This is a genomic window from Blattabacterium cuenoti (genome assembly GCF_014251755.1).
GTDB classification, from domain to species: Bacteria; Bacteroidota; Bacteroidia; order Flavobacteriales; family Blattabacteriaceae; genus Blattabacterium; species Blattabacterium cuenoti_AN.
In genome coordinates, this window is sequence record NZ_CP059200.1 from 384746 (window position 1) to 440936 (window position 56191).

General features: G+C 25.9%; 73 protein-coding genes and 1 other RNA gene (1 of these 74 only partly in view). 14 read left to right on the forward strand and 60 right to left on the reverse strand.

The genetic code is table 11. The annotated features are described in order from the left end of the window. Nucleotides 1-473: 473 nt before the first annotated feature. Nucleotides 474-1709, forward strand: coding sequence for an NADP-dependent isocitrate dehydrogenase (locus tag H0H57_RS01815; RefSeq protein WP_185863602.1), 1236 nt, complete (start codon nt 474-476; stop codon nt 1707-1709). A 6-nt stretch (nt 1710-1715) separates the two neighbouring features. On the opposite strand, the gene H0H57_RS01820 is transcribed toward H0H57_RS01815, so the two are convergent. Genes H0H57_RS01820 through menB form a run of 6 tightly spaced genes read right to left on the reverse strand, consistent with a single transcriptional unit; the run spans nt 1716 to nt 6301 of the window. Beyond that, nucleotides 1716-2768, reverse strand: a complete 1053-nt coding sequence (locus tag H0H57_RS01820) for an acyl-CoA synthetase family protein (RefSeq protein WP_185863603.1) — start codon at nt 2766-2768, stop codon at nt 1716-1718. A gap of 5 nt (nt 2769-2773) precedes the next feature. Continuing rightward, the gene (locus H0H57_RS03115) at nt 2774-3097 is read right to left on the reverse strand and encodes a hypothetical protein (RefSeq protein WP_238784302.1); all 324 of its coding nucleotides are present in this window, start codon (nt 3095-3097) and stop codon (nt 2774-2776) included. Beyond that, on the reverse strand, nt 3064-3840 hold the full coding sequence (locus tag H0H57_RS01825) for an enolase C-terminal domain-like protein (protein WP_238784303.1): 777 nt from the start codon (nt 3838-3840) through the stop codon (nt 3064-3066). The genes H0H57_RS03115 and H0H57_RS01825 overlap by 34 nt, the downstream gene beginning before the upstream one ends. Nucleotides 3841-3873: 33 nt before the next feature. Beyond that, nucleotides 3874-4566: a metal-dependent hydrolase gene (locus H0H57_RS01830; RefSeq protein ID WP_185863604.1), complete on the reverse strand. Its 693-nt coding sequence runs from the start codon at nt 4564-4566 to the stop codon at nt 3874-3876. 8 nt (nt 4567-4574) lie between these two features. Next, the gene (menA, locus tag H0H57_RS01835) at nt 4575-5480 is read right to left on the reverse strand and encodes a 1,4-dihydroxy-2-naphthoate octaprenyltransferase (RefSeq protein WP_185863605.1); all 906 of its coding nucleotides are present in this window, start codon (nt 5478-5480) and stop codon (nt 4575-4577) included. Next, a complete protein-coding gene (gene menB, locus H0H57_RS01840) occupies nt 5477-6301 on the reverse strand; it encodes a 1,4-dihydroxy-2-naphthoyl-CoA synthase (RefSeq protein WP_185863606.1) in 825 nt (274 codons plus the stop codon). The genes menA and menB overlap by 4 nt, the downstream gene beginning before the upstream one ends. Nucleotides 6302-6364: 63 nt before the next feature. Here menB and H0H57_RS01845 point away from each other — a divergent pair, with 63 nt between their 5' ends. Then, nucleotides 6365-6766, forward strand: coding sequence for a hypothetical protein (locus H0H57_RS01845; RefSeq protein ID WP_185863607.1), 402 nt, complete (start codon nt 6365-6367; stop codon nt 6764-6766). Here H0H57_RS01845 and H0H57_RS01850 read toward each other — a convergent pair. The 39 genes from H0H57_RS01850 to rplM all read right to left on the reverse strand — a co-directional run bounded on the left by H0H57_RS01850 (nt 6749) and on the right by rplM (nt 30657). After that, entirely contained in the window at nt 6749-8020 is a 1272-nt protein-coding gene (locus tag H0H57_RS01850; protein ID WP_185863608.1) for an SLC13 family permease, read from the reverse strand. The two genes, H0H57_RS01845 and H0H57_RS01850, sit on opposite strands and share 18 nt — an antisense overlap. A 50-nt stretch (nt 8021-8070) precedes the next feature. Then, complete coding sequence (gene eno, locus H0H57_RS01855; protein WP_185863609.1) at nt 8071-9366, reverse strand: phosphopyruvate hydratase; 1296 nt, start codon at nt 9364-9366, stop codon at nt 8071-8073. Further along, a complete protein-coding gene (rplQ, locus tag H0H57_RS01860; protein WP_185863610.1) occupies nt 9359-9793 on the reverse strand; it encodes a 50S ribosomal protein L17 in 435 nt (144 codons plus the stop codon). The genes eno and rplQ overlap by 8 nt, the downstream gene beginning before the upstream one ends. 19 nt (nt 9794-9812) lie before the next feature. After that, nucleotides 9813-10817, reverse strand: coding sequence for a DNA-directed RNA polymerase subunit alpha (locus H0H57_RS01865; RefSeq protein WP_185863611.1), 1005 nt, complete (start codon nt 10815-10817; stop codon nt 9813-9815). Nucleotides 10818-10842: 25 nt separating this feature from the next. Further along, nucleotides 10843-11454: a 30S ribosomal protein S4 gene (gene rpsD, locus H0H57_RS01870; RefSeq protein WP_185863612.1), complete on the reverse strand. Its 612-nt coding sequence runs from the start codon at nt 11452-11454 to the stop codon at nt 10843-10845. 25 nt (nt 11455-11479) lie between these two features. Further along, a complete protein-coding gene (gene rpsK / locus H0H57_RS01875) occupies nt 11480-11872 on the reverse strand; it encodes a 30S ribosomal protein S11 (protein ID WP_185863613.1) in 393 nt (130 codons plus the stop codon). A 2-nt stretch (nt 11873-11874) separates the two neighbouring features. Next, nucleotides 11875-12255: a 30S ribosomal protein S13 gene (gene rpsM, locus H0H57_RS01880; RefSeq protein ID WP_185863614.1), complete on the reverse strand. Its 381-nt coding sequence runs from the start codon at nt 12253-12255 to the stop codon at nt 11875-11877. Between the two features lie 19 nt (nt 12256-12274). Then, a complete protein-coding gene (gene rpmJ / locus H0H57_RS01885; protein WP_185863615.1) occupies nt 12275-12391 on the reverse strand; it encodes a 50S ribosomal protein L36 in 117 nt (38 codons plus the stop codon). Between the two features lie 22 nt (nt 12392-12413). Beyond that, the gene (gene infA / locus H0H57_RS01890; RefSeq protein ID WP_015429978.1) at nt 12414-12629 is read right to left on the reverse strand and encodes a translation initiation factor IF-1; all 216 of its coding nucleotides are present in this window, start codon (nt 12627-12629) and stop codon (nt 12414-12416) included. Nucleotides 12630-12683: 54 nt separating this feature from the next. Further along, nucleotides 12684-14075, reverse strand: a complete 1392-nt coding sequence (secY, locus tag H0H57_RS01895; RefSeq protein ID WP_185863616.1) for a preprotein translocase subunit SecY — start codon at nt 14073-14075, stop codon at nt 12684-12686. Nucleotides 14076-14080: 5 nt separating this feature from the next. Next, nucleotides 14081-14563, reverse strand: coding sequence for a 50S ribosomal protein L15 (rplO, locus tag H0H57_RS01900; protein ID WP_185863617.1), 483 nt, complete (start codon nt 14561-14563; stop codon nt 14081-14083). Beyond that, on the reverse strand, nt 14556-15065 hold the full coding sequence (gene rpsE, locus H0H57_RS01905; RefSeq protein WP_185863618.1) for a 30S ribosomal protein S5: 510 nt from the start codon (nt 15063-15065) through the stop codon (nt 14556-14558). The genes rplO and rpsE overlap by 8 nt, the downstream gene beginning before the upstream one ends. A 4-nt stretch (nt 15066-15069) precedes the next feature. After that, nucleotides 15070-15393, reverse strand: coding sequence for a 50S ribosomal protein L18 (gene rplR / locus H0H57_RS01910; RefSeq protein WP_185863619.1), 324 nt, complete (start codon nt 15391-15393; stop codon nt 15070-15072). 13 nt (nt 15394-15406) lie between these two features. Then, nucleotides 15407-15952 (reverse strand): 50S ribosomal protein L6, encoded by a 546-nt coding sequence (rplF, locus tag H0H57_RS01915; RefSeq protein WP_185863620.1) that lies wholly within the window; start codon nt 15950-15952, stop codon nt 15407-15409. Between the two features lie 28 nt (nt 15953-15980). After that, nucleotides 15981-16364, reverse strand: a complete 384-nt coding sequence (gene rpsH / locus H0H57_RS01920) for a 30S ribosomal protein S8 (protein ID WP_317168241.1) — start codon at nt 16362-16364, stop codon at nt 15981-15983. Between the two features lie 15 nt (nt 16365-16379). Continuing rightward, nucleotides 16380-16649, reverse strand: coding sequence for a 30S ribosomal protein S14 (rpsN, locus tag H0H57_RS01925; protein WP_185863621.1), 270 nt, complete (start codon nt 16647-16649; stop codon nt 16380-16382). Continuing rightward, nucleotides 16642-17202: a 50S ribosomal protein L5 gene (rplE, locus tag H0H57_RS01930; protein WP_185863622.1), complete on the reverse strand. Its 561-nt coding sequence runs from the start codon at nt 17200-17202 to the stop codon at nt 16642-16644. The genes rpsN and rplE overlap by 8 nt, the downstream gene beginning before the upstream one ends. Before the next feature lie 8 nt (nt 17203-17210). Beyond that, nucleotides 17211-17435 carry a 50S ribosomal protein L24 gene (gene rplX / locus H0H57_RS01935; RefSeq protein WP_185863623.1) on the reverse strand — a complete coding sequence of 75 codons (225 nt, stop codon included), beginning with the start codon at nt 17433-17435 and terminating at the stop codon, nt 17211-17213. Between the two features lie 11 nt (nt 17436-17446). Further along, nucleotides 17447-17818 (reverse strand): 50S ribosomal protein L14, encoded by a 372-nt coding sequence (gene rplN / locus H0H57_RS01940; RefSeq protein WP_185863624.1) that lies wholly within the window; start codon nt 17816-17818, stop codon nt 17447-17449. Nucleotides 17819-17820: 2 nt separating this feature from the next. Then, the gene (gene rpsQ / locus H0H57_RS01945; RefSeq protein WP_185864091.1) at nt 17821-18096 is read right to left on the reverse strand and encodes a 30S ribosomal protein S17; all 276 of its coding nucleotides are present in this window, start codon (nt 18094-18096) and stop codon (nt 17821-17823) included. After that, a complete protein-coding gene (gene rpmC / locus H0H57_RS01950) occupies nt 18096-18284 on the reverse strand; it encodes a 50S ribosomal protein L29 (protein WP_185863625.1) in 189 nt (62 codons plus the stop codon). The genes rpsQ and rpmC overlap by 1 nt, the downstream gene beginning before the upstream one ends. Then, nucleotides 18281-18700: a 50S ribosomal protein L16 gene (rplP, locus tag H0H57_RS01955; protein WP_185863626.1), complete on the reverse strand. Its 420-nt coding sequence runs from the start codon at nt 18698-18700 to the stop codon at nt 18281-18283. Before rplP ends, rpmC begins: the two co-directional genes overlap by 4 nt. A gap of 37 nt (nt 18701-18737) precedes the next feature. Then, nucleotides 18738-19442: a 30S ribosomal protein S3 gene (rpsC, locus tag H0H57_RS01960; RefSeq protein ID WP_185863627.1), complete on the reverse strand. Its 705-nt coding sequence runs from the start codon at nt 19440-19442 to the stop codon at nt 18738-18740. A 2-nt stretch (nt 19443-19444) separates the two neighbouring features. Next, entirely contained in the window at nt 19445-19816 is a 372-nt protein-coding gene (locus tag H0H57_RS01965; RefSeq protein WP_185863628.1) for a large ribosomal subunit protein uL22, read from the reverse strand. A gap of 6 nt (nt 19817-19822) precedes the next feature. Further along, entirely contained in the window at nt 19823-20107 is a 285-nt protein-coding gene (rpsS, locus tag H0H57_RS01970; RefSeq protein WP_185863629.1) for a 30S ribosomal protein S19, read from the reverse strand. 12 nt (nt 20108-20119) lie between these two features. After that, entirely contained in the window at nt 20120-20944 is an 825-nt protein-coding gene (gene rplB / locus H0H57_RS01975) for a 50S ribosomal protein L2 (protein ID WP_185863630.1), read from the reverse strand. A 3-nt stretch (nt 20945-20947) separates the two neighbouring features. Next, a complete protein-coding gene (locus tag H0H57_RS01980; protein WP_185863631.1) occupies nt 20948-21238 on the reverse strand; it encodes a 50S ribosomal protein L23 in 291 nt (96 codons plus the stop codon). 11 nt (nt 21239-21249) lie between these two features. Continuing rightward, entirely contained in the window at nt 21250-21882 is a 633-nt protein-coding gene (gene rplD / locus H0H57_RS01985; protein WP_185863632.1) for a 50S ribosomal protein L4, read from the reverse strand. Then, on the reverse strand, nt 21879-22505 hold the full coding sequence (rplC, locus tag H0H57_RS01990) for a 50S ribosomal protein L3 (RefSeq protein ID WP_185863633.1): 627 nt from the start codon (nt 22503-22505) through the stop codon (nt 21879-21881). The genes rplD and rplC overlap by 4 nt, the downstream gene beginning before the upstream one ends. 4 nt (nt 22506-22509) lie before the next feature. Further along, complete coding sequence (gene rpsJ, locus H0H57_RS01995) at nt 22510-22815, reverse strand: 30S ribosomal protein S10 (RefSeq protein WP_185863634.1); 306 nt, start codon at nt 22813-22815, stop codon at nt 22510-22512. A gap of 6 nt (nt 22816-22821) precedes the next feature. Then, the gene (fusA, locus tag H0H57_RS02000; RefSeq protein WP_185863635.1) at nt 22822-24948 is read right to left on the reverse strand and encodes an elongation factor G; all 2127 of its coding nucleotides are present in this window, start codon (nt 24946-24948) and stop codon (nt 22822-22824) included. A gap of 6 nt (nt 24949-24954) precedes the next feature. Beyond that, nucleotides 24955-25431, reverse strand: a complete 477-nt coding sequence (rpsG, locus tag H0H57_RS02005; RefSeq protein WP_185863636.1) for a 30S ribosomal protein S7 — start codon at nt 25429-25431, stop codon at nt 24955-24957. A gap of 7 nt (nt 25432-25438) precedes the next feature. Next, nucleotides 25439-25816 (reverse strand): 30S ribosomal protein S12, encoded by a 378-nt coding sequence (gene rpsL, locus H0H57_RS02010; protein ID WP_185863637.1) that lies wholly within the window; start codon nt 25814-25816, stop codon nt 25439-25441. A gap of 67 nt (nt 25817-25883) precedes the next feature. Further along, nucleotides 25884-26705: a type I methionyl aminopeptidase gene (gene map / locus H0H57_RS02015; protein ID WP_185863638.1), complete on the reverse strand. Its 822-nt coding sequence runs from the start codon at nt 26703-26705 to the stop codon at nt 25884-25886. Between the two features lie 7 nt (nt 26706-26712). Beyond that, a complete protein-coding gene (gene gpmI, locus H0H57_RS02020) occupies nt 26713-28263 on the reverse strand; it encodes a 2,3-bisphosphoglycerate-independent phosphoglycerate mutase (RefSeq protein WP_185863639.1) in 1551 nt (516 codons plus the stop codon). An 11-nt stretch (nt 28264-28274) separates the two neighbouring features. Next, on the reverse strand, nt 28275-29096 hold the full coding sequence (gene tsf / locus H0H57_RS02025; RefSeq protein ID WP_185863640.1) for a translation elongation factor Ts: 822 nt from the start codon (nt 29094-29096) through the stop codon (nt 28275-28277). Next, nucleotides 29093-29818, reverse strand: coding sequence for a 30S ribosomal protein S2 (gene rpsB, locus H0H57_RS02030; protein WP_185863641.1), 726 nt, complete (start codon nt 29816-29818; stop codon nt 29093-29095). The genes tsf and rpsB overlap by 4 nt, the downstream gene beginning before the upstream one ends. Nucleotides 29819-29830: 12 nt before the next feature. Beyond that, a complete protein-coding gene (gene rpsI, locus H0H57_RS02035) occupies nt 29831-30208 on the reverse strand; it encodes a 30S ribosomal protein S9 (RefSeq protein WP_185863642.1) in 378 nt (125 codons plus the stop codon). Beyond that, on the reverse strand, nt 30205-30657 hold the full coding sequence (gene rplM / locus H0H57_RS02040; RefSeq protein ID WP_185863643.1) for a 50S ribosomal protein L13: 453 nt from the start codon (nt 30655-30657) through the stop codon (nt 30205-30207). Before rplM ends, rpsI begins: the two co-directional genes overlap by 4 nt. Before the next feature lie 192 nt (nt 30658-30849). Here rplM and dnaK point away from each other — a divergent pair, with 192 nt between their 5' ends. Further along, nucleotides 30850-32754, forward strand: a complete 1905-nt coding sequence (gene dnaK, locus H0H57_RS02045) for a molecular chaperone DnaK (protein WP_185863644.1) — start codon at nt 30850-30852, stop codon at nt 32752-32754. A gap of 22 nt (nt 32755-32776) precedes the next feature. On the opposite strand, the gene H0H57_RS02050 is transcribed toward dnaK, so the two are convergent. From H0H57_RS02050 to rsfS, 4 genes are read right to left on the reverse strand one after another with little or no spacing between them, the layout of a single operon-like run. Then, nucleotides 32777-33448 carry a phosphatidylserine decarboxylase family protein gene (locus H0H57_RS02050; RefSeq protein ID WP_185863645.1) on the reverse strand — a complete coding sequence of 224 codons (672 nt, stop codon included), beginning with the start codon at nt 33446-33448 and terminating at the stop codon, nt 32777-32779. A 30-nt stretch (nt 33449-33478) separates the two neighbouring features. Continuing rightward, nucleotides 33479-34303 (reverse strand): phosphatidate cytidylyltransferase, encoded by an 825-nt coding sequence (locus H0H57_RS02055; protein ID WP_185863646.1) that lies wholly within the window; start codon nt 34301-34303, stop codon nt 33479-33481. A gap of 35 nt (nt 34304-34338) precedes the next feature. After that, entirely contained in the window at nt 34339-36288 is a 1950-nt protein-coding gene (ftsH, locus tag H0H57_RS02060) for an ATP-dependent zinc metalloprotease FtsH (RefSeq protein WP_185863647.1), read from the reverse strand. A gap of 55 nt (nt 36289-36343) precedes the next feature. Beyond that, nucleotides 36344-36664, reverse strand: coding sequence for a ribosome silencing factor (rsfS, locus tag H0H57_RS02065; RefSeq protein ID WP_185863648.1), 321 nt, complete (start codon nt 36662-36664; stop codon nt 36344-36346). Nucleotides 36665-36788: 124 nt separating this feature from the next. On the opposite strand from rsfS, the gene H0H57_RS02070 reads away from it, so the two are divergent. Next, the gene (locus tag H0H57_RS02070; protein WP_185863649.1) at nt 36789-37556 is read left to right on the forward strand and encodes a biotin--[acetyl-CoA-carboxylase] ligase; all 768 of its coding nucleotides are present in this window, start codon (nt 36789-36791) and stop codon (nt 37554-37556) included. Here the strand turns inward: H0H57_RS02070 and yidC are convergent. Together yidC and H0H57_RS02080 are read right to left on the reverse strand one after the other, a co-directional pair. After that, nucleotides 37546-39351, reverse strand: a complete 1806-nt coding sequence (yidC, locus tag H0H57_RS02075; RefSeq protein ID WP_185863650.1) for a membrane protein insertase YidC — start codon at nt 39349-39351, stop codon at nt 37546-37548. The genes H0H57_RS02070 and yidC overlap by 11 nt on opposite strands. Beyond that, complete coding sequence (locus H0H57_RS02080) at nt 39348-40973, reverse strand: CTP synthase (RefSeq protein WP_185863651.1); 1626 nt, start codon at nt 40971-40973, stop codon at nt 39348-39350. Before H0H57_RS02080 ends, yidC begins: the two co-directional genes overlap by 4 nt. 148 nt (nt 40974-41121) lie before the next feature. On the opposite strand from H0H57_RS02080, the gene ffs reads away from it, so the two are divergent. Both ffs and clpX read left to right on the forward strand, forming a co-directional pair. Next, an RNA gene (gene ffs / locus H0H57_RS02085) (signal recognition particle sRNA small type) lies at nt 41122-41222 on the forward strand. Nucleotides 41223-41250: 28 nt separating this feature from the next. After that, nucleotides 41251-42459 carry an ATP-dependent Clp protease ATP-binding subunit ClpX gene (gene clpX / locus H0H57_RS02090; protein WP_185863652.1) on the forward strand — a complete coding sequence of 403 codons (1209 nt, stop codon included), beginning with the start codon at nt 41251-41253 and terminating at the stop codon, nt 42457-42459. Here the strand turns inward: clpX and obgE are convergent. The 3 genes from obgE to lpdA all read right to left on the reverse strand — a co-directional run bounded on the left by obgE (nt 42456) and on the right by lpdA (nt 45574). Further along, nucleotides 42456-43439: a GTPase ObgE gene (gene obgE / locus H0H57_RS02095; RefSeq protein WP_185863653.1), complete on the reverse strand. Its 984-nt coding sequence runs from the start codon at nt 43437-43439 to the stop codon at nt 42456-42458. The two genes, clpX and obgE, sit on opposite strands and share 4 nt — an antisense overlap. Nucleotides 43440-43446: 7 nt before the next feature. Beyond that, nucleotides 43447-44028 carry an adenylate kinase family protein gene (locus tag H0H57_RS02100; RefSeq protein WP_185863654.1) on the reverse strand — a complete coding sequence of 194 codons (582 nt, stop codon included), beginning with the start codon at nt 44026-44028 and terminating at the stop codon, nt 43447-43449. Nucleotides 44029-44176: 148 nt separating this feature from the next. Next, nucleotides 44177-45574, reverse strand: a complete 1398-nt coding sequence (lpdA, locus tag H0H57_RS02105) for a dihydrolipoyl dehydrogenase (protein ID WP_185863655.1) — start codon at nt 45572-45574, stop codon at nt 44177-44179. Nucleotides 45575-45713: 139 nt separating this feature from the next. On the opposite strand from lpdA, the gene fsa reads away from it, so the two are divergent. Beyond that, entirely contained in the window at nt 45714-46376 is a 663-nt protein-coding gene (gene fsa, locus H0H57_RS02110; RefSeq protein ID WP_185863656.1) for a fructose-6-phosphate aldolase, read from the forward strand. A gap of 7 nt (nt 46377-46383) precedes the next feature. Here fsa and H0H57_RS02115 read toward each other — a convergent pair whose 3' ends face one another. The 4 genes from H0H57_RS02115 to H0H57_RS02130 all read right to left on the reverse strand — a co-directional run bounded on the left by H0H57_RS02115 (nt 46384) and on the right by H0H57_RS02130 (nt 48589). Beyond that, nucleotides 46384-46698: a hypothetical protein gene (locus H0H57_RS02115; RefSeq protein ID WP_185863657.1), complete on the reverse strand. Its 315-nt coding sequence runs from the start codon at nt 46696-46698 to the stop codon at nt 46384-46386. 117 nt (nt 46699-46815) lie between these two features. Further along, the gene (locus H0H57_RS02120) at nt 46816-47322 is read right to left on the reverse strand and encodes a ferritin (protein WP_185863658.1); all 507 of its coding nucleotides are present in this window, start codon (nt 47320-47322) and stop codon (nt 46816-46818) included. Between the two features lie 9 nt (nt 47323-47331). Next, nucleotides 47332-48216: a 4-hydroxy-tetrahydrodipicolinate synthase gene (gene dapA / locus H0H57_RS02125; RefSeq protein ID WP_185863659.1), complete on the reverse strand. Its 885-nt coding sequence runs from the start codon at nt 48214-48216 to the stop codon at nt 47332-47334. A gap of 100 nt (nt 48217-48316) precedes the next feature. Further along, entirely contained in the window at nt 48317-48589 is a 273-nt protein-coding gene (locus tag H0H57_RS02130; protein WP_096378320.1) for an RNA recognition motif domain-containing protein, read from the reverse strand. A gap of 169 nt (nt 48590-48758) precedes the next feature. On the opposite strand from H0H57_RS02130, the gene pncB reads away from it, so the two are divergent. The 7 genes from pncB (at nt 48759) to groL (ending at nt 55484) form a co-directional block, all read left to right on the forward strand. Then, nucleotides 48759-49934 (forward strand): nicotinate phosphoribosyltransferase, encoded by a 1176-nt coding sequence (pncB, locus tag H0H57_RS02135; protein ID WP_185863660.1) that lies wholly within the window; start codon nt 48759-48761, stop codon nt 49932-49934. 72 nt (nt 49935-50006) lie between these two features. After that, nucleotides 50007-51356, forward strand: coding sequence for a tRNA (N6-isopentenyl adenosine(37)-C2)-methylthiotransferase MiaB (gene miaB, locus H0H57_RS02140; RefSeq protein ID WP_185863661.1), 1350 nt, complete (start codon nt 50007-50009; stop codon nt 51354-51356). 19 nt (nt 51357-51375) lie between these two features. After that, the gene (locus H0H57_RS02145) at nt 51376-52629 is read left to right on the forward strand and encodes a sigma 54-interacting transcriptional regulator (RefSeq protein ID WP_185863662.1); all 1254 of its coding nucleotides are present in this window, start codon (nt 51376-51378) and stop codon (nt 52627-52629) included. Next, on the forward strand, nt 52619-53101 hold the full coding sequence (locus tag H0H57_RS02150; protein ID WP_185863663.1) for a hypothetical protein: 483 nt from the start codon (nt 52619-52621) through the stop codon (nt 53099-53101). The genes H0H57_RS02145 and H0H57_RS02150 overlap by 11 nt, the downstream gene beginning before the upstream one ends. Nucleotides 53102-53116: 15 nt before the next feature. Continuing rightward, nucleotides 53117-53365, forward strand: coding sequence for a preprotein translocase subunit SecG (gene secG / locus H0H57_RS02155; protein WP_394798849.1), 249 nt, complete (start codon nt 53117-53119; stop codon nt 53363-53365). Nucleotides 53366-53496: 131 nt separating this feature from the next. Continuing rightward, nucleotides 53497-53775: a co-chaperone GroES gene (locus H0H57_RS02160; protein ID WP_185863665.1), complete on the forward strand. Its 279-nt coding sequence runs from the start codon at nt 53497-53499 to the stop codon at nt 53773-53775. Nucleotides 53776-53840: 65 nt separating this feature from the next. Then, the gene (gene groL, locus H0H57_RS02165; protein ID WP_185863666.1) at nt 53841-55484 is read left to right on the forward strand and encodes a chaperonin GroEL; all 1644 of its coding nucleotides are present in this window, start codon (nt 53841-53843) and stop codon (nt 55482-55484) included. A gap of 56 nt (nt 55485-55540) precedes the next feature. Here groL and H0H57_RS02170 read toward each other — a convergent pair whose 3' ends face one another. Together H0H57_RS02170 and H0H57_RS02175 are read right to left on the reverse strand one after the other, a co-directional pair. Next, nucleotides 55541-56020, reverse strand: coding sequence for a KdsC family phosphatase (locus tag H0H57_RS02170; protein ID WP_238784304.1), 480 nt, complete (start codon nt 56018-56020; stop codon nt 55541-55543). 145 nt (nt 56021-56165) lie between these two features. After that, nucleotides 56166-56191, reverse strand: partial view of a DUF3276 family protein gene (locus H0H57_RS02175; protein WP_185863668.1) — the 3' portion only. It continues 370 nt past the right edge of the window; the window shows 26 of its 396 coding nt (coding positions 371-396); its start codon lies beyond the right edge, outside the window; its stop codon occupies nt 56166-56168.

Here is a 56191-nt window from a genome sequence, read left to right on the forward strand (position 1 = left end):
GGTTTCAAATGTCTCAAAGCATAATTAAATAGCAATTGTGAATTAATATACAGAATGGAGAAAAAAATGGTGCACTCCTACTTCATCACGTAAATCCTTGGCAAATTTAAAGATTAAGATGTCTTTGGCAAAATGCTGATTTTTTAAAAATGCAGATAACAGAATGAGGATCTGACAACACAGTAATGGCGTGTGGCAGTTCTTAGTAGGAGGTTGGATGCGCCTAATATCGGCCGTTTCAAACAAATTCTTAAGTAATTAGACAGAAATTCAATATTATTACACTATTTTTGTGCGAAAGAGAACCTTTGTTTGTGTTTTATATTTTTTATCCATTTTCAAAAAATAAAAACCCTTCGAATAATTCAAAGGGATGATATTTCAATTAAATCCAATAAATAATTACACAAATATAAGAATTTCTTTGTTTTTCAAAAAACATGTTATATTATTATGAAAACTTTTCAAACGTTATGAAAAAAATAAAAGTCCACAATCCTATAGTAGAAATAGATGGAGATGAGATGGCGAGAATTATATGGAAATATATAAAAACATACTTTATTTTTCCCTACTTAGATATAAATATTATTTATTTTGATTTAGGAATAGAAAATAGAAATGCAACAAATGATCAAATTACTATAGATGCTGCTTATGCTATCAAAAAATATAATGTAGGAATTAAATGTGCTACAATTACACCAGATGAAGATAGAATGAAAGAATTTCATTTAAAAAAAATGTGGAAATCTCCAAATGGAACTATTAGAAATATTATTAACGGAACTGTTTTTAGAGAACCTATCATAATAAAAAACATACCTCGTTTGATTCCCAATTGGATCAATCCTATATGTATTGCTAGACATGCTTATGCTGATCAATATAAAGCTATTGATTTTATGATTAAAAAAAAAGGAAAGTTATATATTTCTTTTATTCCAGATGATAAAAAAAACCAATCAATAAAATATGAAATTCATCATTTTATGAGCCCTGGTATTGCTATGGGGATGTATAATACAGATCAGTCTATTTATGGGTTTGCTCGTTCTTGTTTTAATTATTCTGTATATAAAAAATGGCCTTTGTTTTTATCTACTAAAAATACTATTTTAAAAGCATATGATGAGAATTTTAAGAAAATATTTCAAAAAATATATGAAAATGAATTTCAATCAAAATTTGAAAACCTACATATCACTTATGAACATCGTTTGATTGATGATATGATTGCAAAAACAATTAAATCAAATGGAAAATTTATATGGGCTTGCAAAAATTATGATGGAGATGTATTATCGGATTGTATTGCCCAAGGATTTGGTTCGTTAGGAATGATGACTTCTGTTTTACTTAGTCCAGATGGAAAAACTTTAGAATCTGAAGCCATTCATGGAACTATCACTAGACATTATAGATTACATCAAAATGGAAAAGAAACATCAACCAATCCTATTGCTTCTATTTTTTCTTGGACTCGTGCTCTTAAACATCGCGCCATTTTAGATAAAAATACAGATCTAAAATCCTTTTCAGAAAATATGGAAAAAGCATGTATAGATTTTATAGAATCTGGAAAAATGACTAAAGATTTATTTCAATTATCTAAAAAAAATGAAAAAGAAAATAACTATTTGAATACCCAAACTTTTCTTAAAGAACTTAAAATATTTTTTGATAAAAAAATCAATAAAAAAGCATAAAATATATTATGTTTTGATTATTTTTTTTATAATTTCTTTTCTTCTAAATTTATCCAATAAATTATCCGTAAAATGAGAAATGAAAAAAATATTTTTTGGTTTATAAAAAATATTTTTTTCATTAAAAATGGAATTTGGAATATACAATGAAAAAGGTTTTCCTTCAATAATTAATACAACTTTTTCTCCCAAAATTTTATCTGGAATTGAGGATATAAAAAATCGTCTTTCATAAGGAATAAAAGAACTAATTTGTTTTTCTATTAATTCAGGACTAATTTTAATTCCTCCACTATTAATGACATTATCATATCTACCTATCCAAATAAATGTATTTTTAGATATCATATGAACAATATCATTTGTTTGAAAAAATGAATTCATATAACATGAAGAAAAAACCCTCAAACAATTTCTATTGTCTACACTCAAAATAACATCTTGAAATGATTTATAAAAAATGGATTTATTAGGACCATTAATTCGTTTTATAGCTATATGACCTAAAGTTTCTGTCATACCATAAGTGGCATAACAAATTGTTGAAATATTTTGCAATTTTTTTTCCAAAAAACTTGAAATGGAATATCCTCCTATTAAAATTATATTAATATTTTTCAAGTATTTTAAACTATAAAAAACTTGTATAGGAACCATTGATGTAATGTCAAAATATTCTTTAATATTTTTTAAAGGATTAGATGATGGAGGAACACAATATATTTTCCATTTAAAAATGATAGCACGTACTAAAAACATTTTAGCAGCTATAAAATCTGGAGATAAACATAACAATCCTTTAATTCCTTTTTTTTTAAGCTTTAAAAATTCTACAGTTTTTATAGCTCTTTCGTACATATGTTTTTTACGTAAAGAAATAACTTTAGAAAACCCTGTTGTTCCAGAAGTTATACCTAATATAATAGGTTTATTATCATACCAATCTCTCAAAAAAGAAAAAATGGATTCCTTCCAATCATTCTCTTTTTTTTCTTTATTTTCTTCTTTTTCTTTAGAAAAGAAAATGAATTTTTTTTTTGAAGAAAAATCAATCCACATTTTTTTTATTTATTGAATAACATTTTTATGTTCCATTTTATAGATGGATTATACCAAATAGAACCATTTTTAATTTTTAAAGGTGAAATCCAATTGTTTACGTATAAAATACCCGTATTTAATCCATGTACATTAAATTTTTTATATTTTTTCTGCATTATAAAGGTCCATTGAGCAATAGCATTAATTCCAATATTACTTTCTAAAGAAGAACTAATATACCATTTTATTTTTCTTTTAGTCGCTTCTATTATCCATTCTTCAGATCCAAAAAATCCACCATTTATACTTGGTTTTAATATAATAGACTGAGGTTTAATAATATCCAATAACTTTGTTTTTTTTTTAATTCATGAATATTTGCTAATTCTTCATCTAATGCTATAGGTAATTTTGATTTTTTACATATTTCTGACATATCTTTCCAATTTCCAGATGATATTGGTTGCTCCATGAAATCAATTATTCCCAAATCATAAAATTTATTTAAATAATAGAAAACTTTTTTAATATTTTCAAAGCAACCATTTGCATCTATACGTATTTTTAAAAATGGATATTTTCTTTTTATGTTTTTTAAAATAAAATATTGATTATCAATCAATTTCATATTGATCTTCATTTTTATCAATGAAAAGCCTTTAATAATTTGATTTTCTATTTTTTCCATTGCATATTTTTTATCTTTATTAAAAGAATTCAACCACATTAAACTATTTATAGGAATTCCTTCTATACCATAAGTAAAATTAGAATGATATAACATAGGAAATTTATTTTTTAAGCTTAAAAAAGCTTGTTCTAATCCAAATAAAATAGATGAATAAGAAATATATTTATAATAAAAACACATTTCCGTTCTTTTGAAGAACGAAATTATCTTGGAAAGATTTTTAAGTTCTATTTCAAATTTTTTTAAATTTTTTAAAGCAAATTGGTCCAATATTGGGTTGCATTCTCCTATTCCTATTTTATTATTTTGTGTTAAAATAATAAACCATATAGTATTTTTTCTAAATGTTCTATTAGAATTAAATATTGTTTTTTGAAAACAAAATATTCTTTTTTTCAAAAAACAATTCAATGTTTTGAAATTATTCATGCATTAAACATATATAGTCTTTCCTTTTTCCAATAAAATTAATTCTTTTCCTTTTTCAAAAAATCTTTTTTTTGCTTGTTCTTGATCAATTCGAATATCTTCAAAAGTATTATAATGAACACCTAATATTTTTTCAGATTTCAAAAAATCTGAAGCAAGAATAGCTTCTTCTATGTCCATAGTATATCTACCACCTATTGGTAAAATAGAAAGGTTCAATTTCCCAAAATTAGGAATAAGATTCATTTCATACATCACAGATGTATCTCCTGATATATATAGATTTCCTTCATCTGTATGTAAAAGAAAACCTCCTGGATTTCCTCCATAAGTACCATCGTTAAAAACACTGGAATGAGCAGCCCAAGTATATTTTAATTTTCCAAAAGGAAATGATGTAAAAGAACCATAATTGATTCCATATGTTTTTATTCCTTTTTTATAAAAATAATTAGATATTTCATAATTAGAAATAACTAAAATATTATGGAAATTACGTGATAATAATTCTACATCACAAACATGATCATAATGTGCATGAGTCAATAAAATATAATCAATTTTTTTTGTAAAAATTTTTAAAAAATTGATATTCTTATCAAAAGAAGGATTTCCAGAAAAAAAAGGATCTACTAATAAATTTTTTTCATGAATTTCTAATATACACGTGCTATGAGAAAAAAAAGTAACTTTCATATGACAATTTAATTTATAAAACCAATTCCTATACTCAATCCATGTAAAAAAATGAGTATTACTAATTTTTTCAATTCTAAATTGAACAATTTTTTTTCTTTTATAAAAATTATTTTCAAAATATGTAATATTAAAAGAATAGAAATAAAAATAAAAAAAATCCATTGATAAACAGATTTTTGATTCAAAAAAATAAAATATCCTCCTAAAAATATTGATATTAATATAACAAATGTATGATATAATTTAGCATATTTTATACCCAACCATACAGACATAGTATATTTTCTATTTTCATAATCATTATCCAAATCTCTCATATTATTTATATTCAAAACTCCTACATTTAAAAAACCTATATCTAAAGAAAGAAAAAATATATCCATACATAAAGTATGTGTATATAAAAAATAACTTCCTTCTACTGAAAGAATACCGAAAAAAATCATAACAAATAAATCACCCATTCCTGTTATATATCCATATGGACGAGATCCAATAGAATATCTTATTGAACTATATATACATATAAAAATTCCTATGAAATAGATGAAAAAAATAAAAATATGATTCCATAAAAGAGTTTTACAAAATAAAAAAAAACCTGAAAAAAAAGATAATATAGAAAATATAAAAATGGCTTTTTTCATTTCTAATAAAGAAATAAAACCACTTTGAATTGTTCTTTTAGGACCTATTCGTTTATAGTTATCTACTCCTGTTATGCTATCTCCATAATCATTTGAAAAATTGGCTAAAATTTGTAATAACAAGGCGGTAATAACACATAAAATATAAGAAATTAAACTTACATTTTTTCTGGATTGAGATATAAGAAAACTCAAAGTTATTCCATAAAAAGATAAAGGTAAAGTATGAATACGAGTGGCACGAATCCAGTATTTTAATTTCATAAAAACTTCGTAAACTTTTTAAAATTGGGAGATCTTTTTTCTAAAAAAGCTTTTTTTCCTTCTTGAGATTCTTCCATTAAATAAAACATTAAAGTAGCATCTCCTGTTAATTGCATCAAACCATGTTGCCCATCCAATTCAGCGTTTAAACTACGTTTTATCATCCTTAAAGACATTGGACTTCGTTTTTGTATAATTTTACACCATTCTATCGTTTCTTTTTCCAATTTCTTTTTTTTTACAACTTTATTAATCAACCCCATTTTAAAAGCTTCTTTAGCTGTATATTTTTTACATAAAAACCACATTTCTCGTGTTCTTTTTTGTCCAATATGACGGGCTAAATATGAACTACCAAACCCTCCATCAAAAGAACCTACTTTTGGACCTACCTGACTAAAAATAGCATCGTCAGATGCTATAGTTAAATCACAAACAACATGCAAAACATGTCCTCCTCCCACTGCATATCCATTAACCATCGCTATAACTGGTTTAGGAATTTCTCTTATTTTTTTGTAAAAATCCAAAATATTCAATCTGGGAATTCCATCTTTACCTAAATATCCCCCCATGCCTCTTGTAGTTTGATCTCCTCCAGAACAAAAAGATTTTTCTCCAGCCCCAGTTATAATTAATACATCTATATCATTTCTGATACTACATATATTTATAGCATCTATCATTTCATTAACTGTTTCTACACGAAATGCATTATGACACCATGGTCTATTAATCTCTATTTTAGAAATACCTTCTCCAAAAAAAAACAATATATCTTCATATTTTTTTATGGAAACCCAATTTATAGTAGAATTCATAATAAGAAAATTGAAAATTGATGTTTATTTTTACAAAATAACAAAAAAAATAGATTTTATGTTATGTACCGAAATATGTTATCTCTCTCTGCAGGAGTTTTAATCAGTATTGTAGAAATGTTTTTTTCCATGAAAATTGTGAAAAAATGGTTTACAGAAATACAATTTCTTCCATTGAAAAAATTCAAGTATATTTTAACTGAAGCTCCTACTGAATTTTTTATAGTTTTAATTTTTTTTTATGCTTTTAGCACATTATTAGGAAGTATGATAACTGCTTTTATTGCACAAAATGCAAAAAAAGCTTATGCTATATTAACAGGTTTCATTTTATTCATTATTACATTATTTTACATGTTTTGTTATCCATTTCCGTTATGGTTTAAAATCATAATATTATTTGTTTTTTTCCCTTTTTCATATATAGGAGGTAATTTTATAGAATTTTTACAAAGAAAAAAATGAATAAATTAATAGATAAATAAATCCAGATACATATCCTATTAAAGCAATCCAACTAATATTTTTTAAATACCAAAAAAAATCTATTTTTTCCATACTCATAGCTGATACACCTGCAGCAGATCCTATAAGAAAAATGCTTCCTCCTGTTCCAGAAACATAAGCAATAAAATGCCATAAATCATGATTAAAAGGATAAGAAAACATAGTTATAGTAGCAGCCACTAAAGGGACATTATCTATAATAGAAGAAATTAATCCGAATAAAAAAGTTGTGATTTTCCATGTAGAAACTCTTTCATTTATCCAATGAGATAAACTATATAAACTTCCTATAGATTCTAAAGAAGAAACAGAAAGTAAAATTCCCAAGAAAAATAAAATACTAGATATGTCTACTTTTTTAAATGCATCATCTAAAATAGATGTAGATCTATATTTTTTGGATACTATAATAAGTATAATTCCTAAAGAAAACATCATCCCCATATACGGAGGAATTCCAATTATAGTTTTGAAAACTGGAACAAGCAACATCAGAGACAAACCTAGTTTTAATATAAAAAATCCTCTATTTTTACAATATTTTGATAGATTATTTTTTTTTATTTGAATGTATCCATTAAAAACAGGCATATAAGATGCTATTAAAGTAGAAATAATCATACATAATACAGATGGTATAAATATTTTTTTAATGAGAAAAATTGTAGTGACTTTATTAGAGATCCATAACATAGTTGTAGTTATATCTCCAATTGGAGACCAAACTCCTCCTGCATTAGCAGATATGATAATTAATCCTAAATAATATAAACGATCTTTGTAATTGGAAATTGTTTTTTTCAAAATAGAAATCAAAACCATAGTAGCTGTAAGATTATCTATTATAGCAGATAATAAAAAAGAAATTGTACTTATAATCCATAAAAATTTACGTTTTGTATTTGTATAAAACAAATCTTTGATAGCCTCAAATCCAGAATATTTTTCAATGATAGCAATAATAGACATAGCTCCAATAAGAAAAAAAACGATTTCAGATGCTTTTCCTAAATGAAATAATAATAAATATTTAGGATTTTTTTTCAGAATCAAATGTTGATCTAATTCATATTCATATACAGGAATATTTAAAAATATAATTAAAGACCAACAAATAACAGCCATCAAAATAGATGGAATAACTTTATTCAAAGAAAAAAAATCCTCAAGAGCAATTAATAAATATCCAAAGATAAAAATTAAGATTACCATTGATTTTATATTGCTCTATTTATTTTATTCTTATTATTATTGATAAATGTTTAATTCCATTTTGAATAAAATGAATATTTTCCAAGTGTATTTTCAATACGTAATAATTGATTATATTTTGAAATTCGTTCAGAACGACACAATGAACCTGTTTTGATTTGTTCAATATTAAATGCAACAGATAGATCGGCTATAAAAGAATCTTCAGTATCTCCAGAACGATGGGAAATAATATTTTTATATTTATTTTTTTTAGCGATATCAATTGTTTCAATTGTTTCTGTTAGAGTTCCTACTTGATTGACTTTAATTAAAATAGAATTTGCTACTTTTTTTTCTATTCCTTCATTTAGTTTTTTTACCTGTGTAACAAAAAGATCATCTCCAACTAATTGAATTTTATCTCCTATTTCATGAGTCAATAGTTTCCATCCTTCCCAATCATTTTGATCCATTCCATCTTCAATAGATATAATTGGATATTTTCTGACTAAATAAGATAAATAGTGAATATGTTCTTCTCTTGATTTTATCAAATTCTTTGTTTTATTTTCTGATTTTTCAAAATGAGAATAATCATATTTATGATTTTTATAAAATTCAGAAGCAGCACAATCTATAGCTATTGCTATTTGATCATAAGGTTCATAATTTGCCATATGTATAGCTTCTAATATATGATCTAAAACATCTTCTATTCCATTATTAAAATTAGGAGAAAAACCTCCCTCATCTCCTACACTGGTTGAAAAACCTTTTTTATCTAAAATATTTTTTAGATGATAAAACACTTTATGTCCCATTTGAATAGCTTCTGTAAAAGAATTTGCTTTGATAGGAACTATCATAAATTCTTGAAAAACTATAGAAGAAGTATTTGAGTGTTTTCCTCCATTTACAATGTTTATCAAAGGAATAGGAAGTACACAGGTATAAACTCCTCCTATATATTTATAAAGAGGAAGATTTAATTCATTTGATGCCGCTTTTGCAGTTGCCAAAGATACAGCTAAAATAGCATTAGTACCCAATCTTTTTTTATTAATTGTTCCATCTAGTTTTAACATTGATTGATCAATGCAAATTTGATCTAAAACGGATTTTCCAATTAATTCAGGAGTAATAATGTCATTAATATTTTGAACCGCTTTTAAAACTCCTTTTCCAAAAAAAATATTTTCTTTGTTATCACGTAATTCAAAAGTTTCATATCTTCCTTTTGATGTTCCAGATGGAACAGAAGCACGTCCTAGTATATTGTTTTCCGTTATAACATCTACTTCTACAGTAGGGTTTCCTCTAGAATCCAATATTTGCCTAGCCTGAATATTTTTAATTTTACTCATTATTCACTCTTTTTATTTTTTTTCTGCTGCGTCTTACAGATTTTTTTCTTTTTTTAGAATCATAAATTTCATTGAAATCTACTAATTCTATAAGAGAAAAAGAAGCTTGATCTCCAAAACGGAATCCAGTTTTGATTATTCTTGTATATCCTCCAGGACGTTCACGTATTTTTTGAAAAATATCCTTAAATAGTTCTGATACTGCTGTTTTATCTTTTAAATATGAAAAAATATTTCTTTTGGAATGAGTGGTATCAATTTTTGATTTTGTGATAATAGGTTCTATATATTTTCTTAAAGCCTTAGCTTTAGCTAAAGTGGTAAAAATTCTTTTCTTTTTAATAAGAGAAGAAGCCATATTAGAAAGAAGAGATTTACGATGTCCACGTTTTCTTCCTAAATGATTATTCTTATTTCTATGATTCATGAATTAATAATCTCTATATCTATGTTTCTTTGAATTTTAATTGATATTCTTCTATTTTCATTTCAAAATACAAACCTTTTTCCTTCATTTTATTTTCTAATTCATCTAAAGATTTTTTACCAAAATTTCTCATTTTTAATATATTACTTCTGCTGCAACTGACTAAATCTTCTATAGTTGTTATAGATGCTGATTTTAAACAATTTTTTGTACGAACAGATAGATCCATATCACTTAATTTTGATTTTAACAAAGTTCGCATTCTAACAAAATCTTCATTATATTTTTTATTTTCATTAATTGTTTCTTGTTTCTTTTCGCCTATTTTTTCATAAGAAAAAATAGAGAAATACTGAATTAATATTTTTGAAGCTTCCATTAAAGCTAATTTTGGACAAATAGATCCATCTGTTTTAATTTCCAATGAAAGATTTTCAAAATCTGTTTTTTGTCCTACACGACAATTTTCTATCGTATATTTCACATTTTTTATAGGAGTAAAAATAGAATCTATGGGAATAGTTTCAATTGAAATTTCAGTTGTTTTTCTATTGTCTTCTGCAGGAACATAACCTCTCCCTTCTTCAATCGTAAAACTTATTTCTAAAGGAACTAATTCGTCTTTATTGCAGATAATTAAATCTTCATTTAAAATTTGAAATCCAGAAATAAACTTATTTAAAATTTTTCCTGTTACTTGTTTTTCATGATTTACATAAGCATTTACAGTTTCTTTACAAGTTCCTGATATTTTTTGTTTAAAACGAATTTTTTTAAAATTTAAAACGATTTCAGTAACATCCTCAATTACTCCTTCTATAGTAGAAAATTCATATTTAATTCCTTTTATTTTAATAGAAGTAACTGCAAAACCTTTCAAAGAACCTAATAATACTCTTCTTAACGCATTTCCTAATGTAATTCCATATCCAGGTTCTAAAGGGTTTAAATGAAAAATACCTTTATTATCTGAAAACTCAGATATTGTAATTCTATCAGGTTTTACAAAATCTAGAAGAGCCATTTGATTTACTATTATTTTAGTTTATTTATTTTGAATACAATTCAACAATTAATTGTTCTTTAATATTTTCAGGAATTTGGATTCTCTTGGGAATCATTTTGAATATACCCAACATATTTTTTTCATCTAAAATTAACCATTCTACCAATGGTCCTGTTTTTTTATTATATATGGAATTCAATATGATAGGATGTTTTTTAGATTTTTCTTTTATTTCTACTTTATCTCCTGGTTTTAATCTAAAAGATGGAATATTTACTATTTTTTTATTTACAAGAACATGTCTATGAGAAACAATTTGACGAGCAGAAGATCGAGATGGAGCAAATTTTAATCTAAAAACTATGTTGTCTAAACGGCTTTCACATGCTTGCAATAATAATTCTCCAGTTATTCCTTTTTTTCTTGAAGCTTCAAGAAATAAACTTTCAAATTGTCGTTCTAATATTCCATAAGTATATCTTGCTTTTTGTTTTTCTATTAATTGAATAAAATATTCTGAACGTTTTCCTCTACGACGGTTATTCCCATGTTGACCAGATGTATTTTTTTTCCTTCCAAAATATTTATCTTCTCCATAAATACATTCTCCAAATCTTCTAGAAATTTTAGTTTTAGGTCCTATGTATTTTGCCATAATTTCCTGATTGTTAATAAAAGAATTAAACTCTTCTTCTTTTAGGAGGTCGACACCCATTATGTGGTAAGGGAGTTATATCCTTTATTATCGTGACTGTAATTCCAGAATTACTTAATGCTCGTATAGCTGCATCTCTTCCAGCTCCAGGCCCTTTAACTTTTACTTCCACTTTTTTTATTCCGGCATTTAATCCTTTTTTTGCTACATTTTCCGCTACCATTTGAGCGGCATATGGAGTATTTTTTTTAGATCCTCTAAAATTCATTTTTCCAGCAGAAGACCATGCAACTACATCCCCTTTTTTATTTGTTAAGGTAATAATAATATTATTAAAAGTAGCTTGAATATGTGCTTCTCCCAATGGATCTACTACTACTAATTTTTTTTTATGATTCCCCAATGATGATTTTACCATATTTATTTTGTAACTTTTTTCTTATTCGCTACAGTTTTCTTTTTTCCTTTTCTCGTTCTACAATTATTTTTTGTTTTTTGACCTCTTAATGGTAGATTTTTTCTATGTCTAGTTCCCGTATAACATCCTATATCCATCAATCGTTTGATATTAAATTGTATCTCAGATCTTAATTCTCCTTCAATTTTTATATAATCAGATATAAATTTTCTAATTTTACTGATATCATCATCAGACCAATCTTCCACTTTTTTATTTTCGTCTATTCCAATAGAATGAAGTATTTTCTTTGATATACTTCTCCCTATTCCATATAAATAAGTAAGACCAATAACTCCTCTTTTAGATCTCGGAAGATCTATTCCTGAAATTCTTACAGACATAAAGTATACCTGTATTTATTCAACCTTGTCTTTGTTTAAATCTAGGATTTTTTTTATTAATAATGCGTAAATGTTTTTTTCTGCGAACTATTTTACAATTATCAGTTCTTTTTTTTAAAGATGCTCTTATTTTCATATAAATAAAATTTAATTTTGTATCAATATCTATAAGTTATTCTTCCTCTTTCTAAATCATACGAGGACATTTCTAATCTTACTTTATCTCCTGGTAGGATTTTTATGTAATGCATTCTCATTTTTCCTGAAATATGAGCCTTAACAATACATCCATTTTCTAATTCCACACGAAACATTGCATTTGGAGATGAATCTATAATAGTACCATCAACTTCAATATGCTTTTGTTTAGCCATAATATCAAATATATTTTGTTTTTTGTTTACTAAATAATATACACAAAAAAATTATTATTTGGTATATTTGTTACTACTACGATATTTTGTCATCATTAATCCATCATAATGATAATTTAAAAGATATACATTTACTTGTTGTGAAATATCTAAAATAACTCCTACTACAATTAGTAATGAAGTTCCTCCATAAAATAATGAAAAATTTTGAGTAAATCCTATACGAAAAACTATGGATGGCAATATTGCTATTATTGCCAATAAAATAGCACCAGGTAATGTTATTATGGATAAAATATGATCTATATATTCAGCAGTTTCTTTTCCAGGTTTAATTCTAGGAATATGACCTCCATTTCTTTTTAAATCATCAGCCATTTGATTTACTGGAATAGCAATTGCTGTATAAAAAAAAGTAAAAATTATAACTAATATAAAAATAGTTAAATTATACCATAAACCATAAATATCTTGAAAAAGATGAAAAAAATTTTTAATATTTATGTTTTTAATATGATCAGAAAAGGTTAATGGAAATAGCATAATTGCTTGAGAAAATATGATAGGCATAACACCAGCTGATGTCATTTTAAGTGGTATATATTGATGTTTTTTATGAATTAACTGGGAGTCTAAATCTAACCCCAAAGATTTATAATGAGAAACGTATTGTACTGGTATTTTTCTTATTGCTTGAATGATTATTACAGAAAATAAAATAACTAATAACCATAACAGAAATTCAAGAAATAAAACGATTAAACCTCCATTTCCAATTTCTAATTTTCTAAAAACTTCTTTACTTATAGCATCTGGAAAACGTGCTATGATTCCCGACATAATAATTAAGGATATTCCATTTCCTATTCCTTTATCTGTAATTTTATCTCCTAACCACATAGTAAATAAAGTTCCTGAAGTTAAAATTATTACTCCTATAATCCAAAATATACTTTTTCCATAAAAAGTATTTAAATCGATTAAATAAGTAGTTTTAGAAGAAGAAAAAGGAATAAATTGTTGAGTAAAAGAAATAAGATATACAGGTGCTTGAATGAAACATATACCTACAGTTATCCATCTAGTAATAAAACTAATTTGCTTTCTTCCACTTTCTCCATCTCTTTGCAATTTTTGTAAATAAGGAATAATGATGCACATCAATTGTATTATAATAGAAGCAGATATATAAGGCATAATACCTAAAGCAAAAACAGATGCGCGATTGAAAGCTCCTCCTGTAAAAGAGGATAAAATTTGCATCAAACCCTTAGAACCTGAATGAAATTTTTCTATAAAATCACTAATTCCCAAAGGATTAATTCCTGGAATAGGAACATAAGCTCCAAAACGATATACTAATAATAAACCTAAGGTTATTCCTATTTTTTTTCGTAATTCTTTTACATTCCAAATATTGAAAAAAGCTATTATAAAATTATCCATAATAATTATTCCATAAATGTGGCTTTTCCTCCTATTTTTTTTATGGAAAATAAAGCTTTTTTGCTAAACTGATTTGCATGTATATTTAATGAAATATGAAGTTCACCTCTTCCTAAAATCTTAACAAAATCATTTTTTTTAGCTAAATTATTTTTCAAATAAAATTCTTTATTGACAATATTATTATTATTTTCTTGTTTTTGAGAAATATTATTAATACAATTTTGAATTGTATCTAAATTAATTCCAACAATTTTTTTTCTAATATTTCCTTTAAATCCAAATTTTGGTATTCTTCTTTGAAGAGGCATTTGTCCTCCTTCAAATCCTTTTTTTTTAGAAAAACCGGATCTAGACTTTGCTCCTTTATGACCTCTACCACAAGTTCCTCCCTTTCCTGAACCTTGACCCCTTCCCAATCTTAATTTTCCTTTTTTAGATCCCTTGTTTGGATGTAAATGATCAATTTTGAAATAAAATTCATCCATTATACACTTGCTTTGTAGTAATACCTCTTTGTTTTGCTATAATATAAACATCTCTCATATAGCTTAATGCTTTGATTGTTGCTTTTATGACATTATGATGATTAGAAGATCCTTTAGATTTTGATAAAACATTCCTTAATCCTGCCGCTTCAAGAACCGCTCTTATAGGACCTCCAGCTATTATACCTGTCCCATCAGATGCTGGTTTAATAAGAATATGCGCTCCTCCATATTTAGACTCTTGTTCATGAGGAACAGTTCCATTGGAAATATATACCTTACAAAGATTTCTTTTTGCTTGTTCTCCAGCTTTATGAATTGCGTCAGGAGCTTCTTTAGATTTTCCAAAACCATAACCTACTATTCCATTTTCATTTCCTTTAATAACAATAGCACTGAAACTAAAATATCTTCTTCCTTTAGTAACTTTACAAACTCTTGTTACTCCAACTAATTTTTCTTTTAATTCTAATCCCGTATATTTTATTCTTTTTCCATACATAATTTTAAAATTTCAATCCTATTTCTCTGATTCCCTCGGCTAAAGATTTAATTCTTCCATGATATGAATACTTTCCTTTATCAAATACTAATTTTTGTATTTTCAATGTTTTTGCTCTATTTCCCAATAATTTTCCTACTTCATAAGATAATTCGGTTTTATTTTTTTTATACTTATGAAAGTTTTCTTCTTTGGAAGAAGCTGAAACTAAAGTAGTTCCACATAAATCATCTATAATTTGTACATATATTTCTTTATTACTTCTAAAAACAGAAATTCTCGGTCTATTTGAATTTCCAAAAATTTTTTTGAATTTTTTTTTTTTCATTTTAAAATTATTTTTAAGCGGATTTTCCTGTTTTTCTTCTAACTTCTTCTCCAAAATATCTTATTCCTTTTCCTTTATAGGGTTCTGGTACTCTGAAAGATCTAATTTTTGCCGCTATTATACCCAATAATTGTTTGTCATAAGATTTTAAAATAACAATATAATTTTTTCCTTTTTCAGATTGAATTTCTACATTTATTTCTTTAGGAAGTTGCATCATAATATTATGAGAAAAACCTAAATCTAAATCTAAAATTTCTTCATTATAATAAGCTCTATATCCAATTCCTATTAATTCCAATTTTTTTTGAAATCCTTTTGAAACTCCTATAATCATATTTTTAATTAACACATGATATAATCCATGCAAAGATTTAGATTTTTTATCTTCCTGATTTCTAATAATTAATAATTGATTATGATCTAAATTTAATTGAAATTGTTTTGAAATTTTCTGACTTAATTTTCCCAAAAAACCTGTTACGAATATTTCGTGATCAATAATTTTCAGATTTACATTATTAGGAATAATAATAGGTTTTTTTCCAATTCTCGACATTTTTTAACTTTTTACCAATTAATAATAATCAATATACATAACATAATATTTCTCCTCCTATTTTTTTCTTTTTTGCTTGTTTATCTGTTATAATTCCACTAGAAGTGGAAATAATAGCAATCCCTAACCCATTCAATACTCTAGGTATATTTTTATATTTACAATATTTTCTTAATCCTGGTCTACTAATTCTAATAATTTTATGAATAACAGAAATATTTTCTTTATAATATTTTAAAGCTATTTTAATTATTTTTTGATTTTTTTCTATTCTATAATCTAGAATATATCCATTTTCTAATAAAACACGAACAATTTCTTTTTTTATATTAGAAAACGGAACTTCAATAAGTTTGTGTTTGACGAAACTAGCATTTCGAACCCTAGTTAAAAAATCAGCTATTACATCCATAATACATATTTTTCGTTACCAACTTGCTTTTTTGACTCCTGGAATAAGTCCTTGAGAAACCAAATTTCTAAAAACAATACGAGATACTCCAAACTGACGCATATATCCTCTACATCTTCCAGTAATAGAACACCGATTTTTTAATCGAACAGGAGAAGCGTTCCTTGGCAATTTTTGTAATAATTCATAATTTCCAGCCTTTTTTAAAGATTTTCTTTTATTTTCATATTTTAAAACCATTTTTTCTCTTTTCCTTTGTCTTGCTTTAACAGATTCTTTAGCCATTTGTATTTTTTTTAAAAGGTATTCCAAACAAAGATAAAAGACTTTCAGCTTCCTCGTTTTTTTTTGTAGAAGTAACAAATGTTATATTCATTCCCATATTTTTTTTAATTTTATCAATATTTATTTCAGGATAAATCACTTGTTCTATGATCCCCATATTATAATTTCCATAATTATCAAAACTATTTTTTTTTACTCCATTAAAATCCCTCACTCTAGGTAAAGAAACAACAATAAGTCTTTCCAAAAATTCGTACATCCTTATTCTCCTCAAGGTCACTTTAACTCCTATCGGCATCCCTTTTCTAAGTTTGAATCCTGATTCATCATGTTTAGAATAACAAAAAATAGCTTTTTGTCCTGTAATATTTGTTATTTCATTCATAGAATAATCTATGATTTTTTTATCAAAAACATACGAACCTACACCTTGATGAATAACTATTTTTTTTAGTCTAGGAACTTCCATAATAGAACGATACCCAAATTTTTTTATCAAAATAGGAATTATTTTTTCTTTGTAAAGTTTTTGAAACTTTGATTGATAAATCATATTTGATTCTAATTAATTTTTTTCAAATTAGATAAATGTATAGGGGCTTCTTTTTCTATAATTCCACCTTTAGGTTTTTTTGGAGTCGGTTTAGTATGTCTTTTAATCATATTTATTCCACGTATAATAGCCTTATTTTTTTTTGAAAAAATTTTAACAATTACACCTTCAGTTCCCTTATAATTTCCTGAAAAAACCAATACTTTGTCTTCTTTTTTTATTTTTTTTTTCATAAAAAACATTTTTATAAAACTTCTTGTGCTAAAGAAATAATTTTCATATATTCTTTTTCTCTAAGTTCTCTTGCCACTGGACCAAAAACTCTTGTTCCCATTATTTCTCCAGAAGCATTAATTAATACACAAGCATTATCATCAAAACTTATGTAAGATCCGTCTTTTCTTCTAGTTCTACTTTTTGTTCTGATCACTATAGCTTTACAAACTTGTCCTTTTTTTACTATATTTCCTCCAGAAACAGCCACTTTTACAGTAACTACAACAATATCACCCAATGAAGCATATCTTCTTCTAGTCCCACCTAATACCCTAATAATTAAAACTTCTTTAGCTCCTGTATTATCCGATACTTTACATCTAGATTCTTGCTGTAACATTATCAATCATATTTTTTCAATATAGAAACTAATCTCCAAGACTTTTTTTTACTCATAGGACGTGTTTCCATAATACTGACTTTATCTCCATTTTTAGACATATTTTTTTCATCATGAACCATATATTTTTTTTTTTTCGTGATACTTTTTCCATAATATCTATGTTTTACTTTTTTAATTTCATATACAACAACAGTTTTGTTCATTTTATCACTTATAACTATTCCTTGTCTTTGTTTTCGAATATTTCGAGCTTTTTTCTCAGATTGATGAGGCATCATTGGTTTCTTTTATTATATTCTGTTTTTAATTTAGCAATGTTTCTTCTAAGAAATCTAATTTTCATAGGATTTTTTAATGCTTTTACATGATGATGAAACTTCATATTTTGATAATCTTTTTGATATTGTTTAATTTTTTTCATCAAATCATGAATTGAAAACTTTTTTATATCTAAATTATTCATAATTTTATTTCATGAGAAAAAACAAATTTCACTTTTATAGGAAGTTTTTGAGCAGCTAACCTTAATGCTTCTTTAGCTATATTCATCTCCACTCCATCTATTTCAAATAATATTCTACCAGGTTTAACTACAGAAACCCAAAATTCAACAGGACCTTTTCCTTTTCCCATACGTACTTCCTGTGGTTTTTTTGTAGCAGGTTTGTCAGGAAAAATATTAATCCATAATTTTCCTTCTCTTTTCATATATCTTGTAGCAGCAACTCTTGCTGATTCCAATTGTCTAGCAGTAATCCATGCTCCTTCTAAGGCTTTAATGCCATACAATCCTCTAGAAAAAAGAAATCCTTTTTTAGCATTTCCACGAATTCTTCCTTTTTGTTTTTTTTTATATTTCGTTTTTTTCGGTTGTAACATATATTAAATACTTAAAACATATAGAAAATATAAAAATTTATTTATTTTTTTTTCTATTCAAATGATAAGATTTATGACTTTTTTGTCTTTTCTGAGTTCTTAATAATGGAGTTAATTCTCTTTTTCCATACACCTCACCTTTCATTATCCATACTTTAATTCCTATACTTCCATAAACAGTATGAGCTACTGCCATATGATAATCTACATCTGCACGAAAAGTTCCAAGAGAAATTCTTCCTTCTTTGTAAGTTTCACATCTTGCCATTTCTGATCCATTGAGTCTTCCAGAAATCTGTATTTTTATACCTTGAGCATTCATTCTTATAGCAGAAAGAATGAATAATTTCATTGCTTTTTTATAAGATACACGGTTTTCAAGTTGTCTAACCAAACCTTTCGCAATCAGTGGAGCATCTAACTCAGGACGTTTCACTTCATAAATATTGATTTGCACTTCTTTTTTAGTAAGTTTTTTTAATTCTTTTCTTACTGTATCTACTTCATCTCCTCTTTTTCCTATTACAAGAGCTGGTCTTGATGTTCTAATCGTAATTGTTATAAATTTTAAAGTTCTTTCTATAAAAATACGGGAAACTATTCCTTTTGGAAATCTAGCTTCTAGATATCTTCTTACTTTAAAATCTTCTTGTATTCTATCTTTGTAATTATTACACCAACTAGATTGCCATCCTGTTATAATTCCCAGTCGATTTACAATTGGATTTGTTTTTTGTCCCATAATTATATTTTTCTTTTTTTGTCTAAAAAAGCTATAATATTACTTGATCTTTTCCTTATTCTATGTCCTCTTCCTTGAGGAATAGGACGTAATCTTTTTAAGGTTTTTCCTTGATTGACTCTAATTTCTTTTATATATAAGAATTCTTTATGTTCAAGATTATATTGATTATGTTTTATCTTCCAGTTAGATAATAAAGAAAAAAGTAATTTTTTGAAAATCAAAGAAATTTTTTTTTTTTTACTATAAGTTAAGAGATCTAAAGCTAGATAAATTTCTTTATTTTTAATTAAATTTGCGATTAATCTCATTTTTCTAGGAGAATTTCTTATTCCATTCAAAGAAGCTGAAACTATGTTCGTTTCTTGTTTCATTCTTTTCTAATTTTTTGTTTTCAATTTATTTTTGGATCCTGCATGTCCTCTAAAAATACGAGTAGGAGCAAATTCTCCAAGTTTATGACCAATCATATTTTCCGTAATAAATACATTAATAAATTGTTTTCCATTATGAACAGAAAAAGTTTGTCCGACAAAATCGGGTAAAATTGTGGAAGGCCTAGACCAAGTTTTAATTATCGTTTTTTTATCTAATTTTAGATTATTCAATACTTTTTTATGTAATTTGTGAGAAACAAATGGTCCTTTTTTCAAAGATCTTGCCATGATTCTAAATATTTATTTCTTTCTTTTTTGTAAAATATATTTATTAGAATATCGTTTTTTAGAACGAGTTCTAAATCCTTTAGCAGGTTTACCTTTTCTATCTCTAGGTATTCCTCCAGAAGCTTTTCCTTCTCCTCCTCCCATTGGATGATCTACAGGATTCATAGCAACGCCTCTTGTTCTAGGTCTCCTTCCTATGTTCCTTTTTTTTCCAGCCTTTCCATATGTTTCTAATTGATGATCAGAATTAGAAACAACTCCAATTGTGGCCATACAAGTAACCATGATCATTCTAACTTCTCCAGAAGGAAGTTTAATTGTCGCATATTTTTCATCTTTTGCAAATAATTGAGCAAAAGATCCAGCACTTCTTGCTATTTTAGCACCTTGTCCTGGGTTAAGTTCTATACAGGATAGATTAGTTCCTAAAGGGATTTCACTTAAAAAAGTAGAATTTCCTATGTTAATAGGTATATTTTTTCCGGAAATTACTTTTTTTCCTACTTTAAATCCTTCCATTGATACAATATATCTTTTTTCCCCATCTTTATAATGAAGTAAGGATATAAAACAAGACCGATTAGGATCATATTCTATAGATTTAATAATAGCAGAAATTCCAAATTTTTTTCTTTTAAAATCTATTTTTCTATATTTTTTTTTATGTCCACCTCCAATATAACGCATAGTCATACGACCTATATTATTTCTACCTCCAGATTTACACTTTCCTTTTACCAAAGTCTTTTCGGAATTCCACTTTGTAAGTTGATCAAAACAATTTACAATTCTAAAACGTTGACCAGGTGTTATAGGTTTTAACTTTTTTATTGACATTAATTAAAATTCTTCTTTGTTTAAAAAATCAATTTTTTGATTTTCAAAAAATTGAACAATAGCTTTTTTTATTTTATTAGTTCTTCCATAAAGAAACCCTTTTTTAGTATACTTAGATTTGTTTTTTCTAGGATAAATCATTGTTCTAATATTTTTTACAGAAAATCCAAATAATTTATTTATTCTTTTTTGAATTTGAATTTTATTGCAATTTATATCTACAGAAAAAGTATAACAGTTATATTTATTTTTTTTATAAGATTTTTCTGTGATAAAAGGTTTTATTAAAATCATATTTATTTTTATTAGTGTATAGATAAAAATTGATACATCTTATGTATGGAATCTTCAGAAAAAATAATATACGAAAATTTTATCAATGAAAAACAATCTAATTCATTTATACTTAATAACTTAAAATTATTTAAATTTCTAGAAGATAAATATAAGTTTTTGTTTGTTTCTCCAATTACCATTAATGATTTTTTATTTTCTAATTGTAAAGATTTTAATAATTTTAAAAAAAATTTAGTTTTTGGAATATTTAATTTTAAATTTTCTATAATTAAAATTTTATTACGTACTAATTTTTGTTCTATAAGAAATTTTCTGACTATATTTTTAGTACGTTTATTTAATTTTGTTAAATATTTTCTTGGTTTAGGACCAAAAACTCTTCCCCCTCCTCTAAAAATAGGATTTTTTATGTCTCCTTTTCTAGAGCCTCCAGTTCCTTTCTGTCTATGTAATTTTTTAGTACTTCCAGATACCTCTCCTCTTTCTTTAGACTTATGTGTTCCTTGACGTTGAGCTAATAAATATCTTTTTATCTCTAAATACAAAGAATGATTATAAGATTTTTTAAAAAAAATAGTTTCGTGAAACTCTATTTTTTTATCAGTATCATTTCCTTGAATATCTAAAATTTTTAATTTCATTCTTTTTTTTGAATCATTAAATATGAATTTTTATTTCCTGGAACTGAACCTTTTAAAATCATAAGATTGTGATTTATTTCTATTTTCAATATTTTTAAATTTTTAATAGTTACGTTTTTTTTTCCCATTTTTCCAGCCATTTTTTTTCCTTTAAAAACACGTGATGGATCAGATCCAGCTCCTATTGATCCTGGAGCTCTCAAACGATTATGTTGTCCATGAGTTTTTTCTCCTACTCCTGAAAAATTATGTCTTTTAATTACACCTTGGAACCCTTTTCCTTTAGAAATTCCTTTTACGTTTACTAATTCTCCTTCTTTGAAAAGATCAATTTTGATCAAATCACCCAAAACAAAATTAGATACTTTATTCATTTTAAATTCCAACAATTTTTTTTTCGGAGATAATCCTGCTTTTTTAAAATGACTAAATAAAGATTTATTAGTTTTTATAACTTTTAAATCATCTATTCCCAATTGAATAGAAGAATAACCATCATTTTTTATCGTTTTTATTTGAACAATATAACAAGGGCCTACTTGAATAAGTGTACATGGAACATGTTCACCATTTTCTAGAAATATCTTAGTCATTCCTATATTTTTTCCTATTAATCCATTCATATTTTTATACTTTTATTTCTGCTTCCACTCCACTGGGCAATTCCAATTTCATTAAAGCATCTACTGTTTTAGATGAAGCGTTATGAATTTGTAAAAGTCTTTTATGAGTAGGAAGAAAAAATTGTTCTCTTGATTTCTTATTTACATGAGGAGAACGTAAAACTGTAAATATTTTTTTTTCAGTAGGCAAAGGAACTGGTCCGTTTAATATAACTCCTGTGGGAAGAACGGAATTTACAATTTTTTCGGCTGATTTGTCTAATAAATTATAATCATAAGATTTTAATTTAATTTTTATATCATGACCCATAGTATATCAATTTTTTCTGCCATTATTTTTTTTTTGCTTTTTATTTTCTATAATTATATTTTCTATCACCGTTTCAGGAACTGAATCATAATGAGAAAATTCCATAACAGAAGTCCCTCTACCAGAAGAAAGTGTTCGTAATACAGTAACATATCCAAACATTTCTGATAATGGAACTAAAGCCTGAATTGCTTTTATATTATTTTTACTACTCATATTTTGTACAATTCCTCTTCTACGATTTAAATCTCCTATTATATCTCCCATATTTTCTTCTGGAATAAGAACTTCCAATTTCATAATTGGTTCTAATAAAATAGGGTTAGTTTTCTTAGCAGCTTTTCTAAAACCTAATTTTCCTGCTAATTCAAAAGATAGTTGATCAGAATCAACAGAATGATAAGATCCATCTAAAACAGTAACTTTAGCACTATCTATTTCATATCCAGATAAAGGACCATTTTTCATCATTTCTTTACATCCCTTTTCTATAGAAGAAATATATTCTTTGGGTATATTTCCTCCTTTTATTTTATTAATAAAAACTAATCCGGTTTGACCTATATTTCCGGGTTCCAATCTAAATAATATATCCGCATATTTTCCTCTACCTCCTGTTTGTTTTTTATAAATTTCTCTATGTTCTACTAAATCCGTTAGAGCTTCTTTATATTCTACTTGAGGCTTACCCTGATTAACTTCTACTTTAAACTCTCGTTTCATTCTATCCACAATAATTTCCAAATGAAGTTCACCCATACCAGAAATAATAGTTTGACCTGTATGATTATCTATTCTTACTTGAAAAGTAGGATCTTCTTCCATTAATTTCGATAAAGCAAAACTTATTTTATCTATATCCGATTTATATTTAGGCTCAATAGCTAACCCAATTACTGGTTCAGGAAATAATATTGTTTCCAACAAAATTGGATATTTTTCATCACACAAAGTATCACCTGTTTTTATATCTTTGAACCCTACTACCGCAGCTATATCTCCAGCTCCAATTTTATTTACTGGATTTTGTTTATTCGCATGCATTTGATATATCCTAGATATTCGTTCTTTATTTCCTGATCTAGCATTAAAACTATAAGAACCTGATTCTATTTTTCCAGAATAAACTCTAAAAAAAGCCAATCTACCAACAAAAGGATCACTTGCAATTTTAAATGCCAAAGCAGAAAAAGGTTCATTTTCACTAGGTTTTCTTTTTTCTTTCTTTTGATTTACAGGATTGACGCCCACTATATCTTTTACTTCAAGAGGAGAAGGTAAATACTTACATATAGCATCCAGTATAGCTTGAACTCCTTTATTCTTAAAAGAAGATCCACATAAAATAGGAATAACATTCATTTTTATGGTATTTTCTCGTAAAGAAAAAATAATTTCATCTTTCGAAAGAGAAGAATAATTTTCCTTTCCATATAAAAATTTTTCCATGATTACATCATCATGTTCAGATAACGTTTCAAGAAGTTGATTTCGATAATCACAAACTATATTTTTCATATTTTCTGGAATAGGAATCTTATAATATGTCATTCCATAATTTTTTTCATCCCATATAATAGATTTATTTTCAATTAAATCTATGACTCCTTTAAAATTATCTCCAATTCCAATAGGAATTTGGATAGGAATTGAATTTGCTCCTAAAATTTTTCGTATTTGAGAACAAACATTAAAAAAATCAGCACCTTGACGATCCATTTTATTTACAAAAGCTATTCTAGGAATCTCATATTTATCTGCTTGTCTCCATATAGTTTCAGATTGAGGTTCTACTCCATCTACTGCACTAAATAAAACGACCATTCCATCCAAAATTCTCATAGATCTTTCTACTTCTACAGTAAAATCTACATGACCTGGAGTATCTATAATATTAATTTGATATTTTCTCTTATTATACATCCATTCACAACATGTAGCTGCAGAAGTAATAGTTATTCCACGTTCTTGCTCTTGTTTCATCCAATCCATAGTAGCCGCTCCATCATGAACTTCTCCTATTTTGTGATTAATTCCTGTATAAAACAAAATTCTTTCTGTAGTAGTAGTTTTTCCCGCATCAATATGCGCTGCAATTCCTATATTTCTTGTATATTTTAAATCTTTTTCCATACATAACTAAAATCTAAAATGCGAAAAGGCTTTATTAGCTTCTGCCATTTTATGAATATTTTCTTTTCTTTTCACAGCTTCACCTTGTTCATGAAAAGCATCCCATGTTTCATATGCCAATTTATGAGCCATCGTCTTTTCATTTCTAGTAGAAGCACTAGCTATTAACAATTTCATTGCTTTTGTAATTTTATTATTAGAAGAAATAGGAACAGGAATTTGAATATTAGATCCTCCTATACGACGATTTCTCACTTCTACATGAGGCATAACATTTTTTAATCCTTCTTTCCATATTTCTAATGCAGACTTTTCTTCTTTTTCCTTTATTATATCTATTTTATCCATAGCATTGTAAAATATATTATAAGCTATATTTTTTTTACCATTTTTCATTAAATGATTCACAAAACGTGTTACTAAAGGTTCATGAAATTTAGGATCAGGAAAATATACTTTTTCTTTTTTTTTAACTTTTCTCATTAATAGTTTAATCTTTTTTAGTTATTTTAGCTCCATATTTACTTCTACTTTTTTTTCTTCCATTAACTCCAGCTGCATCCCTAGCCCCCCGTACTATTTTATATTTCACACCTGGTAAATCCTTTACTCTTCCTCCTTTAACTAATACAATGGAATGTTCTTGAAGATTATGTCCTTCTCCTGTAATATAACTAATTACTTCCCTACCGTTGGTAAAACGAACACGAGCGACTTTTCGCATAGCGGAGTTTGGTTTTTTTGGTGTAGTAGTATAAACTCTAGTACAGACTCCTCTTTTTTGAGGACAAAATTCTAAAGCTACAGATTTCCGCTTTTTAAAAACGGAGTTTCTTCCTTTTCTTATTAATTGCTGTATAGTAGGCATATCCTATATTTAAAATGCAAATTATGTTATTTAATAATAAATTACAAAACTGTAAAATTCATTAATATTAAATATTATGAATTTTTTTATTTTGAAAAGAATCTTCTTCTAATGATTTTATATTAAGTTCTTTATAAATATAACGAAAAGTTGAAAGTAAACAAGGTAATCCATCTACAATCGCCACATTATGTTCATAATGAGATGAATTTTTATTATCTAAAGTAGTAATTGTCCATCCATCTTTATGAAAAACGATTTCAGATGAACCAATGTTTACCATTGGTTCTATAGAAATAACTAATCCTTCTTTTAATTTAAAACCTTTTCCTTTTTTTCCAAAATTGGGTATTTTTGGATCTTCATGCATGTTTTTTCCCAATCCATGACCTACAAGATTTTTTACCACATTATATCCATTTTTTTCAACATAAGATTGGATCGAATAACCTATATCTCCAACATTGTTTCCATATTTACAATTGGATATTCCAATATAAAGGGATTTTTTAGAACATTCTAAAAATTTTTTTGTATCACAAGATACTTTTCCCACCTCAAAAGTATAAGCATGTTCTCCATAAAATCCATTCATATAAACTCCACAATCTATAGATAATATATCCCCTTCAGATAAAAAATCTTTATTAGGAATCCCATGTACTACTTGATTATTTGGAGAAACGCATAAAGTATTCGGAAAATTATATAATCCTAAAAAAGCTGGTTTTCCACCATGATCACGAATAAAACTTTCTGCAAGTTTATCTAAATAAAGAGTATGAATTCCTGGTTTTACTTCTTTAGCTAACATCCCTAATGTTTTAGAAGCTAAAAAAGCACTTTTTTTAATTAAAATTATTTCTTCAATAGTTTTTAATTGTATCAAAATGAAATTAAAATTTATAATTTTTTATGATCATAGAAGTTCCATTCATAATTTTAGGAATAGGAAGTCCCATTAATTGTAAAATAGTAGGAGCTACATCTGATAATTTTCCTTCCTCTTTTAGAAAAAAATTTTGTTTTTTTATATCTTGATCTAAAAGAATAAAAGGAACTGGAGATGTAGTATGAGCTGTATGAGGAGTTCCATCTAAATTGATCATACAGTCTGCATTTCCATGATCTCCTACTATAATAACTGTATATGAATTCCTTATAGCTTCTTCAGAGCAATCTTTTACACATTTATCAACAAATTCACATGCTTGTATTGTTTCTTTTATTTTACCGCTATGTCCCACCATATCTGGATTTGCAAAATTTATACAAATAAAATCTGACTGTTTTCTTTTCAATTCAGGAATAATTTTTTTTACAATATTTTCTGCACTCATTTCAGGTTTTAAATCATAAGTAGAAACGTTAGGAGATTCACATAAAATTCTTGTTTCTCTATGAAAAGGTTTTTCTCTTCCTCCTGAGAAAAAAAAAGTAACATGTGGATATTTTTCTGTTTCAGCTATACGTATTTGTTGTTTTCCTTCTTTTTCTAAAATTTCCCCTAAAGTATCTGACAAATATTCTTTCTCAAAAAGAACATGAACCCCTTTATATTTAGGATTAAAACAAGTCATAGTTATATAATAAGATAAACTTAATTTTTTCATTTCTGGAAAAAAAATATTGTTTTTTGTAAAAAGTTCTGTAATTTGTCTGGAACGATCAGGACGAAAATTAAAACAAAAAACAACATCTCCATTTTCAATTCTGGAAATGGGGGACTCATTTTCATCAACAATGATTAAAGGAAATAGAAATTCATCTGTTACTCCATTATTATAAAATTCTTCTATCGAAGAAATGATATTCTTAGTCAAAATTCCTTTTGAATAAACCATGGCGTCATATGCTTTTTTAGTTCTGTCCCACTTATGATTACGGTCCATTGAATAATATCTTCCGATAACAGATGACAATTTTCCAACATATTGTTCAGTGACATTCAAAAGTTTTTTTATATAAAGAATACTTCCTGTTGTAGAAGAATCTCTTCCATCTGTAAAAACATGTATAAAAACATCTTTTATTTTTTTTCTATGAGCTATTTTAAGCAAATAAAAAAGATGATTCATATGTGAATGAACACCTCCATCAGATAATAATCCAATAAAATGAATTCTTTTTTTAGAAAAAAAAATTTCATCAAAAAAAACATTTATTTTTTTTAGAAACAAATCGTTTTTTATAGAATTATTAATTTTCTCCAAACTTTGAATAACCTTTCGTCCAGATCCTAAATTTATATGTCCCACTTCTGAATTTCCTACTTGTCCCTCAGGTAATCCAACATCACATCCTGATGCTTTTAATTTACTATAAGGAAAATTTTTAGAACAAAAATCAATAAATGGAGTAAAAGCTTGTTCTATTGCAGAAAAATAATGATTTTTATAAGAAGATAAACCCCAACCATCCAAAATTATTAATATTGATTTTTTCATTCAATTTTTATTTAAATACTAATTCTCTTAAAAAGATTTATTTTTAAATTTTTATCATGTCTATCTAAATATTCTTGAACAGTGATCTTGTCCTCTTTTATAAATTTTTGATTAAGAAGAGTATTTTCTAATATAAATTTTTTAATTTTTCCCTGAATTATATTTTTTTTTATAGAATCAGATTTATTTTTTATTTGAATTTGATCTTCAATAAGATCAATTTCTTCATCTATTAATGAATGGGGTATTTCTTTTTCATGAATAGCTATAGGATTCATAGCAGCTATATGCATTGCTATATTCTTAGCTATAGATATATTGTTTATTTTTTTAGAAAAACCAACTAATGTTGCTATTTTATTATTAGTATTATGAGTATAATTCATCACAAATGGAGAATCTATTTTTTCAAAAATTTTTAATTCTAATTTTTCTCCTACAACTCCCATGTAATTTACAATCATTTTCTGTATACTTCCGTACTCATCATACGAACTAGATAAAAAATCAGTCTTATTATTAAATAACAATGATTGTTTCGAAAGTATGGACAAAAAATTCAAAAATTCAGAACTTTTAGATAAAAAATCAGTTTCACAACTAATTCCTATGATTGTTCCACAAGAATAATTAAAATTTACAGAAGAAATAATAGCACCATCTTTCATTTTATAGGATGAACGATTCATTGCTATTTTAGCTCCTTTTTTTCGTAATACACGGATAGCTTTATTCACATTTCCTTTAGATTGAATCAATGCTTTTTTGCAATCCATAATTCCAATTCCTGTTATTTTTCTAAGTTTAGAAATTTCTTGTATGGAAATTTTCATAATTTTTTATTTACAAAATTTTTATTTTCACGTTCATTTTTATTAATAGAAATTCCATGTTGAATTGCTTTTGACACAAATTTCAAAATAATATCTATGGATTTAGAAGAATCATCATTAGAAGGAATAGGATATTGAATATCATGAGGATTCGTATTTGTATCTACCATAGCAAAAATAGGAATTCTTAGTTTTTTAGCCTCAGTTAGAGCTATTTTTTCTTTATTTGGATCTACCAAAAAAATACCACCTGGTATATGGGTCATATTTGAAATACTTCCTAAATTTTTATATAATTTTGCATATAATCTATCAATTAATAATCTCTCTTTTTTGGACAAAGTATAGAAAGTTCCGTTCTTTTTCATTTTTTCTATATTGTTCATTTTTTTTACAGATTTACGAATCGTTGTAAAATTTGTGAGCAAACCCCCTAACCATCTTTCTGTTATACAAGGCATATTGATATTTTTTGCATAAAAGGAAATTTTTTCTCTAGCTTGAGCTTTTGTTCCTACTAATAATATTTTTTTTCCGTTTTTTGCTATTTTTTTTAACTCATGACAAGCTTCCTCTAACTTTGAAATTGTTTTTGCTAAATCTATGATATGAATTCCTCCTTTTTTCATAAAAATGAAAGAACGCATGTTAGGATTCCATTTTCGTGCAATATGTCCAAAATGAACCCCAGCTTTTAATAAATCTTGAGTATTGATTTCCATACTAATTTTATTTTAACGTTTTGAAAATTGATATTTTTTTCTTGCTTTTTTCTGTCCAAATTTTTTCCTTTCTACTTCTCTAGAATCACGTGTCAACAATCCTTCAGATTTTAGTTTTTTTCTATTTTTTATATCAAACAGACAAAGTGCACGAGATATAGCAAGACGAATTGCTTCCGATTGACCATTGAATCCTCCTCCAAAAACTTTTGCATTAATATCAAATTGTCCCATTTTATTCACTATCTCTATAGGATAGAGTATTTTTGGATGAAGATATTTTGGAAAATATTGGTATAATTTTATAGAATTAATAATTATTAACCCGTTTCCTGTTCTTAAATAAATGCGTGCAAGAGATCTTTTTCTTCTTCCTATAGTATGGATCATAAATTTTTTAATTTCAATGAAATAGGTTTTTGAGCTTTATGTTTATGTTCTGATTTTGGATATACATGTAAATTTTTAAAAATCAATCGTCCTAAACGATTTTTAGGTAACATTCCTTTTACTGATTTATATATTATAGATCTTGAATCTTTATTCAATAAATTTTGAATAGAAATTATTTTTTGACCACCGGGATAACCAGTATAATGAATATATTTTTTGTCCTTCCATTTTTTTCCAGTAAGTTTAATTTTATTAGAATTAATAACGATAACATGATCTCCACAATTTATATGAGGAGAAAAAAAAGGTTTATGTTTTCCCATTATAATACAAGCAATTTTAGTGGATAATCTTCCCAAAATTTGATTTTTTGCATCTATTATTATCCAAGATTTTTCGTAAAATCTTTTTTTAACTGAAATCGTTTTAAAACTCAAGAAATTCATATTTATTTGATTTTATCAATATCAATATAAGAAATTTTAACAAATGACTTTTTGTCATAAAAAACTTTTTTTATGAAAGCTTTTTATTGTCATACTTTTTCTTCCCTTTATTTATATAGGGTTTTATTTTCATTATGGCATAATGATTGGAGTGCTATTGAATGAAATTAACATATGAAAAAACGTAATAAAATGAGTAAAATTATAGGCATAGATTTAGGAACAACAAATTCTTGTGTCGCTGTTATGGAAATTAATGATCCTGTTGTAATTCCTAATTCAGAAGGGAAAAGAACAACTCCATCTATAGTAGCCTTCGTAGAAGGAGGTGAAAGAAAAATAGGAGATCCTGCAAAAAGGCAAGCTGTTACCAATCCGCAAAAAACTATTTTTTCTATCAAAAGATTTATGGGAAGAATGTATTCAGAAGTTACTGAAGAATTGAAACATATTCCTTATAAAGTTATAAAAGGAGGAAACAATACTCCACGTGTTGATATAGAAAAAAGATTATACGCTCCCCAAGAAATATCTGCAATGATTTTACAAAAAATGAAAAAAACAGCGGAAGATTACTTGGGAGAAGAAGTTAACAGAGCCGTGATTACAGTTCCTGCTTATTTTAATGATGCACAAAGACAAGCCACTAAAGAATCTGGAGAAATAGCAGGATTAAAAGTAGAAAGAATTATAAATGAACCAACGGCAGCTGCTTTAGCTTATGGATTAGATAAAAGTAATCAGAATAAAAAAATTGTTGTATATGATTTAGGAGGCGGGACTTTTGACGTTTCTATTCTAGAATTAGGAGATGGAGTTTTTGAAGTTTTATCTACTAATGGAGATACTCACTTAGGAGGAGATGATTTTGATCAAGTTATCATTAACTATTTGTCAAATAAATTTAAGTCGAAAGAAGGATTAGATCTTAGAAAGGATCCTATGGCCTTACAACGTTTAAAAGAAGCATCTGAAAAAGCTAAAATAGAATTATCTTCTTCAAATCAAACAGAAATAAATCTTCCTTATATCACAGCAACAGAATCAGGACCTAAACATTTAGTTTTAACCTTAATTCGTTCAAAATTTGAACAATTATCAGAACCGTTAATACAAAGATCCATTAATCCTTGTTCTAAAGCATTAAAAGATGCAAGTTTAACAACGCAAGACATAGATGAGGTCATTTTGGTTGGAGGATCTACACGTATTCCAAAAGTACAAGAGGAAGTAGAAAAATTTTTTGGTAAAAAACCATCTAAAGGAGTTAATCCAGATGAAGTTGTCGCTATTGGAGCGGCTATACAAGGAGGAGTATTAACGGGAGATGTACAAAACGTATTATTATTAGATGTGACTCCTTTATCTTTAGGAATTGAAACTTTAGGAGGAGTTTTTACAAAACTTATTGAGTCTAATACAACCATTCCTACTAAAAAATCAGAAATTTTTTCTACAGCATCTGATAATCAATCAGCAGTAACTATACGAGTAGGACAAGGTGAAAGACCTATGTTCAATGATAATAAAGAAATAGGTCGTTTTGATTTAGTTGATATTCCTTCAGCACCTAGAGGAATTCCTCAAATTGAGGTTACTTTTGATATAGATGCAAATGGTATACTTAATGTTTCCGCAAAAAATAAAGGAACAGGAAAAGAACAATCAATACGTATTGAAACCTCATCAGGATTAAATCAAAATGAAATAGAAAAAATGAAAAAAGAGGCAAAAGAAAATGCTAAAAAAGATGAAAAAATCAAAAAAGAAATCGAAAAATTAAATGCAGCAGATAATCAAATTTTTCAATCTGAAAAACAATTGAAAGATTATGAAAATAAATTATCTGAAAATAATAAGAAAAATATAGAAGATTCTTTAGAAAAATTGAAACAAGCTCATTCTAAAAAAGATTTTGTTTCTATTGATAATTATATGAAAAAACTAAACGAAGCTTGGACTAATGCTTCTCAAGAAATTTATAACATAAAAAATACAAATAAAAACAATCAATCAAATAAAAAAGAAGATGAAGAAAAAAGAAATAGCAAAGGAAATGAAAATATACAAGATGTAGATTATGAAGAAGTAAAATAAATAAAAATAGATAAAGGGAGTCTTATAATGGAATTATAGAAATTTTAGTTTCACCTCCAGTAACTTTTTCTCCCTTTTTCACCAAAATTATAGAGTTTAATGGTAAAAAAACATCAACTCTAGATCCAAATTTAATAAAACCAAATTCATCTCCTTTTTTTACCATAGAATTTTTTTTCGCATAAATGATAATACGTCTGGCTAAAAAACCAGCTATTTGTCGGAATAATATTTTTTTTCCCTTATTGGTTTCAATTACTGTTGTTGTATGTTCATTATGTGATGAAGATTTAGTTATCCAAGCTATCATATATCTTCCGGGATGGTATTTTACATAAATAACTTTTCCAGAAACAGGAAATCTATTAACGTGTACATTAAAAGGAGACATAAAAATGGAAAGACATATACAATTTTTTTTCAAAAATTCATTCTCAAAAATTCTTTGTATATTCAAAATTTTTCCATCAGCAGGAGATATGATGATTTCTTTTTTATAATTTTTTTCATGAATTTCATAAAAATTTCTTTTTGGATTTCTAAAAAATAAAATGAAAAAAAAATAAAGAATGATAAAAAAAAATGAGGTAAAAACAAAAATTAATCTAGATAATAGAAAAAATGAAAAAATAACTAATATTAATATTATTACTAATGTATATCCTAAAAAAGGAATTCCTTCTCTATGAATCATGATTGTAAAAATTATGTATCATAATTTTATTCAAAAAATATAAACAAAACTAGCTATTACAGTAGCTATAATAGGAATTACAAAAATAAAACTATCTAATCTATCTAAAAATCCACCATGACCAGGAAAAAAAATTCCAGAATTTTTTACGCTACAAGATCTTTTAATGGTAGACTCTACAAGATCACCAATCGTAGAAAAAATGGGAACAATAATAGATAAAATGAACCAATATTTTTCTTTCCATATTTTGGATAAAAAAAAACCCAATATTAGAGAAAAAAATAAACCCCCAATAACACCTTCTATTGATTTTTTTGGAGATATAGATATAGCTATTTTTCTTTTTCCCCATTTTTTTCCTATTAAATAGGATAAAGAATCATTTGTCCATATTAAAATAAATACACCTAAAATTAATTGTTTTCCATGATGAATTATAGCATATATATAAGATGCTAAGTAAAATGGCATAATAATATATACCAATCCAAAAATTAGATGACTTATTTGTACTATTTTTTCTTTGGGAGAATTTTTTGAATAAAATAATTGAAAAGCAAGAAAAATTATGGAATAAGGAATAAAACAAATTACATATAATATTAAACCCTTTTCTTTTTTGATAAAAACATCCATAAGAATAGAAAATAAAAAAAATAAAGAAGAAACTTTAATTAAAGTTGTGTTCGTCTTTAATATCAATAAAAATTCAAATAAACAAAAAAAAGACAACATCATCATTACTATTCTAAAAGTTTTTTCGCCTTTTTCAATAGAAAAAAGAATTAAAATAATATAAATTAACCCGGTAAAAATCCTGATTAAAAAGTCTAAGTTTTTTTTGTTTTCCATATATATACATACTACTTATCCAATAAATAAAACACTCAATAAAAATATGTATTACTGACAGTTAACATATCACCAATATCATCAGGATAAGGTCTTTCTCCAAAAATTGTTTTCAAATCTTCTCTAAAGATAACTTCTTTTTCTAATAATTTATTAGCCAACATAGATAATTTTTTTTCATTGTTTTTCAATATATTTTTAGCTCTTTGATATTGTTCTTTTATAATTTTAGATATTTCTTCATCTATAATTTGAGCCGTTTTTTCACTATAAGGTTTTGAAAAAGAAAATTCATTTTGTCCTGTTGAATCATAGTAAGAAATATTTCCAATCTTTTCATTCAATCCAAAAATAGCCACCATAGACTGAGCTTGTTTAGTAACTCTTTCTAAATCATTTAAAGCTCCAGTAGATATGCTACTAAAAATAATTTCTTCTGCCGATCTTCCTGCTAATAATGCACATATTTCATCTTTCATTTGTTCTGGAGTCGTTAATTGTCTTTCTTCTGGAAGATACCAAGCTGATCCTAAAGATCTTCCTCTTGGAACTATAGTGACTTTTACTAAAGGAGCCGCATGTTCTAGTAACCAACTTATTGTAGCATGTCCCGCCTCATGATAAGCAATTCGTTTTTTTTCATTGGGTTTTATAATTTTGTTCTTTTTTTCTAACCCCCCAATAATACGATCTATTGCATCAAGAAAATCTTGATTTTCTATTTTAGATCTATTTTTTCTTGCTGCTATCAGAGCTGATTCATTACAAACATTGGCTATATCCGCTCCACTAAATCCTGGAGTTTGTCTTGATAAAAAATCGATATCTACGTTATCAGATAATACTAATCTTTTAAGATGTACACAAAATATTTCTTTTCTTTCATTTAATTCAGGTGGATCTACTAATATAGTACGATCAAAACGACCAGGACGAAGTAAAGCTTTATCTAAAATATCGGATCTATTGGTAGCAGCTAACACAATTACATTGGTATGAGTACCAAATCCATCCATTTCTGTCAAAAGTTGATTTAAAGTGTTTTCTCTTTCATCATTTGATCCAGCTATATTACTTTTTCCACGAGCTCTTCCTATAGCATCTATTTCATCAATGAATATGATACATGGAGATTTTTCCTTAGCTTTTTCAAATAAATCTCTCACTCTAGAAGCCCCTACTCCTACAAACATTTCCACAAAATCTGACCCTGATAAAGAAAAAAATGGAACCTTTGCTTCTCCAGCTACTGCCTTTGCTAATAAAGTTTTTCCTGTACCTGGTTGTCCTATCAATAAAGCTCCTTTAGGTATTTTTCCTCCAAGTTTAGTGTATTTTTGAGGACTTTTTAAAAATTCCACTATTTCTTGAACTTCTTCTTTGGCTCCTTCTAAACCAGCTACGTCTTTAAACGTTATTTTTACATTATCATTTTCATCAAATAATTTAGCTTTGGATTTTCCTATATTAAATATTTGACCTCCAGGACCACCGCTAGTAGATCCTATTCTTTTAAATAAAAAAATCCAAAAAACGATTAATAATATAAAAAATATTCCATAATCAAAAAAAAATTTTGTAATAGTATATTCTTGTTGATTTTTAAAATCAATAAGAGTATTTAGATTGTATTTTTTTTTATATTCTTCAAATTTTTTTTGAAAAAATTGCAAATCTCCTATTTCAAATTCATATTGTAATGGTTGTTGTGTTATAAATTTTCTTTCATTATTTTTAATAATGTTTTGAGTAGGATTCTTAAATGATAAAAATTCTTTTTTTAAATAAACATATACTATTTCTCTATGTTTTACTATAATTTTCTGTACTTCGCCTTTAGACAAAATATCAAAAAAAGTATCCTGATCTATTTTTCTGGGATTAGAAAATGAAGACTTGAAAAAAAATATCCCCAAAAATATGGCAAAAATAACTGCATATACCCAAAAAAAGTTGTTTTTACTTTTTATTTTTTTATCTATCATATAAGTTTCTTCATTACTTAATAATTTTAACTAAATAAAAACCTTAGTTTTTTTATTATGAATTTTGATTCCAAAGATTTTCTATATCATAATAGAATCTTAATTGTTTTTGAAAAATATGAACAACAATAGAAACGTAATCAACCAAAATCCATTCTCTATTTTTTAATCCTTCTACATGCCAAGGTTTTTTCTGTAATTTATCTATTGTTATTTTTTCTATAGATTGAGAAATAGCATATACTTGATTATGAGAAATTCCATTACAAATAACAAAATAATCACAAATAAAATTTTCTCGATTTTTTAGATTTATAATAGATATATCTTTTCCTTTAACTATTTGAATTCCTTCTATGATTTTTTTTAATAGCAAAACAAAAATTATTTTTCATATTCGTTAAATGAATCCGACAGGATTTTTTTATATTAATTTTATTTCAAAAAACAAAAATAAGGTTTTCGTTTTAAAGAAATTAAATTTTTTAATATAAAACATTTTGAAAAAATTTATTTGGCCTATAAATCTAATTGTATTAAAAAAAATTCATTCTACAAATCAATATGCTAAAAAATATATTTATGATAATAAATATAATTGGATAGTCATTTGGACAATGAATCAAACCAAAGGAATAGGAATGAATAAAAACTTATGGCATACAGAAAAAAGAAAAAACTTAACTTTTAGCATTGTTTTTAAACCTATTAAAACTTTATATGTAAAAAAAATATACATTATAAATCTTGTTATAAGCAATGCAATACATAAAACTTTATCGAAATCTTATAATCAAAACAATAAAGAAAAAATTTGGATAAAATGGCCCAATGATATCATTATTAATAATAAAAAAATAGGTGGTATTTTAATAGAAACTAGTATTTTTTCAAAAAAAATTCATACCATTATCGTTGGAATAGGGTTAAATGTTTATCAAGAACAATTCCAAAAAAAATGGAATGCTTCTTCTTTAAAAAAAATTTTCAATCTAAATTTGGATTTAGATTCTTTATTCTATAAAATTATAGATTCCTTTCAAAAAGAATATCTTTTTTTTACAATTTATGGAGAAAAAATCATACGAAATTATTATATCAATCATCTATATTTAAAAGATAAAACTTCTATTTTTTATGTTTATAAAACCAATCATTATATTTCTGGAACAATACGATCTATAACAGATCAAGGATTTTTAGTGATAGAATCCAATAAAAAATTCTATTTTTTCTATCATAAAGAAATAGAATTTTTTATTCCTTAGTAGAATTTTTATCTCTTTTATTTGTTATTTTTTTGATTATATTATTCCAATAATTACGTTTTATTTCTTTTTTTTCTTGAATTTTTATGAGGATCTTTTTTTCATTCAACATAAATTCTTTAATAAAAAAGAAAAATCCAATGTTAATGATGTTAGATGTAAAATAATATAAAGATAAAGCAGATGCGTAACTATTTATAAATAATAACATTACAATAGGCATTAAATATAATAAAAAATTCATATCAGGAATAGAAGAATCATTCTCATTTTTGGAAACATTCTTTTTTCCATTATTGCTAAGTTTTGTATAAACTAATAACGCTAAAGAATACAGTAAAGTAAGTAAACTTACGTGATTTCCATAAAAAGGAATAAAAAAAGGTAATTTGAATATTGAGTCATATGAAGTAAGATCTTCTACCCATAAAAAAGATTTTCCTCTCAAATTAATTATAGTAGGAAAAAATTTAAATAAAGAATAAAAAATAGGAATCTGAAATAATGTAGAAATACATCCAGACATTGGATTAATTCCAACATTATGATATAACTCCATTATAGCTCTTTGTTTTTTAAAAACATCTTTTCTATATTTATGATTTAATTTTTCAATCTCTGGACGAATTGATTTCATTATAGCACTTAATTTATATTGTTTATAAGTAATTGGATATAATATAAGTTTCACAACTATGGTCATCAAAATAATAATAACACCATAATTTAAATTTGTTTTTTCCAAAAATTGAAAAACTATTAAAAAAAAATATTTATTGATCCACTTGAGAAAACCCCAACCAAATGGAATAATATTTTCGAACCCATTTTGATATTTTTTTAATATTTTCAAATCTAAAGGACCAAAATAAAAACGAAAAGAAATATCCTCATTTTTTACCGGATCTATAAATGTTTTCAATTGAATTTTTTTTAGGAAAAATCCTGAAGAAAAATTTTCAGATTGAACAAAAACACTTTTTAATATTTTTTCTGGAATGAGTATAAAAGAAAAAAACTGTTGTTTATGAGAAATCCATTTCACTCCATATATATTTTTATTTTCCGTTTTTTTTTCAGATAAATATTTGACAGAATCAAAATGATTCATATTTTCATTATCAGAAGAAGCAGAATAACATACTTGAGTATAAGTATTTTCCCAATCTCTATCCTTTTCTAGAGATAACATTTTATGTTCTAAATTTAAATAAGAAACCAATCCTTTCTTTTTAAAAAAAGAAAAGTTTCTGGTTCGAATAGAAAAGCCAATATCATACTGATTTTTTTCTCCTATTGTATATACATAATCTAAAAATCCTCTTCCATAAGGATTTTTAGCTCTCATAGTAAGAGTTTTAATTCCAGATTTTTGATTTTTTTCTAAAAAAATAGGTTGAAAATATAAAGTATTTGTATCAATATTTAATCCTTTTTGATTTAAAAAAGATAATTTGTATAAAAAACTAGAATTTTTAATTAAATAAAGATTTTTAGCATGATATGATAATAAAGAATCATATGCCTTATATTTCTTCAAAAGAACATCATGAATTCCTCCTCCCAAACTAGAGATTTTAAGTTTCAATACGTTGTTTTCTAATAAAAAAAAATAATTTTTTTTTCTTTGATCCGTAATAGAAAATTCTTGATGATTTGAATCAAGTTTCTTAGAATTATTATATTTATTGGTATTAGTATGATTATTGTTATTAAAATAAGTAAAAATTATTAAAACAGATAATATAAGAATCAATCCTATTATGGAACTATAATCTAAATTTTTATCCTTCATATATAAGAAGAATTCTGATAAACTATAGATATCTGTACAAAATTAGTAAATAAAGGATGTGGATGAGTGACTGTACTTTGATATTCTGGATGATATTGAACTCCCAAGAAAAAAATATGATCTTCTAATTCTAATGCTTCTACTAAACCTGTTTCTGGATTTACTCCAACTACTTTCATTCCAGCATTAGAAAATGATTCTAAATAACTATTATTAAATTCATATCTATGACGATGTCTTTCAAAAATTTCTTTTTTTTTTCCATAAATAGAATATATTTTAGATCCTTTAACAAGAGTACATCTCCAATTTCCTAAACGCATTGTTCCTCCTGTATGAGTCCGTCTTTTTTGTTTTTCCATTAAACTTATTACTGGATGAGATGTTTTTGGATTTGTTTCAGAACTTTCTGCTTCTTTTAATCCTAATACATTTCTAGCAAATTCTATTACGGCTATTTGCATCCCCAAACATATCCCAAAAAATGGAATTTTATTTTCTCTTGCATATTTTGCTGCAAGTATTTTTCCTTCTATTCCTCTATTTCCAAATCCTGGAGCTACTAAAATTCCTGAAATTCCTTTAAAATATGTTTTTATATTTTTTTCTTTGATCATTTCTGAATAAATCCATTTTATATTAACATAAGTTTCATTTTCCGTTCCTGCATGAATTAAAGCTTCAGTAATTGATTTATAAGAATCATGTAATGAAACATATTTTCCAACCAATGCAATTTTGGTTTCAAATTTTGGATTTTTATATTTTTTAATAAAAATTTTCCATTTTTTCAAATCTGGAATAGTGTGAGTAGATAAATTCAAATGATTCAGTACTACTTCATCAAAATTTTGTAAATGTAATAAATAAGGTATTTCATATATAATTTTAGTATCTATTGATTCAATAACATGTTTTGGTTTCACGTTACAAAATAAGGCTAATTTATTTCTAATATTATCGGATATATGTTTTTCTGTTCTGCATACTATGATGTCTGCTTGTATTCCGTTTTCCATTAAATTTCGAACAGAATGTTGTGTTGGTTTTGTTTTTATTTCTCCAGTAACCGTGATATAAGGAAGCAATGTCAAATGAATGACCAATCCATTAAATTTTCCTAATTCCCATTTTAACTGACGTACTGATTCAATATAAGGTAAACTTTCTATATCTCCTACAGTTCCTCCTATTTCAGTAATAATAATATCATAATCTTTTTCAGTGGATCCAATAATCTTGATCCGTCTTTTAATTTCATTAGTAATATGAGGAATAACTTGAACGGTTTTTCCTAAATAGTTTCCTTTTCTTTCATTATCTATCACTGTTTTATATATTAATCCAGATGTTACATTATTTTCTTTTCTTGTGGATTGATTTAAAAATCGTTCATAATGACCTAAATCTAAATCTGTTTCTGCTCCATCTTTTGTTACAAAACATTCACCATGTTCATAAGGATTTAAAGTTCCTGGATCTATATTAAAATAAGGATCTAATTTTAATAAAGAGACCTTATATCCTCTAGCTTTTAATAACATTCCCAACGAAGCCGAAACAATTCCTTTTCCCAAAGAAGAAGTTACTCCTCCTGTAACGAAAATATATTTTGTCTTCATTAAAATAAAAATACAAATTCCATTTTTTTCTTGTTTTTACTTGTTGACTTATATTCCATATTCATTTTCTCTTTTCTCTAATTCCATTAGAGAATTATCATTCAAAAAACGAGAATTTATGATTTTTTTTTTATATTTACCAAATTCGGAGCAAGTCCTACACAATCAGCTCCCTATAAATCCTCCAGGGTGGGAACACAGCAAAGGTATTAGGTTTGTAGCGATGTGATGTAGTCAAGCTTGCTCCTTTTTTATCATAACAAAAGAATGGTTTTTTATGGAAGATTCGTTAAAATGTAATTTTTGTGGAAAAAATCAAAATAATATCACTTTTCTTATATCGGGAATTAACGGACAGATTTGTAATCTTTGTATAGAAAAAATTTATTCCATCATTCAAAAAAAATTTTTAGTAAAAAATACTCCTGAAAATCACAATGAATTTATAGATATAAAAAAACCCAAAGAAATAAAATATTTTCTAGATAAATATGTTGTAGGACAAAATGAAGCAAAAAAAATCATATCCGTAGCTGTTTATAATCATTATAAACGTATTCAAAAACAACATGAAAATAAAAATTCTATAAATATAGAAATAGAAAAATCTAATGTATTATTAATTGGAAAAACAGGAACAGGTAAGACTTTACTAGCAAAAAGTATATCAAGACTTTTAAAAGTACCTTTTGCTATAGCTGATGCTACTACTCTAACTGAAGCAGGATATGTAGGAGAAGACGTCGAATCCATTTTAACGAAACTATTACAATCTGTAAATTATGATATAAATTCTGCTGAAAGAGGAATCATTTTTTTGGATGAAATAGATAAAATTTCTAGAAAAAGTAATAATCCATCTATTACTAGAGATGTATCTGGTGAAGGGGTACAACAAGCATTACTCAAAATATTAGAAGGATCTGTAATCAATGTTCCTCCACAAGGAGGAAGGAAACATCCAGATCAAAAAATGATACAAATCAATACTGAAAACATATTATTTATAGCTGGAGGAACTTTTGATGGAATAGAAAAGATTATTTCTGATAGAATAGAAACAAAAGCTATAGGTTTTATTTCTAAAGAAACAAAAAATATAAAAGAAAAAAATTATCTAAAAAACATTCTTGCCGAAGATTTAAATAAATTTGGATTAATTCCAGAAATTATAGGAAGATTTCCTGTTATTACTTATTTAAATCCATTAAACAAAAATACGTTAAAAAAAATTTTAGTTGAACCAAAAAATGCTTTAATCAAACAATACAAAAAATTATTTGATATGGATCATATTTCATTAAATATTACAGATGAAGCATTGAATGTTATAGTAGATAAAACTTTTCAATTGGGATTAGGAGCAAGAGGTTTACGAACATTTTGTGAAAAAATATTTTTAGATTATATGTACGATATAGAAAACATTAATCGTACATTAAATATAGATCAAAATATTGTAAAACAAAAACTATTTTATTCTTAATTGATTAATTTCCATAATTGTTCTATCAATTCTGATAAACCTTCTTTTGTAAAAGAAGAAATGAAAACAATGTTTTCATTCAATTTAAAAAATATTTTTTTGATCTCTTTTTTTTCTTCATTATTGATTAAATCCGATTTAGATATTGCTAATAAACGTTTCTTTTTTAAAAGATTTGAATTAAACTTTGTTAATTCATTTAACAAGATTAAATATTCTTTTTTTTTATTTTTTGTATTTGAAGAAACTAAAAATAATAAAACGGAATTCCGTTCTACATGTCTTAAAAAATGATGTCCTAACCCTTTTCCTTCAGATGCTTTTTCTATGATTCCAGGAATATCAGCTACTAAAAAAGAATTAAAATCTACTTTTACCACTCCTATATGTGGAGTTTTTGTCGTAAAAGAATAATTCCCTATTTTAGGTTTTGCTTTCGTAATTGTAGAAAGTAAAGTGGATTTTCCAGTATTAGGAAAACCTATAAATCCTACATCTGCTAAAATTTTTAATTCTAAAAAAATCCAATTTCCTTTTGTTTTAATTCCAGATTGTGCATAATGAGGAGATTGAATTATAGAATTTTTAAAAAAAACATTTCCTTTCCCTCCTTTTCCTCCTTCAAATAAAATTTTTTTTTGAGAATTCTTAGTGATTTCCATTATGATATTTTTTTTTTCATCTTTTACTACAGTTCCTACAGGAACTTTTATTAATAAATCTTTTCCATTTTCCCCAGTTATGTTTTTTCTTCTTCCCGGAAAACCGGACTTAGCTATCCAATGTTTATGATATCTTAAATGTAAAAAAGTATGAATATGAGAATTTCCTTGAAGTATAATATCTCCTCCTTTTCCTCCTGTTCCTCCATCAGGTCCTCCTCTAACTATACGTCTATCCCTATAAAAATGAACACATCCAGTTCCTCCATCTCCACTTTTGCAATAAATTTTTATAAAATCGATAAAATCGTTTTTCATATTTTTATTAGTATAACAAATTCAGAATTTTTTTTTCTATAAAAATAGAAATTTTTTCTACAGACAAAGAAGCGTTTAATTTTATTATGCTATTTTTCCATTTATAATTCTCCCATATTAAAGAAGTTTTTTTATGATATTCTTTTATTCTTCTTTGAACTGTAATAATATCTGTATCATCATCACGATGACTTATTTTACCTCTTTTTAACAATCTATTTATTATCAAATTTTTTTGAATAAAAAAATAAAAAATTATATCAATTTTTCCTAAACAAAATTTTTTTAATACTTCCTCTAAAGAATAAATTTGATTTTTAGTTCTAGGATATCCATCATAAATAATTCCTTTAGCTTTAAAATGTTTTTGAATTTCCATATTTAACATGTTTGTGGTAATTCCATCAGGAACTAATATTCCTTTATTTATATAACCACTAGCTATTTTTCCTAGACTAGTTTTTTTTGTTATATGATCTCTGAATATTATTCCAGTAGATAGGTGTATGAACCCAAATTTATTTGATATGATTTTAGCTTGAGTTCCTTTTCCACAACCTGGTGGTCCAAACAATATAATATGTATCATACAACAACAAAAATTATGAATTTTATGCAAAGAAAAACACAGTAAATAATAAAAAAATGAGTTTTTTATTATTTTTAAGTACACAATAAAATAATCTATATGGAAATATATATAGAAGAAGTGTTATTTTCCTTATATTTTTTTCTTATTATAAATGAATAGCTTTACCATAAGCATTAGCTATAGATTCTATAATAGACTCACTTAATGAAGGATGAGGATGTATACTTTCCAAAATTTCATAACCAGTAGCTTCCAATTTTCTAGCAACCACCACTTCTGAAATTAAATCTGTGACATGATTTCCTATCATATGACATCCTAACCATTCATCATATTTATCATCAAAAATAACTTTTACAAAACCACCAGTATTCTCATCAGAAATATCCCGACCTAAAGCACTAAAAGGAAATTTTCCTATTTTTATTTGAAACCCTTTTTTCTTAGATTCTTTTTCTGTATAACCAACTGAAGCTATTTCAGGAAGTGAATAAACACATTTTGGAATATTATTATAATCTATTTTTTGAAAACTAAAAGCTTTTATATTTTCGATGCAATTGATTGCCTCATGCGAAGCAACATGAGCTAAAGAAGGAGTTGGAATTACGTCTCCAATTGCATAATATCCATCTATGTTTGTACAATAATTCTCATCTACAACTATAAAGCCTTTTTCTGTTTGAATCCCTATTTCTTTTAATCCAATACATTGAATATTTGGAACAATTCCTATAGCGTATAATATTGTATCTGCTTTTAATACAATATTTTTTAATGATGTTTTAACATCAACAATGACTTCATGACTTTCATGATTATAAGTGATTTTATTGATATTAGAAGATACATAGGTTTCAATTCCCATTTTATAAAAAGAAGATCTTAAATAATCAGATAAATCATCATCTCCATTAGGAAATAACTTAGAACATATTTCTATAATAATAACTTTTGTACCCATAGAATGATAAAAATAAGCAAATTCTAATCCTATAGAACCAGAACCAACAATGATTATCCTTTTTGGAAGTGAAGATAAAGATAGAGCTTCTCTATATGTTATAATTTTTTTTCCATCATATTTAAATTTTGTATCAATTTTAGGAATTGCCCCAGTAGCAATAATGATATGTGAAGCAGAATATTCTCCTATACTTTTCTCTTTTTGAACAATTTCTATTTTTTTTCTTTTTTTTAACTTGGCATTTCCATAAACAACATGAATTCCATTTTTTTTCATTAAAAACAAGATTCCTTTTTTAATTTGATCAACTATTTTTCTACTTTTAGAAAGAACTTTAGAATAATCTATTTCTATATTTTCATTATTGATACCAAATAATTCTCCATTTTTTTTTATGGATTGTAAAAATTTAGCACTATTCAAAAGTGATTTTGTAGGAATACATCCCCAATTTAAGCATACGCCTCCCATAGATTCTTTTTCCACTATAGCTGTTTTCATTCCAAGTTGTGCTGCACGTATGGAAGCTACATAACCTCCAGGTCCACTTCCTAAAATAATAACATCAAAATGCATAATCAAAATATAAATAAAAACATCATAAATTTACAGATTTTTCTATTCAATAAAAGTTTTTCAAAAAAACAAGTAAGAGTTCTTTGTTATTTGTGAAATAATTATAAATTTGTTGAACCAATATTATGTGAGAGAACTTATGAAGTTTTTTATAGATACAGCTAATTTAAAAGAAATTAATGAGGCGAGAAAATTAGGTTTTTTAGATGGAGTGACAACCAATCCATCTTTAATATCAAAAGAATCTGTTTTTAATCAGAAAGAAATTTATGAACATTATATATCTATATGTGAATGTTTAAAAAACAACGAAAATTTAAGTGCAGAAGTTATCAGTACGAGTTATACTAATATGATACAAGAAGGAGAAAAACTTGCTTCTCTACATCCTAGAATTGTAGTAAAAATTCCCATAACAAAAAATGGAATCAAAGCTATTAAATATTTTTATAATAAAAAAATTAAAACTAATTGTACCCTTGTTTTTTCTATAGGACAAGCTCTCATCGCCGCTAAAGCTGGAGCTAGTTATGTTTCTCCATTTTTAGGAAGATTGGATGATCTATCTTATAACGGATTAAATTTAATCCGAGAAATAAAAAGTATATATGAAAACTATCACTTCGAAACCAAAATATTAGCTGCTTCTATCCGTCATCCTTTACATATTACAGAATGTTCTAAAATTGGAATACATGCTGTAACTTCTCCTTTAAATGTTATTAATTTCCTATTAAATCATCCATTAACTGACATAGGTTTAAACAAATTTATACAAGATTTTCAAAATAAAATACAATAATTAGAAATTAGATTTTTATTTTTCCGTCTAATAAATATTGAATAGAAATAGAAGTAGGTTTTGGAATTTTTTCATATAATTTTGATAATTCAATTTGCTCTTTATTCTCAAAAATTTCTTCTAAATTGTTTTTATTTACAAGATTAAATTCTTCTAATTTAGAATATAAATCTTCTTTAATTTGATTATTTATCTTTTGACTTATTTTTTCTAATATACATATAGTTTCATATATATTTTTTTCAGATTTTTTTTCAAGATGAATACAATCTATAGTTTCCGTATTTGTTTTAACATTATTAATGTTTTTTAAAAAATTCATACATAAGTAAAATTATAATCGTTTTAATTTTTTCTATAAAGAAAAACCTTTATTTCCATATTTCAAAAATCTTTTTTTTCGGAATAAAATTCATAAACATTAGAAAAATAATTTGAATCAAAATTTTTTAGTTTTATGAAAACTTTTCATGTCTTTATCAAAAAAATACAAACTTCCTTTATCTGCTCCTATTAATTCTATTTTATCTAAAATCATTTTAATTAAAGCTTCTTCTTCAATTTGTTCTTCAACATACCATTGCAAAAAATTATATGTAAAATAATCTTTTTCTTGCAAAGAAATTTCTACTAAAAAATTGATTTCTCTAGAAATTTTTTGTTCATGTTCAAATAATTTCATAAATAATTCTTTTATAGATACGTATGTTATATTTATAATTGTTTCTCTTCCATATAGAATTACATTTCCTCCTCTTTTATTAAGATATCTGATTAACTTTAACATATGAATTCTCTCTTCATTTGAATGCTCGTATAAAAATTCACATATTCCTTCATAACCTTTTTTCTCTACCCAAGAAGCCATAATTAAATATAATTGAGAGGATTCTGATTCTCTATTTAGTTGTTTTGTTAATCCTTTTTCTATTTTTTCACTAAGCATACTTTTCAGTTATTGATTTATTTCGTTTAATGAATGTAACATTCTTTTTCTTAAAGATGGAGTTCCAACTAATAATGGTAATCTTACATATGGATGACATATTCCTATAACACTTAAAAAAGTTTTGATCCCTGTAGGATTTCCTTCTTCATAAATAAGATCTATTATTTTCATAATATTGTAAAAAATAGAAAATGCTTTTTTCACATCATTCCTTTTTGCCAAGGATATCATATGAGAAATTTTATCAGGGATACCTTGAGCAATTACAGAAATAACGCTTTCTCCTCCACTTAATATAATAGGTAAGGTCATATAATCATCTCCTGATATTACACTAAATTTTTTTGGTTTACACTCTAAAATTCTATAAGACTGTAAAATATTTCCAGAAGCTTCTTTTATTCCTATTATATTATCAAAATCAAAAGCTAAACGTAAAACAGTATCCGGTATAATATTAGATCCTGTCCTTTTAGGAACATTATAGAGAATGATATTTGTTTCTGTACAATTTACAATTGATTTGAAATGTTGATATATTCCTTCTTGAGAAGGATTATTATAATAAGGAGAAACTGAAAGAATAGCATAAAAATCCGATAAATTTTTTATGCTATCAATTTTGTTTACAATATCTTTCGTATTATTTCCTCCTAGTCCTAATATTAAAGGTAGTTTTTTATAATTAGCACTTTGAATACATTTTATGACATCCCATTTTTCTTCCTGTTTTAAGGTAGTTGTTTCTGCTGTAGTTCCCAATGCAACTAGATAATCAACATGATTATCCAAAACATATTGAACTAATTTTTCAAGTCCATTAAAGTCAATTGTCCCATTTTTTTTAAAAGGAGTAACTAACGCTACACCTGTTCCATTTAATTTTTTCATAATTTATTACATTTTATATTATATTCATGCAATTATAATTTTATTAGTAAAAAAAAATAAAAACAGATGTAAGCGTACAACATAAATATGAAATTAAAGACTAATAGTCTTTTTTTGCTCTTGGCCTAGCTGCAGATACAATAATATTCCTACCCATAAATTCTGTCCCATTCAATTTTTCTATAGCTTGTTTGGCATTTTCTTCATTAGACATTTCTATAAATCCAAATCCTTTACTTCTTTTATTTGACGTAGACTCATCAAAAATTATCTTAGCATGAGTAACTTCTCCTACAGATTCAAAATATTTTTTCAATTCTTGTTCTGTCATGTCATAAGATAAATTACCTACGTATAGTTTCGTATTGTCCATATTAAAAATAAATTGTTTTAAAAGCAAATTTAGAGAAATATTTTTTCTCAAAAAGAAAAATATATTACCTGAATTAAATGCAATTTAAATAATGATTGATTTTATTTACAAAATAAGTTATATAAAGATTTTATTAAAAAATTATAAATAAAACTTTATAATGAATAAAATGAATAATTTTTCTATTATATCATCATTATTGGACAATGATTTTTATAAATTTACAATGCAAAATGCTGTAATTAAACTGTTTCCATTAGTAAAGGCAAAATATGAATTTATCAATAGAGGACAACACTCTTTTCCTAAAAATTTTTCCAAAATCCTAAGAGAAAATCTAAATAGAATGGCTTATTTAAAACTTTCAAATGAAGAAAGAGTTTATTTAGAAAAATATTGTCCTTATTTAGATTCTTCTTATTTAGATTTTTTAAACAAATATCAATATAATCCAAAAGAAGTAAATATTTTTCAAAAAGGAGAAAACATAAAAATGCATATAAAAGGATTATGGAGTAGAACTATATTATGGGAAGTTCCTATAATGTCCATTATATCTGAGTTATATTATAAATTAACAAAATCTCAAAATATATCAGAAAAAAAAATTACGGAACTAACAAAAGAAAAATTAAAAAAATATAAAAAATTACAAGTAAAAATTGGAGAATTTGGAACAAGAAGAAGATATTCTTATAAAGTACATAAATTAGTTCTAGAAACATTAAAAAAAGAAGGAGCCCCATTTTTCATAGGAAGTAGTAATGTTCATCTTTCTCATGTTTTTTCCATTAAACCAATAGGAACTCAAGGACATGAATGGATTATGTTTCATGCTGCAAAATATGGATTTAATATAGCAGATCGTATAGCTATGGAAAATTGGTTAAATATTTACAAAGGTAAATTAGGATTTGTTTTATCTGATACATATACTTCTCCAATTTTTTTCAAAAATTTTAATAAAAAATTATCCAATATTTTTCAAGGAATAAGACATGATAGTGGAAATCCCATCTCCTTTGCAAAAACCACTATAAAACATTACAAAAAATTAAAAATAAATCCTATAAAAAAAAAAATTATGTTTTCAGATAATCTTAATCCATGTAAAGTCGCTTATATTTCTTCTTTTTGTAAGAATCAAATAAATACTTGTTTTGGAATAGGAACCAATTTTACCAATGATGTAGGAGTTCCTTCTATGAACATAGTCATAAAAATGACAGAAGCAATTCCAGAAAAAAAATGGATTTCCGTGGTAAAACTTTCTAATGTTCAGGAAAAATCTACAGGAAATAAAAATATGATTTTTTTAGCAAAAAAAATTCTTCATATTATATAAGAAAAATAGTTTTTATTATGTATGTCATAATGACATTATGTATTTTTATTCGTTATGATTAAAAAAATGTAAATGAAATATAAAAATTTTTATATAGAAAATTATGGTTGTCAAATGAACATATCAGATAGTGATATTATCACTTCTATTTTGTTGAATCATGGTTTTGTTCTATCTGAAAACTTAGATCAAGCAAATATAATATTATTAAACGCTTGTTCTATTCGAGAAAAAGCAGAATTAACCCTAAAAAAAAGATTAGAACAATTAAATTTTTGTAAAAAAAAGAAAAAAATATGGATTGGAATTATAGGATGTTTTTCAAAAGAAATTCAAAATTTTTTTTGTACCAAAAAAATGGTAGATTTTTTTATTCCTCCAGATTCTTATAGAGAAATCCCTAATTTTATTTATTATTCTATAATGGGAATGCAGTATCTTTCTTATCTTAAGAAAAGAAATGAAACTTATGCGGATATAAGTTTTGTAAAGACAAAACAAAATAACAAAAAAATAACATCCTTTTTAAGTATAACAAGAGGTTGTAATAATATGTGTACATTTTGTATCGTTCCTTTTACCAGAGGAAGAGAAAGAAGCAGTGATCCCAATTCCATTATTAAGGAATGTAAACGTTTATATCAAAATGGATATAAAGAAGTAACTCTTTTAGGACAAAATGTAGATTCTTACCTATGGATAGAAGAAAAAAACATGAATCAAAATCAAAAAAAGGTTGTAGATTTTTCAAAACTTTTGGATCTTTTAGCCAAAGAAATCCCGATGATGAGAATTAGATTTTCTACATCTAATCCTCATGATATGTCTAATAAAGTACTAGAAGTTATTTCTAAACATAAGAATATATGTAAACATATTCATCTACCTGTACAATCTGGTAGTAACAAAATATTAAAATTAATGAATAGAAAATATACACGAGAAGAATATCTCTTTTTGGTACAACAAATAAAAAACATTATACCTGAATGTTCTATTTCTCATGATATTATTGCTGGATTTTGTGATGAAAATGAACAAGATCATCAGGATACCATAAATTTAATGAATGAAATAAAATATAATTATGGTTATATGTTTTCCTATTCTCCTAGACCTGGAACTTATGCTTACAGAAAATTAAAGGACAATGTTCCTCAACATATAAAAAAAAAACGACTACAAGAGATCATTGATTTACAAAGAAAACATTCATTTTATAGAATGCAAGAACATTTAGGTAGAGTAGAAGAAATTCTAATAGAAGGAGAATCAAAAAAAAATAATCAATATTGGTATGGAAGAAATACACAAAATTTGATCGTAGTTTTACCTAAAAATCTTCTCAAGATAGGAGATTACGCTCATGTAAAAATAACAAACACAACATCTGCAACTTTAATAGGAGAACTTTACATATGATATAAAAAAAAATAAAAACATGGAATCCATTTCTATCCAAAATATAAAACAAAAATTTGGAATCATTGGATATGATTATGCTTTGCATAGAGCCTTAGAAAAGGCAATACAAGTAGCAACTACTGATATTTCAGTATTAGTTCTTGGAGAAAGTGGAGTGGGAAAAGAATTTATACCCAAAATAATTCATCAATATTCTTCTAGAAAACATCATACTTATATTGCCGTAAATTGTGGAGCTATTCCAGAAGGAACTATTGATAGTGAACTTTTCGGACATGAAAAGGGTTCTTTTACAGGAGCTACAAGTATGCGAAAAGGTTATTTTGAAGGATCGAATGGGGGTACTATTTTTTTAGATGAAGTAGGAGAACTCCCATTAACCACGCAAGTTCGTCTTCTTAGGATATTGGAATATGGAGAATTTATTAAAGTAGGATCTTCTAAAATTCAAAAAACTAATATCCGTATTGTTGCTGCTACTAATTTGAATATAGTAGAGTCTATTCAAAAAGGAAAATTTAGAGAAGATTTGTATTATCGTTTAAATACAGTACAAATTAATGTACCTCCTTTACGTTTTCGTAAAAACGATATTAAATTTTTATTCAAAAAATTTTCCAATGATTTTTCAGAAAAATATCATATGCCTTCTATAACATTGACTGAAGATTCTTTAAAATATTTGGAAAATTATCCTTGGCCTGGTAATATCAGACAATTAAAAAATTTAATAGAACAAATCTCTGTAGTGGAACCTACACGTGAAATTTCTATAGAAAAATTAAAAGAATATATTCCAGAAAATATTCCATCGATATCCTTTTCTAATCATAATAATAATGTAATAGAAACAAGATCTTTTCATGAGAGAGAAAAAGATTTTTTATACAAAATTTTATTTGATATGAAAAAAAATTTGAATGATTTAAAAAATATTACTTTTCAATTGATTAAAAATAATTCTAATACTAGATTTATTGAAAAAAATCAACATCTTATAGAAAAAGTTTTTGGAAAAATGATTCATAACAGGGATGATTCTATTTTTCAATTAGAAGATTCATCTAAATCCTCTTCGGATTTAGATTATGAAGAAGTAGAAGAAGATTTATCCAAAAATGAATTTTCTTCTTTTTCTTTACAAAAAAAAGAAATAGAATTTATTCAACAAGCTTTAAAAAAAAATAATGGAAAAAGAAGAAAAGCTGCAAAAGAATTAGGAATTTCAGAAAGAACATTATACAGAAAAATTAAACAGTATGGCTTATAAAAAAATTTTTTTTGTTTTTATTTTTACATTTTTTATGATAATTAGTTGTTATCATTCATCTTTTGATGAAAAGAAGACAATAGAAATAGGAGAAATTTCAGAACAAGTTAATATACCTAGAAGATCCATTTCCTTTGATTTTAAAAAAAGTATTGAAGATTATATAATGAAACATAATCCTTCTAATTTAGTCTTAAAAAATGGAGATGTTGTTTTACAATGTGTATTTTTACATTATGCAATTATTCCATTAGAAAATGATCCTTTGAAAAAAATCAAAGTAACAGCAAAAATATCTTACATAGATAAATCTGAACCAGAAAAAAGTTGGGAAAAATCTTTTGTCGTATCTGAAGTCTTTCCTAAAAATAAAAAAGATCTTTTTTCAAAAGAAATTATTGATAAAATTATAGAAAAATTAACAATTCAAGTATATCATAAAATATTTTATGATTTCGATAATAACTGGTAAATAAATAATAGATAAATGGAAAACATGTCATTTATAATCATATTTGGTTTTTTTATTATTTTAACATGTATTTTACTTATGCTGGTTATATTAATACAAAATCCTAAAAAAGAAAGTATTCATCAATCTTTTATGGAAAAAAATTTTAGATTTTTTGGAATTAAAAGAACAAATACATTTTTAGAAAATATTACTTGGATTTTATCCATTATTATATTTTTTTTGATTTTATTCTTCAATTTTTTACTAAAATCAAGACATTGAATAATTTGAATAAATTAAATATGTCATAATGACATTAAACACTGATTTAATGAAAAAACTTTCAAGTTTTTTCATTTGGCATGTTTTTGGCTTTTTGAACGATTAGAACCGTTAACTTTAAAAATTATTATATGGTGGAAATAAAGATCAAACCTCTAGCAGATCGCGTTCTTGTACAACCTGATCCTGCTGAAAACAAAACAGTTTCAGGTATTATTATTCCTGATACAGCAAAAGAAAAACCACAAAAAGGAACAATAATTGCCGTAGGAAAAGGAAAAAAAGATGAACCTATGAATCTAAAAAAAGGAGACAGAGTTTTGTATGGTAAATATTCTGGTACAGAATTGAAATGGGAAGGAGAAGAATATCTTATTATGCGAGAATCCGATGTAATCGCTATCATATGATTCATAACTAATTAGTTAGAAAGAATAAAATCAGGAAAATAAATTTATTAAAAATTTAAAAAATTATGGCAAAAGATATTAAATTTGATATTGAAGCAAGAGATAAATTAAAAAAAGGAGTAGATGCATTAGCAAATGCCGTAAAGGTAACTTTAGGACCAAAAGGAAGAAATGTTGTATTACAAAAATCCTTTGGAGGGCCTCAAGTAACTAAAGATGGAGTTACTGTTGCTAAAGAAATTGAATTAGAAGATTCTATAGAAAATCTGGGTGCTCAAATGGTGAAAGAAGTTGCATCTAAAACTAATGATGTAGCTGGGGATGGAACAACAACTGCTACTGTATTAGCTCAAGCTATTGTTAGAGAAGGATTAAAAAATGTAGCAGCTGGAGCTAATCCTATGGATTTAAAAAGAGGAATAGACAAAGCTTTAGAAGTCGTCGTTTTAGACTTAAAAAGACAATCTAGAGAAGTTGGAGGAAATACAGAAAAAATAAAACAAGTAGCTTCTATTTCTGCAAATAATGATGAAAAAACTGGAGCTTTAATAGCTGATGCTTTTGAAAAAGTAGGAAAAGAAGGAGTCATTACCGTTGAAGAAGCAAAAGGAACAGATACATCTGTAGATGTTGTTGAAGGAATGCAATTTGATAGAGGGTATCAATCTCCTTACTTTGTGACAAATACTGAAAAAATGATAACAGAATTTGACCAACCTCAAATTTTATTATCTGATAAAAAAATAGCAGCAATGAAAGATTTGTTGCCTATATTGGAACCTGTAGCTCAATCTGGAAAACCTCTATTAATTATATCTGAAGAAGTAGAAGGAGAAGCCTTAGCCACATTAGTGGTTAATAAAATACGAGGCACTTTAAAAGTCGCAGCTATTAAAGCTCCTGGTTTTGGAGATAGAAGAAAAGCTATGTTGGAAGATATAGCTATTCTTACAGGGGGTACTGTAATTTCTGAGGAAACAGGAAGTAAATTAGAAGATGTGAAATTACATATGTTAGGAAAAGCAGAAAGAGTTATTATAGATAAAGATAATACTACCATAGTAAATGGAGGAGGAAGTAAAAAAGATATAAGAGCACGTGTAGATCAAATTAAAGCTCAAATAGAATCTACAACATCAGATTATGATAAGGAAAAATTACAAGAACGTCTTGCAAAATTGGCTGGAGGAGTTGCTGTTCTTTATGTTGGAGCCGCTTCTGAAGTTGAAATGAAAGAAAAAAAAGATCGTGTAGATGATGCTCTAAATGCGACTAGAGCTGCGGTAGAAGAAGGAATAGTAGCAGGAGGAGGAGTGGCTTTAGTTCGTGCTATTAAGTCCTTAGAAAAAAAAACAGGAGACAATGTAGATCAAGATACGGGAATACAAATTGTAAGAAGATCTCTTGAAGAACCTTTACGTCAAATTGTAGCTAATGCAGGAGGAGAAGGATCTGTTGTTGTAGCCAAAGTAGCAGAAGGAAAAGGAGATTTTGGATATGATGCTAAAATTGGAGAATACAAAAATATGATAGTAGAAGGAATTATAGATCCAACTAAAGTAGCTAGAGTTGCATTAGAAAATGCTGCTTCTGTATCAGGTATGTTATTAACTACTGAATGTGTCGTTACAGAAATAAAGAAAGACGATCCGAATGTTGCACCTCCAATGCCTGGAGCTGGAGGAGGAGGAATGGGTGGAATGATGTAAATCAAAATGAATGTATGTGACTCAAAAAAAAATAGTGTCTTTAAGGCACTATTTTTTTATAACCATTGTTTCTGAATTTTTAAAGTTTGTTCAATCACATCTCTTACACATCCTTTTCCCCCTTTTTTAGGGGAAATATATTTTGATACGTCTTTGACTTCTTGAACGGCATCTATTGGAGAACAAGGTAAGGCTACAGATTTCATGATCTCAATATCAGGAATATCATCTCCCATATAGAGAATTTTTTTTTTCGTAAGATTCAAAATCTTGCAATATTCATCTAAATATTTTTTTTTATTATCTACCCCTTGATAAATATAAGATATATTCAATTCTCTCAAATGTCTAAAAACCATCAAATCTGAACCTCTTGTTATAATACATAAATTGTATCCTTTTTTTTTTGCTAATTGTATTGCATAACCATCTTTAGCAAACATTTTTCTTACCAGATTTCCATCTGAAAACAAATTCAAAGTACAATCTGTCAATACTCCATCTACATCAAATATGAACGTATTAATATAATTCATTATACTTATATAATTCTCCATATAAACAAACATAAAAATAATCAACTAATCATTTAATCATTAATTTGTCTTTTTTACAAAAAAAAAGCTTCCATTCTTTTTCCGTAAAAAAAAGAAAAAAAATTCAAAATAAATAATGTTTTCCTTAAATATCTTCGAAATTAATATTTG

Excerpts from the sequence above, each read along its gene's own strand:
- H0H57_RS02055 (WP_185863646.1), bottom strand. The coding sequence starts at position 34,303 with ATGGAAAACAAAAAAAACTTAGACTTTTTAATCAGGATTTTTACCGGG.
- fusA (WP_185863635.1), bottom strand. The coding sequence starts at position 24,948 with ATGGAAAAAGATTTAAAATATACAAGAAATATAGGAATTGCAGCGCAT.
- H0H57_RS02050 (WP_185863645.1), bottom strand. The coding sequence starts at position 33,448 with ATGATTCATAGAGAAGGAATTCCTTTTTTAGGATATACATTAGTAATA.
- dapA (WP_185863659.1), bottom strand. The coding sequence starts at position 48,216 with ATGAAAAAATTAAATGGAACAGGTGTAGCGTTAGTTACTCCTTTTAAA.
- H0H57_RS01850 (WP_185863608.1), bottom strand. The coding sequence starts at position 8,020 with ATGGTAATCTTAATTTTTATCTTTGGATATTTATTAATTGCTCTTGAG.
- fsa (WP_185863656.1), top strand. The coding sequence starts at position 45,714 with ATGAAGTTTTTTATAGATACAGCTAATTTAAAAGAAATTAATGAGGCG.
- rpsK (WP_185863613.1), bottom strand. The coding sequence starts at position 11,872 with ATGGTAAAATCATCATTGGGGAATCATAAAAAAAAATTAGTAGTAGTA.
- eno (WP_185863609.1), bottom strand. The coding sequence starts at position 9,366 with ATGAGTAAAATTAAAAATATTCAGGCTAGGCAAATATTGGATTCTAGA.
- rpsH (WP_317168241.1), bottom strand. The coding sequence starts at position 16,364 with ATGGATGTAATAGCTGATTTTTTAACTAGGGTTCGAAATGCTAGTTTC.
- rpmC (WP_185863625.1), bottom strand. The coding sequence starts at position 18,284 with ATGAATAATTTAGATATAAAAAAGTTTTCAATTCATGATTTGATGAAA.
- rpmJ (WP_185863615.1), bottom strand. The coding sequence starts at position 12,391 with ATGAAAATAAGAGCATCTTTAAAAAAAAGAACTGATAATTGTAAAATA.
- ftsH (WP_185863647.1), bottom strand. The coding sequence starts at position 36,288 with ATGATAGATAAAAAAATAAAAAGTAAAAACAACTTTTTTTGGGTATAT.
- dnaK (WP_185863644.1), top strand. The coding sequence starts at position 30,850 with ATGAGTAAAATTATAGGCATAGATTTAGGAACAACAAATTCTTGTGTC.
- H0H57_RS01865 (WP_185863611.1), bottom strand. The coding sequence starts at position 10,817 with ATGGCTCTTCTAGATTTTGTAAAACCTGATAGAATTACAATATCTGAG.
- H0H57_RS01845 (WP_185863607.1), top strand. The coding sequence starts at position 6,365 with ATGTACCGAAATATGTTATCTCTCTCTGCAGGAGTTTTAATCAGTATT.
- infA (WP_015429978.1), bottom strand. The coding sequence starts at position 12,629 with ATGGCTAAACAAAAGCATATTGAAGTTGATGGTACTATTATAGATTCA.
- pncB (WP_185863660.1), top strand. The coding sequence starts at position 48,759 with ATGAATAATTTTTCTATTATATCATCATTATTGGACAATGATTTTTAT.
- menB (WP_185863606.1), bottom strand. The coding sequence starts at position 6,301 with ATGAATTCTACTATAAATTGGGTTTCCATAAAAAAATATGAAGATATA.
- gpmI (WP_185863639.1), bottom strand. The coding sequence starts at position 28,263 with ATGAAAAAATCAATATTAATAATTTTGGATGGTTGGGGTTTATCTTCT.
- rpsD (WP_185863612.1), bottom strand. The coding sequence starts at position 11,454 with ATGGCAAAATACATAGGACCTAAAACTAAAATTTCTAGAAGATTTGGA.
- H0H57_RS01980 (WP_185863631.1), bottom strand. The coding sequence starts at position 21,238 with ATGATTTTAATAAAACCTTTTATCACAGAAAAATCTTATAAAAAAAAT.
- rplX (WP_185863623.1), bottom strand. The coding sequence starts at position 17,435 with ATGAAAAAAAAAATAAAAAAAGAAGACAAAGTATTGGTTTTTTCAGGA.
- rpsN (WP_185863621.1), bottom strand. The coding sequence starts at position 16,649 with ATGGCTAAAGAATCTGTTAAAGCAAGACAAAGGAAAAGAGAAAAAATG.
- rplF (WP_185863620.1), bottom strand. The coding sequence starts at position 15,952 with ATGTCGAGAATTGGAAAAAAACCTATTATTATTCCTAATAATGTAAAT.
- rpsB (WP_185863641.1), bottom strand. The coding sequence starts at position 29,818 with ATGGAAATCAATACTCAAGATTTATTAAAAGCTGGGGTTCATTTTGGA.
- H0H57_RS02100 (WP_185863654.1), bottom strand. The coding sequence starts at position 44,028 with ATGATACATATTATATTGTTTGGACCACCAGGTTGTGGAAAAGGAACT.
- groL (WP_185863666.1), top strand. The coding sequence starts at position 53,841 with ATGGCAAAAGATATTAAATTTGATATTGAAGCAAGAGATAAATTAAAA.
- H0H57_RS02115 (WP_185863657.1), bottom strand. The coding sequence starts at position 46,698 with ATGAATTTTTTAAAAAACATTAATAATGTTAAAACAAATACGGAAACT.
- H0H57_RS01965 (WP_185863628.1), bottom strand. The coding sequence starts at position 19,816 with ATGAAACAAGAAACGAACATAGTTTCAGCTTCTTTGAATGGAATAAGA.
- clpX (WP_185863652.1), top strand. The coding sequence starts at position 41,251 with ATGGAAGATTCGTTAAAATGTAATTTTTGTGGAAAAAATCAAAATAAT.
- rplD (WP_185863632.1), bottom strand. The coding sequence starts at position 21,882 with ATGAAATTAAAAATTTTAGATATTCAAGGAAATGATACTGATAAAAAA.
- H0H57_RS01815 (WP_185863602.1), top strand. The coding sequence starts at position 474 with ATGAAAAAAATAAAAGTCCACAATCCTATAGTAGAAATAGATGGAGAT.
- rplB (WP_185863630.1), bottom strand. The coding sequence starts at position 20,944 with ATGTCAATAAAAAAGTTAAAACCTATAACACCTGGTCAACGTTTTAGA.
- rplM (WP_185863643.1), bottom strand. The coding sequence starts at position 30,657 with ATGAATTTCTTGAGTTTTAAAACGATTTCAGTTAAAAAAAGATTTTAC.
- H0H57_RS01820 (WP_185863603.1), bottom strand. The coding sequence starts at position 2,768 with ATGTGGATTGATTTTTCTTCAAAAAAAAAATTCATTTTCTTTTCTAAA.
- rplO (WP_185863617.1), bottom strand. The coding sequence starts at position 14,563 with ATGGATGAATTTTATTTCAAAATTGATCATTTACATCCAAACAAGGGA.
- H0H57_RS02150 (WP_185863663.1), top strand. The coding sequence starts at position 52,619 with ATGGCTTATAAAAAAATTTTTTTTGTTTTTATTTTTACATTTTTTATG.
- rpsQ (WP_185864091.1), bottom strand. The coding sequence starts at position 18,096 with ATGCCTCATCAATCTGAGAAAAAAGCTCGAAATATTCGAAAACAAAGA.
- rpsI (WP_185863642.1), bottom strand. The coding sequence starts at position 30,208 with ATGATCCATACTATAGGAAGAAGAAAAAGATCTCTTGCACGCATTTAT.
- H0H57_RS01830 (WP_185863604.1), bottom strand. The coding sequence starts at position 4,566 with ATGAAAGTTACTTTTTTTTCTCATAGCACGTGTATATTAGAAATTCAT.
- H0H57_RS02170 (WP_238784304.1), bottom strand. The coding sequence starts at position 56,020 with ATGAATTATATTAATACGTTCATATTTGATGTAGATGGAGTATTGACA.
- H0H57_RS02130 (WP_096378320.1), bottom strand. The coding sequence starts at position 48,589 with ATGGACAATACGAAACTATACGTAGGTAATTTATCTTATGACATGACA.
- lpdA (WP_185863655.1), bottom strand. The coding sequence starts at position 45,574 with ATGCATTTTGATGTTATTATTTTAGGAAGTGGACCTGGAGGTTATGTA.
- rpsG (WP_185863636.1), bottom strand. The coding sequence starts at position 25,431 with ATGAGAAAAGTTAAAAAAAAAGAAAAAGTATATTTTCCTGATCCTAAA.
- rplR (WP_185863619.1), bottom strand. The coding sequence starts at position 15,393 with ATGAAAAAAAAAAAATTCAAAAAAATTTTTGGAAATTCAAATAGACCG.
- H0H57_RS02160 (WP_185863665.1), top strand. The coding sequence starts at position 53,497 with ATGGTGGAAATAAAGATCAAACCTCTAGCAGATCGCGTTCTTGTACAA.
- tsf (WP_185863640.1), bottom strand. The coding sequence starts at position 29,096 with ATGAAAATTTCCATACAAGAAATTTCTAAACTTAGAAAAATAACAGGA.
- rplC (WP_185863633.1), bottom strand. The coding sequence starts at position 22,505 with ATGAATGGATTAATAGGAAAAAATATAGGAATGACTAAGATATTTCTA.
- obgE (WP_185863653.1), bottom strand. The coding sequence starts at position 43,439 with ATGAAAAACGATTTTATCGATTTTATAAAAATTTATTGCAAAAGTGGA.
- yidC (WP_185863650.1), bottom strand. The coding sequence starts at position 39,351 with ATGAAGGATAAAAATTTAGATTATAGTTCCATAATAGGATTGATTCTT.
- rpsJ (WP_185863634.1), bottom strand. The coding sequence starts at position 22,815 with ATGGGTCATGATATAAAAATTAAATTAAAATCTTATGATTATAATTTA.
- rpsE (WP_185863618.1), bottom strand. The coding sequence starts at position 15,065 with ATGTATGGAAAAAGAATAAAATATACGGGATTAGAATTAAAAGAAAAA.
- rplQ (WP_185863610.1), bottom strand. The coding sequence starts at position 9,793 with ATGAATCATAGAAATAAGAATAATCATTTAGGAAGAAAACGTGGACAT.
- menA (WP_185863605.1), bottom strand. The coding sequence starts at position 5,480 with ATGAAATTAAAATACTGGATTCGTGCCACTCGTATTCATACTTTACCT.
- miaB (WP_185863661.1), top strand. The coding sequence starts at position 50,007 with ATGAAATATAAAAATTTTTATATAGAAAATTATGGTTGTCAAATGAAC.
- rplE (WP_185863622.1), bottom strand. The coding sequence starts at position 17,202 with ATGATTTATCAATCAAAGTTTCAAAAACTTTACAAAGAAAAAATAATT.
- H0H57_RS02145 (WP_185863662.1), top strand. The coding sequence starts at position 51,376 with ATGGAATCCATTTCTATCCAAAATATAAAACAAAAATTTGGAATCATT.
- rpsM (WP_185863614.1), bottom strand. The coding sequence starts at position 12,255 with ATGTCTGTAAGAATTTCAGGAATAGATCTTCCGAGATCTAAAAGAGGA.
- secG (WP_394798849.1), top strand. The coding sequence starts at position 53,117 with ATGGAAAACATGTCATTTATAATCATATTTGGTTTTTTTATTATTTTA.
- rpsC (WP_185863627.1), bottom strand. The coding sequence starts at position 19,442 with ATGGGACAAAAAACAAATCCAATTGTAAATCGACTGGGAATTATAACA.
- rplP (WP_185863626.1), bottom strand. The coding sequence starts at position 18,700 with ATGTTACAACCGAAAAAAACGAAATATAAAAAAAAACAAAAAGGAAGA.
- rpsS (WP_185863629.1), bottom strand. The coding sequence starts at position 20,107 with ATGGCAAGATCTTTGAAAAAAGGACCATTTGTTTCTCACAAATTACAT.
- H0H57_RS02120 (WP_185863658.1), bottom strand. The coding sequence starts at position 47,322 with ATGCTTAGTGAAAAAATAGAAAAAGGATTAACAAAACAACTAAATAGA.
- rpsL (WP_185863637.1), bottom strand. The coding sequence starts at position 25,816 with ATGCCTACTATACAGCAATTAATAAGAAAAGGAAGAAACTCCGTTTTT.
- rplN (WP_185863624.1), bottom strand. The coding sequence starts at position 17,818 with ATGTTACAGCAAGAATCTAGATGTAAAGTATCGGATAATACAGGAGCT.
- secY (WP_185863616.1), bottom strand. The coding sequence starts at position 14,075 with ATGGATAATTTTATAATAGCTTTTTTCAATATTTGGAATGTAAAAGAA.
- H0H57_RS02080 (WP_185863651.1), bottom strand. The coding sequence starts at position 40,973 with ATGAAGACAAAATATATTTTCGTTACAGGAGGAGTAACTTCTTCTTTG.